A 56449-nucleotide genomic window follows, 5' to 3' on the forward strand; every position below is an offset into this window, starting at 1 on the left:
TCGGTCGGCCTGCAGGCGCTGGACGCCGGCAAGCACGTCCACGGCGAAAAGCCGCTGTGCGTGACCCTGGACGACGGCAGGCGGCTGGTCGCCCACGCCGAAGCCAGGGGCCTGCGCGTCGGCTGCGCGCCCGACACCTTCCTGGGCGGCGCCCACCAGACCGCGCGCAAGCTGGTCGACGAAGGTGCGATCGGCCGGCCGGTCGGCGGCACCGCCTTCTTCATGTGCCCCGGGCACGAACGCTGGCACCCGAACCCGGCCTTCTACTATGCAAAGGGCGGCGGGCCGATGCTGGACATGGGGCCCTACTACGTCACCGACCTGGTCAACCTGCTGGGTCCGGTCGCGCGGGTCAGCGGCCAGACCAGCATGCTGCGCGCCAGCCGGCCGATCTACAGCGAACCGCTGAAGGGTCAGAGCATCGACGTCGAGGTGCCGACCCATGTCGCCGGCCTCTTGACCTTCCGCAACGGCGCCATCGTGACCATCGTGATGAGCTTCGACGTGCCGAAGCACAGGCACCTGCCGCTGGAGATCTACGGCACCGACGCGACGCTGATCGTGCCGGACCCGAACTACTTCGGCGGTCAGATCGAGCTGGCCCGGCCGCGCGCCGAATGGGAGGCGCTGCCCACCGCGCACGGCTATGCCGACGACAACTACCGCATCATCGGCGTTGCCGACATGGCGCACGCGATCCGCGGCAACCGTCCGCACCGCGCCAGCGGCGCACTGGCGCTGCACGTGCTGGAGGTGATGACCGCGATCGAACGGTCGGCCGAGATCGGCACGCCGGTCGATATCGAGAGCGCACCCGAGCGGCCGGCCATGCTGCCGGTCGGGCTTTCCGGCGGCGCGCTGGACTAGGACAGAGGGAGGATTGGCAATGCGCGATGCACTGATCGTATGGGGCGGCTGGTCCGGCCACGAGCCCGAGCAGGGCGCCGGCATCGTCCGCGAGATGCTGGAGGACGCCGGCTTCAACGTGTTCGTCGAAAACACCACGGAGGCCTTCGCCGACCCGGCGATCCGCGAGCTGCACCTGATCGTGCCGATCATCACGATGAGCAAGATCGAGAAGGAGGAGCTGGACAACCTGGTCGCCGCGGTGCGCGGCGGGGTCGGCATCGGCGGCTATCACGGCGGCATGTGCGACGCCTTCCGCGAGGCGGTCGAATACCAGTTCATGTGCGGCGGCCAGTGGGTTGCCCACCCCGGCAACGTGATCGACTATCGCGTCAACATCGTCGACCGCGACGACCCGGTCACCGCCGGCCTCGACGACTTCGACTACCGGTCCGAGCAGTATTACATGCACGTCGACCCCAGCAACAGGGTGCTGGCCACCACCACGTTCAACGGCGCGCACGCGCCGTGGATCGACGGTGTGGTGATGCCGGTGGTCTGGAAGCGCAAGCACGGTGCAGGCCGGGTGTTCTACAGCTCGCTCGGCCACGTCTCCGCCGAGTTCAAGGTGCCGCAGATGCGCACCATCGTGCAGCGCGGACTGATGTGGGCGGCGCGCGAGGCGGCATAGCGGAATCGCGTCGCCGTATCGCCGCGATTCCTTTGGGCCCGGAGATCGGCTAGTCTCGTCCGATGCAGTGCCTGCGCGCACCGACCCTGCAAAGCGGAGACATGGCGTGACGACCCCACTCGCCCCCATGCAGCCCCATCTGCCGGCCGGCGGCCCCGCACGCCGCAGCCGGCGCCTGCCGACCCTGGCCGCGGCCGGTGGACTTCTCGCCGCGGCGGCGATCGTTTCGACCGCCCTGGCCGAGGAGCGGCCGGCATCCGTCGGGGTGACGCCTGCCACCGACGCCGGTGCCGCGATCGCGCAGCACGACGCGCCGGTGCCGAGCGGCGCCCCGGTCGGCGACCCGTCCGGCGAACAGGCACAGGCCGGAGGCGGCGCAAGCGCGCCGGCGGCCGCACCGCAGACGGCCGGCGAGGCGGCGCTGGAGCGCTACGGCGAGGTGCTCGACCGTACCGGCGAGGACGGCTTCGACCGCCGCGTCGGCCGCGAGGTCACCACCCTGGATCCGGCCGAGACCAATCTGTTGCTGGCCAACGGCTGGCAGGTACCGGCGATGCGGCTCGACGACGACTTCTTCGACCACGGCCAGCGCCTGCGCACCTTCGTCGCGATCGCGGTCGCCCTGGGCTATGCGCCCCAGGTCGGCGCCCAGCAGGCCAACTGGGGCACGCCGCAGGAGCACGGGCTCGGCGACAGCCTGGCAGCGCTGGAGAGCGATCGCGCGGCGCTGGCGGAAGGCGCCCACATGCTGGGCGAGCTGCGCTATCACCTGAGCGACGCAGAGGCGGTGCTGGCCGAGATGCGCGCGGCCCGCACGACCCTGCCGGAGACGGTCGACAGCGCAACCATCATCGCCGAACTGGAGACCGAAATCGAATCGGTGCGGAACCAGATGGCCGCCATCGAGTTCGAGCAGGAGCGGCGCATGCAACGGGTCGCCGCGCTGGAGGCGCAGCTGGCCGCAGCGATGTCGCTGCTGGCGCCGGCGGGGATGCCGTCCGGCGGGTGGGAGATCAGGAACCTCGATGTCGATGGGGACGGGCGGGTCACCGGGGCCGACCTCGCGGCGGCGCGCAGCGTGGCGCCGCCCGACGCCCAGACGCAGGATGGCCCCAGCCGCTGACCCGCGCGGGGCGTAGCCGTTGCGCAACTCCCCGGCAATGCGGCGCACCGTCGGCCGCGCGGACCGTCGCAGGGTGCCGCTGGTGCTGCTGGCCATATCCTGCCTTGGCGGCTGCCTGTCGTTCGGCCCCGACGACGACCCCAACTTCCCGGTCGACCTCTATGTCGACATGGCCGATTCCGACGTGAAGATGGCGGTGGACACCATGCAGATCGCGCTGGAGACCGGCTCCGACGGTGCGGTCGCCACCTGGACCAACCTCGACACCGGCAACAGCGGCCGGATCCAGCCGTTGCGTACCTACCAGACCGAGCGCGGCTATTTCTGCCGAGACTTCCTGGAAATCCTCAACGTCGGCGGCCGCACCGCCAGCTATGACAACCACGCCTGCCGCGACGACGACGGCGTCTGGCGCTTCTTCGACGACTGAGGCGCCCGCGCGCGTCCAGACGTCTCAGTCGTCCGGGCGCAGGTAGATGCCGCCGTCGATGGCGATCATGCCGTCGGCGACGACGGCCAGCGAGTGGACGGTCACGCGGCCGCGCGTATCGGTCAGGATCAGCGCGCCGCCGGCGACGACATAGGTGCCGACGGCGGAATCGGATTGCGGACGGACCGCGAACCCGCCCTGCGAATCGCCGGCCGCGTTCTCGAAGCTGCCGAACGCCCCGGACGAGCGGTCCGCGGTGAAGCGTCCATCGGCGCCGAAGCTGTAGTAGCTGCCCGAATAGGCGCCGCCGCTGACCCCGCTGCCGACTCCGAACTGGGCGAAGCTCTGGCGGCTGTAGCTGCCCTCCAGCACCAGGCCGTCCGGCACCGGATCAAGCGCGAGATAGTCCCGCTCGCCGATGGACAGGCCGCCGTCGCCCGACGAGAGAGCCATCGTCGCGACCGAGCCGTCGGCATAGGCGAACCGGATCGCGTCGCCGGCGACGCGGTAGGTGCCGGCGTCGTCCGGTCGCCCGGACAGTGCCGCGCCGAAGTCGAACCCGGCGGTGCCCGCGCCCGCGGGCACGTCCTCGAAGAAATAGCCGTCCGCCGACAGCATCAGGAAATGATGCTGCAGCTCGATGCCGTTGAGCCCGTAGCCCATGGTGTTGGCATAGAAGACGCCGTCGAGCGGCCCGGGCGACGCCGGCTCCAGCAGCGGCGGCGCCCCCTCGCTGACGAAGCGCATCGACAGCATCAGCGGCACCACCTCGCGCTCGACCAGCGCCGCCACCGCGTCGGCCGGGTTGTCGCCCCAGTAGTCCAGCATGACCAGCTCGATCCGGTCGCCGACCTGCATCGCCATGAACAGCTGCATGTCGCCGTCGACGGACTGGCCGCCGGCCGTGACCGGGATGGCGCCGAGGTCGAGGCTGTCCATCGGCACCCGGAAGTCGACCGTCTCGTCGTCCTCGACCACGAAATCCATGCGCCGCTCCAGCCAGGCCGCGGGGTCGCGCGGCCGCTGCTCGCTGCGGAAGATGCGGATCGCGAAGGGAGCGTCGCCATCCAGCGTCAGCCTGACCCAGCCGTCCTGTACGACGCGGCGGCCCTCGTCCGGCCAGTCGTAGACAACGTTGTCATACTGGAATGTCGCCGCCCCGGCGCCGGTCGCCAGCGGCGCAGACGCCAGCAGCAGGATCGCGAAGCGGACGGCTGGGACTGACGGCATCGCATGGCCTCCACCGGGTCGATGCAACGGCATGTATCGATCCCATCGACCGTGGCAGCGCACTGTGGCCGCGCCATGGCCGCCCGGATGAATTCTTCGCCATATGCCAGTCGACCAGGGCGCCGACGTCCTCGGCGCGCTGCCGCTATGCGGCCGGTCGCATGCGTCGGTGTTGCGCCGGCAGTCGGCGGCCGCGCGCGTGCCGGCAGAACGCCGGGAGTGACCGCGGTCACCGCCGCCCGACATCCGCCCCGGCGCCGGCGCCGTATCGGCCATTACTGTTCACGCAGAAGGATTGGAGAAACGTCATGGCCCAGATCGCATTTGACACCTCGGCGATCCGCGAGACGCAAACCCTCGGCCGGACGGACGAGTCCGCTGGCGACGACATCCTCGATCTGCCCGGAGCCGCCGGCACGACCGCCAAGGACGACCTGATCGGCGACATCCTCAGCCTCGACGCGAGCGAGGCGGAGGCGCTCATCGCTCGGCTCGGCGGCGCCGGCGCGACGACCGGCTCCGGCACGGGCACTGGCACCGTGTTCATGACAGCCGGCGAGGAGGTGTTCCAGGACGGCGACCCCAAGGACGCTCCGGACCCGGACAACAAGCCGAAAGACATCGTCGAGGCGCTGAAGGAGCAGGGGTACATCAAGGACGCGCCGGTCGCCGATGGCACACAAAAGGACTCCGGCGGCTACGGCGAGGTCGACCCCGGCACGATCGAAGCCAACGGCGAGGCGGACCGCAACAGCGCCCTGCTGCAGGACTGGATCAGCCTCCTCGCCGATCGCGAGGTGGCCAACGGCGGATTCGACTCCAACGTCGAGCTCTGGATCTGATCGCACGGCGCCTGCCGTGCAACGGCCACCTCACTTCCCCGGCGGCGCGTGCTGCGCGATGGCAGGCGTGGAAGGCGCCACCGGTGTAGAGAAGCTGCGGCACCGGCCCGCTCCGGTTGCACCGCCCAAGGGCTACTTGGGGAGGAGGAACCTGGGGCGGGCGCACCGGGCGGGGCCGGTGCCGCTTCGGACGACGTCAGCGCAGCAGCGCCTTCGCCTCCGAATCGGTCATCGCTTCGGGCCTGTCGATCGCCGGGTCGATGGCGACGAACCGGCCCTCCGCCGCCGACTGTCCGATCGCCTCGGCCACCTGCAGCATGTGCAGGCCGAGGCGCCCGCTGGCCCGGTTCGGGCGCCCGGCCTTGACCGCCGCGGCCAGCTCGGCAAGGCCCAGCCCGCGATGGTTGGCCCGGTTCGGCGCGTCCACCGGCCAGTTCATCTCGCCGAACGGCCGGCTCGACGGGTCGATCGCGGTCCATTCGTCCTTCGCCTTGGCGACCTCGATGTCGCCGCCGAAGAAATTCGGGTCCGGCGGCCGGATGCTGGCCCTGCTACCGTACAGCTCCATCGGCCGGTGGCCGTGCGCCTTCACGTCCCAGCTGGCGCCGAGAAAGATGTGGGCGCCGCAGGCGAAGCGCATCAGGCCCAGCGCCGTGGTCGGCACCTCGACCTTGATCCGCTCGCCCTTGTGCGGGCCGTCGGCGCCGACGACACGCTCGGCGAAGCCCTTGCCGTCCATCGCCGCCACCCCGGTGACCGGGCCCAGCAGGTTGATCAGTGCGGTGATGTAGTACGGGCCGACGTCGAGCACCGGCCCGCCGCCGCGCTGGAAGAAGAACGCCGGGTTCGGGTGCCAGCTCTCCATGCCGGACGACAGGATGAAGCAGGTGCCGGCTATGATCGACCCGACCTCGCCGGAATCGACCAGCTCGCGGCAGTTGCGGTGCGCTGCGCCGAGGAAGGTGTCCGGCGCCACGCCGATCTTCAGGCCCTTCGCCTCGGCCGCCGCCACCAGCTTCTCGCCCTCCGTCACGGTGATGCCGAGCGGCTTCTCCGAATAGACGTGCTTGCCGGCGTCGAGCGCGGCGTGGGCGACCTCGGCATGCACCACAGGCACGGTCAGGTTCAGCACGATATCGATGTCGGGGTCGGCCAGCAGCGCATCCACCGTCATCGCGCGGATGCCGGCCTTCGCCGCCAGCGCGTCGGCCGCCTCCGGCCGCAGGTCGGCGCAGGCGACCAGTGCGATGTCGCGGAAGCGCGGGATGTTGTGGGCATAGATGCCGGAGATCACGCCGCAGCCGATCATGCCGACCTTGAGGGGTTCGCTCATCGTCCTACCTACCACTTGGCAACGGTGTCACGGGATCGCCGGGCGGCGCGTTCGAAATCCTTCGGCGCGTCGTGCTCGACCACCAGCAGCGCGGCCCCGGCGGCCACGCAGGCCGGCGCCAGCGCAGCCCAGTCGAGCACGCCGTGGCCGACGTCGGCCCAGCCGTCCTCGTCGGCATTCTCGCCGGCAGGCGCGATGTCCTTGATGTGGCACGCGACGACGCGGCCCTGGTAGCGGTCGAGCCAGACCAACGGATCGGCGCCGCCGCGCACCGTCCAGGCCAGGTCGGGCTCCCAGGCCAGGCTCGGCGCATTGTCCAGCAGCAGCGCCATCGGCACGCCGCCGTCGGCCAGCGTCGCGAACTCGAAGTCGTGGTTGTGCCAGCCGAGTGTCAGTCCGTCCTCGGCATAGGCCGCGGCCAGGCTTTCCAGCTCGCCGGCCAGGGCGGCCCAGCCCGCACTGTCGGCCGGCCGTTCGTCCTGCGCCAGATAGGGCACGATGACGTGGCGCAGGCCGATCTGGCCCGCCACTTCGGCGACCTGTGTGCGCTCCGCGCGCACCATGTCGAGGCCGACATGGCTGCTCGGCGCGGTCAGGCCCGCCGCGCGCAGACCGGCGACCAGTGCCGGCGCGTCGGCGAACAGGCCGCCATAGGGCTCGACCTGGCGGTAGCCGATCGCCGCCAGCGTCTCCAGCTGGCGACCGAGCGGCGGGAACTGCCGCGAGGAGTAGAGTTGGAACGAGAGCTTGCCTAGGTAATCCATTACATCCGTATCCGGCGTTTCGGCGCGCCCGCCAAGCGAGCGGTCATGGGCGAGTTGTCGCATGTCTTGCGGCGCGCGCAGGGCCGGCGCGGCCGGCCCCTTGCGTCACCAGCGCTTGATCGTCTCCATCGAACGGCGCACGAAGCGGGCGAAGTCGTTCGGCTTGTCGTGCTCCAGCACCAGCAGTTCCGGGCTCGCCGACTCCATGACCGGCAGCAGCGCCGCCCAGTCGAGGACGCCGAAGCCGATGTCGGCCCAGCCGTCCTCGTCCGCATTCTCGCCCGCCGGGGCGACGTCCTTGACGTGGAAGGCGACGATACGGTCGCGATAGCGCGCCACCCAGTCCGCCGCGGGCTCGCCGGCGCGATCGAGCCAGCCGACGTCGACCTGCCACTGGATCTCCGGCGCGCCCTCCAGGATCAGGTCCATCGGATAGCGCCCGTCGGCGGTGCGCTTGAACTCGAACGCATGGTTGTGCCAGGCGAGACGGATGCCCTCCGCGCGCAACTTCTTCTGCTGCGCGTCCAGCTCGCGACCGAGCGCGAGCCAGCCGGCGGCGTCCTTCTCGCGCTGGTCGTGCGGCACCGCCGGCACGATCAGCAGCGGAATCGCCATCGCCTGCGCGGCGCGGACGGCGCCGTCGAAATCGGTCTGCAGCTTGGCCAGCCCGATGTGGCTGCTGGGTGCGGCTAGGCCGCGGCTCCTCAGCGCCGGTGCGACCGTTTCGGCCTGGTCGAGCAGGCCGCCATAGGGCTCCACCTTGCGATAGCCGAGCGCGACCAGCGTGTCGAGCTGGGCCTCGAGCGGCGGGAACTCGCGGGCCGAATAGAGCTGGACCGATAGGCGGTCGAGTACGGACACTTGGATCTCCCGGGGCTAGAGACGGTTGCCCGACGACTTGTCGAACAGGTTGAGGCGGTCGGCCGGAAAGGCGACCTGCAGGACGTCCTGCGGCTTGATCGCGGTCTCGCCTTCCAGGCGCAGGCTCATGGTCTGGCCCTCCAGCGCGCACCAGACCACGGTCTCGGCGCCCATCGGCTCGACCAGGTCGACAGTGACGGCGTGGGCGCCGGGTTCCTGCACGATGCGCACATGTTCCGGCCGGATGCCCAGCTCGATCTCGGTTCCGGCCGGCACGCCGGCGGCGAAGGCGTACCCGTCCAGCGGCTGCGACAGCGCAGGCGACGCGAACACCGGCCGGCCGTCGGCGACCTCGATGCGGCCCTCGAAGAAGTTCATCTTCGGCGAGCCGACGAATCCGGCGACGAACCGGTTGGACGGCGTGTGATAGATGGTCCGCGGCGTGTCGAGCTGCTGGATGATCCCGCCGTGCATCACCGCGATCCGGTCGGCCAGCGTCAGCGCCTCGACCTGGTCGTGGGTGACATAGATCATCGTCGAGTTGCCGAGCTCGCGATGCAGGCGCTTCAACTCCACCCGCAGCTCGGTGCGCAGCGCGGCGTCGAGATTGGACAGCGGCTCGTCGAACAGGAAGACGTGGACGTCGCGCACCAGGGCGCGGCCGATGGCGACGCGCTGGCGCTGGCCGCCCGACAGCTGGACCGGGCGGCGGTGCAGCAGCTCTTCGATGTGCAGCAGCCTGGCCGTCGCCGCGATCCGGCGGCGGATCTCGTCCTTCGGCACCTTCGCCATCTTCAGGCCGAACGACATGTTGCCTTCAACCGTCATGCGCGGGTAGAGCGCGTAGGACTGGAACACCATGCCGATGCCCCGGTTCTTCGGCTCCTCCCAGGTGACGTTCTTGCCGTCGATCCAGACCTCGCCGTCGGCGATGTCGAGCAGGCCGGCGATCGAGTTGAGCAGGGTGGACTTGCCGCAGCCGGACGGGCCGAGCAGCACGATGAACTCGCCCTCCTCGACCTCGAGGTTCAGGTTCTGCATCACGCGGACATGGCCGAACGCCACGCCCAGGTCGCGGATGGATACGCTTGCCATGGCTCAGCCCTTCACCGCGCCGGCGGCGATGCCGCGCACGAACCAGCGACCCGAGAAGAAATAGACGGCGAGCGGCACCGCCGCCGTCAGGATGGTGGCGGCCATGTTGACGTTGTACTCGCGGATGCCGGTGGTGGAGTTGACGATGTTGTTGAGCAGGACCGTCATCGGCCGGTTCTCCGGCCCGGCGAACACCGAGCCGAACAGGAAGTCGTTCCAGATGCCGGTGGTCTGCAGGATGACCGCGACGATGGTGATCGGCACCGACATCGGCATGATGATGCGGAAGAAGGCCGACCAGAAACCGGCGCCGTCGACGCGGGCGGCCTTGAACAGCTCTTCCGGCAGCGACGCGAAGAAGTTGCGGAACAGCAGCGTCTGGATCGGCATGCCGAAGATGGTGTGAATGATGATGATCGCCGGCAGCGAGCCGAACAGGCCGACGTCGCGCAGGAAGATGATCAGCGGATAGATCACCGCCTGGTAGGGCACGAAGGCGCCGAAGATCAGCAGGCCGAAGAACAGGTTGGCGCCGCGGAACCGCCAGAACGACAGCGCGTAGCCGTTCATCGCCGCGACGGCGACCGAGATGATCACGCTGGGCACGGTGATCTTGATCGAGTTCCAGAAGCCGGGGCTGATGCCGCTGCACTCCAGGCCGGTGCAGGCGGTGCCCCAGGCCTTGACCCAGGCCTCGAAGTCGATGTCGCTGGGCCACGAGAACAGGTAGCCGAGCCGGATTTCCGGCATCGACTTCATCGACGTCACCACCATCACCCAGAGCGGGGCGAGGAAGAACAGCGCCGAGACGAGCAGGAAGGCGTAGACGCCGATACGCGCCGGCGTCAGCCGCTTCGGCTTGGCGCCGCGCGGACCCGCCGCGCTCATCGCCGGCGACCGGGTCATCGCCTCGCCGGTCATCGGCTCAACAGTCCGGCACGGCGCTTGGCGCGGTAGTCGCTGGCCGCCTTGATGAACAGCAGCACCACGATCGGGATCAGCATCATGGTCGCCGCGGCCATGCCCAGCGCCACGTTCTGGCGATTCTGGATATGCTCGATCACGAACACGGCGGGCATCTGCGAGGCGATGCCGGGCCCGCCCTGGGTCATCGCCACCACCAGGTCGTAGACCCGGACGATCTGTGTGCACTGCAGGATGAACGCGGTCAGCACGGCGCCGCGGATCATCGGCAGCACGATGAACAGATAGGTGCGCCAGGTCGGGATGCCGTCGACCCGGGCCGCCTTCCAGATCTCCTCGTCGACCCCGCGCAGGCCGGCCAGCATGATTGCCATGGTCACGCCGACGCCGTTCCAGACGTTGCCCAGCACGAGGCCGTAGATCGCCTGGTCCTGGTTGACCAGCGGCGCGAACTTGAAGTCCTCCCAGCCGAGCCGCTGAACCGTGGCGGTGATGCCGAGATTGGGGTCGAGCATCCACTGCCAGACCAGCCCGGTCACCACCAGGGACATCGAGAACGGATAGAGGAAGATGGTGCGGAAGGTGTCTTCCTGCTTGATCCGCTGGTCGATGAACACCGCCAGCAGATAGCCGAGCGTCATCTGGAAGACGATGACCAGCACGCCGAACAGCCAGATGTTCTCCACCGAGACCAGCCAGCGCGACGTGTTCCACAGCCGGTCATACTGGTCGATGCCGATGAAGTTGAAGCGCGGGAACAGCTTGGAGTCGGTGAACGACAGCAGCACCGAATAGACGATGCCGATGACGTAGACGCCGAGCGCGACCGCGATCATCGGGCTTGAGCCGATGATCGGGTGCAGGTCGGAAAGGCGCCTGCGGCGCTGTGCCATGGCCCGCGCTCTCGAATCGATGGGGCGTTGTCCGCGAAGCTGCGCCGGCCGCGCCGCGGCCGGCGGTCAACCGCGGGCGGCGGGGCGCATGGCCCCGACCGCCGCGGTTGTCAGCGGCGACGCCTCAGTCGGCGTTCTCGATGATCTCGACGAAGCGCTCCTGCGCCTCGTCGATGCTGAGCTCGCGATTGAACGAGAACTCGGTCCACAGGTCGTTGAGCGCGCCGGTGGTGTCCTCGGTGAAGAAGTTGTTCATCGCCGGGACCACGTTCTCCGGGTCGGCCAGGATCTCCAGGCCCTTCTGCATGCAGGCGTCGGCCAGCGACAGGTCGACGTCGGCGCGCACCGGCAGCGAGCCCTTGGCGGTGTTGAACAGCGCCTGCACCCGCGGGCTGATCATCATCGAGGCCATGCGCAGCTGCGCCGCCTCGACCTCGGGGTCGTCCTGCTTCGGGAACAGGAAGATGTCGCCGCCGGTGTCGAGATAGGGATGCTCCGACGGTCCGCCGGCCAGGCACTCGTAATCGGTCCCCGGCACCTCGCCGGCGATGGCGAACTCGCCGCGCGCCCAGTCGCCCATGATCTGCAGGGCGGCCCGGTCGGTGATGATCAGGTTGGTGGTGTCGTTCCAGTTGCGGTTGCCCGAGCCCTCGTCGATGTACGACGTCATCTCACGCCAGATCTCGAGCGCGCGCCGCACCTCCGGCCCGCGCGCATAGTCCAGGTCGCGGTCCTGATAGACCCGCAGATAGCCGTCGCGGCCGATGGTCGACAGGATGACGACGTTCAGCGCACCGGTGTGCTGCCAGTTCTCGCCGCCGATCGCGAACGGAATGAAGCCCGCCTCCTGGATCTTCGGTGCGGCGGCCAGGAACTCGTCCAGGTTGGTCGGCATCGCGACGCCAGACTGCTCCCACACCGGGATCGACGCCCAGCCCCACTGCCAGCTGTGCACGTTCACCGGCACGCACCAGACGTGGCCGTCCTTGATGCAGGGTTCGAGGATGCGCGGCGGGTTGACCACGTCGGCCCACCCTTCGGCCTCGGCCAGCTCGGTCAGGTCCAGCAGCAGGCCCGCCTCGATCAGTTCCTCGTACTGGCGGCCGGGGTTGAACTGCGCCGCGTCCGGCGGATCGCCGCCCAGCGTGCGCTGCATGACGGCGGCACGGGCGTTCGGGCCGCCGGCGATCGCCGTGTCGACCCAGGTGTCCTGGCCGTTGTTGTTGGTCTCGTTGGCGAAGACGGACACCGCGGCCTGCTCGCCGCCGGACGTCCACCAGTGCATCACCTCGACTTCCGCCGCCGTCGCCGGCACGCTGACCAGCGCCGCCAGGGCGGTGGTCTGCAGCAAGGTCGAGATTCCGGGTCGTTTCATGCTTCGTCCTCCCATATGAGCGCCCAGGTTCGGGCACACGACGATCGTTCCCCGTTCGCCAACCGGATCTGGCCCGGCAGCCGGGTGTTTGTAATCGATTACCAATACTGTATAGGATTGCCACCGCCTGTCAACAGCACCCGCAGCACCCTGGATGCGCCCTCTGCCGCGACGGCGGGGCGCCGCAGCAGGAAAGGATCGGATCGGACCAGATGAGCGGAAGGGCCGCCGGCAAGCGCCGTCAGGTGCCGCGCAGCAGCGTGACCATACAGGACGTCGCCGACCGCGCCGGCGTGTCGACGGCCACGGTCAGCCGCGCGCTGATGACCCCGGACCGGGTGCGGGCCGAAACGCGCGAGCAGGTGCTGCAGGCCGTCGCCGCCACCGGCTACACGCCCAATCGCGCCGCGCGGTCGCTGCGCGCACGCAAGGCGATGATGGCGATGGTGATCGTGCCCAACGTCGGCAATCCGTTCTTCTCGGAGGTGCTGCGCGGCATCGACGCGGCGCTGTCGGAGAACGGCTACGGCCTGATCATCGGCAACCTCGACAACTCCCACGCCAGGGAACGCCACTTCGTCGACCTCGCCTTCGCCGGCCAGGTCGACGGCGTGCTGCTGATGAATGGCTGGATGCCGGTGAAGGACGACCGCCAGTTGCAGGACGCGGGCGTGCCCATCGTTTCGGTCGGCACCAACGTGATCGAGACCGAGGTGCCGATGATCATCGTGCAGAACCGGGAGGCGTCGGAGGAGATCGCCTGCCATCTGACCGGCCTCGGCCACCGCCGGCTCGGCTACATCTCCGGGCCGCTCGGCAACTGGGTCGACGCGCAGCGCTGGCAGGGCTACCGCGAGGGCGCGGCGGCGACCGGCCTCGACCCGGACAGCATCGTGCGCTGGGGCGGGCGTTTCGACTTCCGTGCCGGTTCGGCCGCCGGCGCGGCCTTCCTGGCGATGGCGCCGGCGCAGCGGCCGACCGGCGTCTTCGCCGCCAGCGACGAGATCGCGATCGGGTTCCTGAAGGTGGTGCGCTCGGCCGGCGTGCGGGTGCCCGAGGACGTTTCGGTGGTCGGCTTCGACGGCATCGAGTATGCCGACTATTGCGAGCCGACGCTGACCACGGTGCACCAGCCGCGGCACGAACTGGGCCGGGCCGGGGCCATGGTGCTGCTGCGTATGCTGGACCAGCCGGCCTGGCAGCCGCCGATGCGGACCGACCTGAAGGCCAAGCTGATCGTGCGCGACAGCACCGGCCCGGCGCCGGCCGCGGCCGGTTCAGCCGACCGCCGATGAAGCGCCGGCCGCCGCGCGCACGTCGGCGCGGCGCACGGCGATGATCTCGGCCAGGATGGCGAGCGCGATCTCCTCCGGATCGATCGCGCCGATGGCGATGCCGGCCGGCCCCCGCAGCGCCGCCAGCCGCTCCGCCGGCACCGCGTCGGCGATCTGCGCACGCAGCTTGCCGATCTTGGTGCGGCTTCCGACCATGCCGACATAACCGGCCGCCGAGCCGAGGGCGGCGAGCAGCGCCTCGCGGTCGCGCTTGCCCTGGGTGACAACGACCGCGGCGTCGCGCGGCCGCAGGCCGTCGAGCGCGACGCCCTCCACCCAGCGGTCGGCATCGGCCACCTTGGCGCGATCCTCGGCGAGCGTCGCGGCGATCACCTGGTTGCCCATTGCGCGGGCCAGCCGGCACAGCGCCAGCGCCACCGGCGACGCGCCGCAGACCGCGATCCGCGGCGGCTGGCTCATCGGCTCGAGAAACAGGTCGACCGTGCCGCCGCTGGGGCAGCTCGACCGGTGCAGCTCGACCCCGTCGGTGTCGACCGCCGCGGCGACCTCGTCCTTCGGCTTGACGCGGATCAGCCTGGGCTCGCCGCCGCCGATGGCTTCCAGGGCAACCCGGCGGACCGCGCCGGTCACGCAGCCGCCGCCGACGAAGCCGTGCACGGTGCCGTCCGCCGTGACCACTGCCTTCGCCCCGGCCTTGGCCGAAGTGGCGAGCGCGGTGCGGACCACGGTGACGACGCAGAAGTCGTCGCCCGCGGCGCGCAGCGCGTCGATCCGGGCCAGGACCTCGGCCAGGCTCGCGCTCACAGCCGGGCCAGCTCCCCCTCAAGCGCGGCAAGCGCGTCGAGCGAATGGGCGGCGGCGAAGTGGTCGATGAACGGCAGTGCGGCCGCCATCGCCCGGGTGACCGGCGCATAGTCGCGCCAACCCAGCAGCGGGTTGAGCCAGACCAGCCGACGCACCCGCTGTTTCAGCGTGGCCAGTTCCGCGGCGAGCCGATCGGGCGGGTCGGTGTCGTAGCCGTCGCTGAGGATCACCGCGACGGTGCGGCCGTTGACCGCGCGGCGGGCGTAGCTGCGGTTGAAGGCGGCGAGGCCGGCGGCCAGCCGGGTGCCGCCGCCGAACCCCTCGGCCATCAGCGCCAGCCGCGCCATCGCCCGCATCGGGTCGCCGTCGCGCAGCGCGTCGGTGACCCGGACCAGGCGGGTGTGGACGAGATAGGCGTCGGCCTCGGCCCAGATGCCGACCAGACCGCGGACGAACTGCAGGAACACGCGCGCATAGGCGTGCATCGAGCCGGACACGTCGACGAAGACGACCAGGCGAACCGGCCGGTCCGGCCGCTCGCGGCCGACCAGCGTCAGCGGCTCGCCGCCGTGGCCGATGTTGCGGCGGATCGTGCGGCGCAGGTCGAGCCGCGGCGCGCCGGCGCGCGCGCGATGGCGGCGCGACAGCCGATAGCGCATCGCCTGGGCCAGCCGCCGGGCCACCGCCTCGGCCGCCGCCAGCTCCGCCGGGTCGGTCATTTGGCGCAGGTCGGCACTGCCGCTGAGCTTCTGTTGGGATGCGACCAGCCGGCCGCGGCCGGCCGCCTCGCCGGCATCGTCGTCCGCCACCGCCCCCTGCGCACCGCCCGGCCGCGCGGCGGCGCCATCGGGCAGGTGGCCGTCCCAGATCGCCGGCCGGCCGCTGCCGCCGCCCGCCAGCCCGGCGGTGCGCGTCACGGTGCGCACACGGCCATGGCCGAACCAATAGGCCTCGAACAGGTCGTCGAAGCGCTGCCACTCGTCGTGCGAGCCGGTCAGCAGCGTCTTCAGGCCCTGCCGCATGGCGGCGACCGGCACCGGGCCCATCGCGTTCAGCAGCGACAGGGCCGCCGCGGATTCGCCGATCCCGACCGCGAAGTCGTTGGCGCGGAGATGGTCGACGAAGCCGACCGCCCGGCGCCCGACGGCGGCCGGCCCGGCGACCGCCGCGCCGGTCGCGGTCATGCCGCCTGCCCGACCAGCCGGCCGACCACCTCGGACGTCACCGACTTGAGGTCGCGCTCGGTCTTCAACAGGCAGATCAGGCTGGCATGGATCGCGGCCGGATTGCCTTCCAGGTTGCGGGTGTCGAGCGCCATCAGCGCCGCCGCCCAGTCCAGCGTCTCCGCGATGCCCGGCACCTTGTCCAGGTCCTCCCGGCGCAGGGCGGCGACGAAGCGGGCGACCTGCCCGGCCAGCGCGGGCTCGACGTCCGGCAGCCGGTGACGGATGATCGCCAGCTCCCGCTGCGGATCCGGGAAATCGATCCAGCAATACAGGCAGCGCCGGCGCAGCGCGTCGGACAGCGCCCGGGTGCCGTTGGATGTCAGGATCACGCACGGGATCGAGGTGGCGGCGATGGTGCCCAGCTCCGGCACCGTGACCTGGTAGTCGGCCAGTACCTCCAGCAGATAGGCCTCGAACTCCAGGTCGGCGCGGTCGATCTCGTCGATCAGCAGCACCGGCGGCTCCGGCTGGCTGATCGCCTCCAGCAGCGGCCGGCGCAGCAGGTATTTGCCGGAAAAGATGTGGTCCTCGACCTCGTCGGCGCTCAGGCCCGCGCGCTCGCTGGCCTTGATGGCCAGCAGCTGGCGCTGGTAGTTCCACTCGTAGATGGCGGCGCTCGCATCCAAGCCCTCGTAGCATTGCAGCCGGATCAGGCGGGCCGCCAGCGCCGTCGCCAGCGCCTGCGCCACCGCGGTCTTGCCGACGCCGGCCTCGCCCTCCAGCAACAGCGGCCGCTTCAGCGTCAGCGCCAGCCGCAGCGCGGTGGCGATGGTCTGGTCCGGGACATAGCCGGCCGCCTCCAGCCGGGCCTGCAGCGCGCCGGGATCCGTCGGGTCGGTCGCGTGGTCCATTCGGCGCCCCCGCGCTGCCGGGGCCGGGCGAACCCGGCCCCGCCGGCTCAGCCGTGCAGCCCCAGCCTGTCGGCGGTCATCCACACCCGCCAGTGGTCGTGCGGCATCTGGGTATGGGTCAGGCCGAGGTGGGCGAAGGCGTCGCAGACCGCATTGGAGAAGGCCGAGACGCCGCCGACATTGGGCGATTCGCCGACGCCCTTGGCGCCGATCGGATGGTGCGGCGACGGGGTGACGGTCCAGTCGGTCTCCCACGTCGGCGTCTCCACCGCGGTCGGCAGGAAGAAGTCCATCAGGCTGCCGCCCTTGATGTTGCCGATCTCGTCATAGGCGATCTCCTGGCCCATGGCGATGGCCAGCGCCTCGGTCAGGCCGCCATGGACCTGGCCCTCGATCACCATCGGGTTGATGCGGGTGCCGCAGTCGTCGAGGGCATAGAAGCGGCGGACCGCGGTGACGCCGGTGTCGACGTCGACGTCGACCACGCAGACATAGGCGCCGAACGGATAGGTCATGTTCGGCGGGTCGTAGTAGCTGACCGCCTCCAGCCCCGGCTCCAGCCCCGGGATCGCCTGGTTGTAGGCGGCGAAGGCAATCTCGGCCATCGTCTTCGCCTTCTCCGGGTTGCCCTTGATCTGGAACCGGTCGACGTCCCATTCCAGGTCGTCCTCGTGCACCTCCAGCAGGTAGGCCGCGATCATCTGCGCCTTGGCCCGGATCTTTCGGCCGGCCATCGCGGTGGCGGCGCCGGCCACCGGGGTCGAGCGCGAGCCGTAGGTGCCGAGGCCATAGGGCGCGGTGTCGGTGTCGCCCTCCTCCACCGTGATCTTGTCGGCCGGGATGCCGATCTCCGACGCCAGGATCTGGGCGAAGGTGGTGGCGTGACCCTGGCCCTGGCTGATGGTGCCGAGCCGGGCGATGGCGCTGCCGGTGGGATGGATGCGGATCTCGCAGCTGTCGAACATGCCCAGCCCGAGGATGTCGCAATTCTTCACCGGGCCGGCACCGACGATCTCGGTGAAGAAGGCGACGCCCACGCCCATCAGGCTGCGGGTCTCGCCGCGCGCGAATGCCGCCCGGTTGGCCGCCTGCTCGGCGCGCAGCGCCGCGTAGTCGACCGTGTCCAGCGCCTTCTGCAGCGCGGTGTGATAGTCGCCGCTGTCGTATTCCCAGCCCAGCGCCGAGGTGTAGGGGAATTGCTCCTTGCGGATGAAGTTCTTCATGCGCAGCTCGGCCGGATCGATCTGCAGCTTGCGGGCGAGCACGTCGATCATCCGCTCGATGAAGTAGGACGCCTCGGTCACGCGGAACGAGCAGCGATAGGCGACGCCGCCGGGCGCCTTGTTGGTGTAGACGCCGTCGACCGTCACATGGGCGGTCGGGATGTCGTAGGAGCCGGTGCAGATGTTGAAGAAGCCGGCCGGGAACTTGGTCGGATCGGCGCAGGCGTCGAACGCGCCGTGGTCGGCGATCACCTTGCATTCCAGTCCGGTGATGCGCCCGTCGCGGGTGGCCGCGATGCGGCCCCGCATGTGATAGTCGCGGGCGAAGGCGGTCGCGGCCAGGTTTTCCATCCGGTCCTCGATCCACTTCACCGGCACGCCGGTGACGATCGAGGCGACGATGGCGCAGATGTAGCCGGGATAGACGCCGACCTTGTTGCCGAAGCCGCCGCCGATGTCCGGCGAGATGATGCGGATGGCGTGCTCCGGGATGTTGGAGATCAGCGAGGCCACCGTGCGCACCGCGTGCGGCGCCTGGAAGGTGCCCCAGACGGTCAGCTTGCCGTTGACCTTGTCCATCGAGGCGACGCAGCCGCAGGTTTCCAGCGGGCAGGGGTGGACGCGCTGGTAGGTCATGTCCTCCTCGGCCACCACCTCGGCGGCGGCCAGCGCGGCGGAGGTGGCGTCGGCGTCGCCGACCTCCCAGGTGAAGATGTGGTTGTGGTGCCGGCGCGGGCCGTGGGCACCCTCCGACTTGTCCTTGATGTCCTCGCGCAGCAGCGGCGCATCCGGGGCCATCGCCCTCTTGGCGTCGACCAGGGCAGGCAGCTCCTCGTACTCGACCTCGACCAGCTCGACCGCGTCGGCGGCGGCATAGCGGTTCTCGGCGATGACGAAGGCGACCTCCTGGTACTGGAACAGCACCTTCTCGTCGGCCAGCACCGCCTGCACGTCGCCGGCCAGGGTCGGCATGTAGTGCAGGTTCAGCGGCTTCAGGTCGGCGGCGGTCAGCACCGCCTTGACGCCCGGCACGGCGAGCGCGGCCGAGGCGTCGATCGACTTGATGCGGGCGTGTCCGTAGGGCGAGCGGACGAAGTCGCCGAACAGCATGCCCGGCAGCTTGATGTCGTCGACGTAGTTGCCCTTGCCCTGGGTGAAACGGGCGTCTTCGACCCGCTTGCGCTTGCAGCCGAGGCCCTGGAGCTTCTCCAGCCGTTCGGCCGAGGGTGCGGTCGGCGCGTTCATTCCGCGGCCTCCTTCACGCTGAGCGATTCGGCCGCGGCGCGGATCGCCTTGACGATGTTCTGATAGCCGGTGCAGCGGCACAGGTTGCCGGAGATGCCGTAGCGGATCTCCTGCTCGGTCGGGTTGCTGTTCTCCTGCAGCAGCCGATAAGCGCGGGTGATCATCCCCGGCGTGCAATAGCCGCACTGCAGGCCGTGGTGCTCGCGGAACGCCTCCTGGATCGCATGCAGCGTGCCGTCCGGATTGGCGATGCCTTCGATGGTGGTGACCTTGCCGCCGTTGGCCTGGGCGACGAACACCATGCAGGACTTCACCGACCGGCCGTCGAGGTCGACCGTGCAGGCGCCGCAATGGCCGGTGTCGCAGCCGATGTGCGGCCCGGTCAGCGCCTGGTCCTCGCGCAGGAAGTGGATCAGCAGAGTGCGCGGCTCGGCCAGCGCCTCCACCGCCTTGCCGTTGACCGTCATCTTGACGTGCATCTTGCCCATCGTGCCCTCCCTAGCGGCCGGCCAGCGAACGGGCCCGCGCCACGGCGCGGCGGACCATCACGCCGGTCAGCTTCTTGCGGTATTCGGCCGGCCCGCGCCCGTCGGCGGTGGGACGCGCGATCGCTTCCGCCGCCGCGGCGGCCGCGCCGACTGCCGCCTCGCCCAGGTCGGACCCGACCAGCGCCTGCACGGCAGCGTCCGCGTACAGCGGCGTGTCGGCGACGTTGGTCAGCCCGATCGCGGCGTATGTGCAGCGTCCGCCCTCCACGGTCAGGATCACGCCTGCGGCCGCGGTGGCATAGTCGCCGACCTTGCGCTTCTGCTTCTCGTAGGCATGGCCATGGCCGGCCGGCGGCGCGGCGAAGCGGATCGCGGTCAGGATCTCGCCCTCGTCCAGGGCGGTGGCGAACGCGCCCTGGTAGAACGCGCGCGCGGCGATCTCGCGGCTGCCGCCAGCGCCCTGCACGACCAGCGTGGCGTTCAGCACCAGCATCAGCGCCGGCATGTCGTTGCCGGGGTCGCCGTTGGCGACGTTGCCGCCGATGGTGCCGACGTTGCGGATCTGCGGGTCGGCGATCTGCAGCGCCGTCTCGCGCAGGATCGGGCAGGCCGCGGCCAGGGCGTCGGAGGCGATGACCTGCGCCTGCGTGGTCATGGCGCCGATGGTGACGGTGCCGCCTTCGACCCGGATGCCGCGCAGGTCGGCGATGTCCTGCAGGTCGACCAGGTGCTCCGGCACCGCCATCCTCAGCTTCATCATCGGGATCAGGCTGTGCCCGCCGGCGACCACGCGGGCCTCCTCGCCGAAATCGGCGAGCAGCTTCACCGCGTCGGCGACGGATTGCGGACGATGATAGTCGAATGATCCGGGGATCATGTCTTCGCTTCCTCCCTGTGCCTGGGCCGCGCGCGGCCGCGCCGGTTGGCCGGCTTGGTTGCGGCAAATGTGCGGCCGGCGCGGCGGCGCGGCCACAGCGACTTGACGACCGGCGCCTGCCGTTCACCAGTTGCGGCAGGCCTGCACGAATTGCAGGGATTCAGGAAAAGCCGAGCGCGCGCTGGACCTTGGGCATCTGCGAGCGGCTGACCGGGATCTGGCTCTCGTCGTCGACCAGGCAGAAGCCCTTGTCGGACACCCGCCTGAACCCGACCACATGGTCGAGGTTGACGATGTAGCTGCGGTGGGTGCGCAGGAACGAGGGCGACTGCAGCGCCTTCTCCAGGCGCGAGATCGGCCACGGGCAGAAGAACTCGGCGCCGCCGTGCAGGATGCGCGTGTAATGGCCGTCTGCACGCACGGCCGCGATCTGCTCGGCGGCAAGGAAGCGGATGGCGTTGTCGCGCTCATAGGGGATGCGGTTGCCGGGCAGCGGCCGCGGCTCCGACGCCACCCGCGACAGCACCGTGGCGGTGTTACGCGGATCGGGCTCGGCCTCGGAGGGCGCCGGCTGCGGCGGGTCCGCGGGTGCGGGCGGCGCCGGCGCCGTGTGCACCGGCGCCGCCTTCGCCTCGCTGGTCGGCACCGCCGTCAGCAGGAACAGCCCGCAGATGACGAAGGCGGCGGTGGCCACCACCATCGCCAGCGCGCCGGACGACAGGTTGGGCTCGGCCACAAGCGCGGCGCTGGCATCCGTGGCGGCGAAGCTGGTGAACAGCATCGCCGCATAGTGCATCGCCGAAATGGCGAGGCCGAGCACCACCGCGCCGCCCAGGGTCGCCGCCAGCGTGCGGCGGCGATAGGCCAGATCGAGTGCCAGGATCGACGAGCCGATACCGATGGCTGAGGCCAGTGCGACGCCGGTGGCGTCGTAGCCGATGATGCAGTCGCCGCTGACCGCCCACATGCCCAGATAGTGCATACAGACGATGCCGACGCCGGTCAGCACGCCCGCGGCGACGATGCGCGTGCGCGTACGGGCGCCGAAATGCAGGATCATCAGGCCGAGCCCGGTGACCAGGATCGCGATCAGGGCGGACCCGAGCGTCGGCAGGGCATCGTAGGTCAGCGCCACTGGAACCTGCACCGCCAGCATGCCGACGAAATGCATCGACCAGATGCCGCCGCCCAGGGCGACCGCGGCCTGGGCGATGCGCGGCTTGCGCGCCGCCGGGCCGAGCTGGCTGAGCCCGCTGGTCAGGCGCAGGCAGGTGAAGGCCGCCATCGCCGCAACGACGACGGAAGCCGTCACCAGGATCGGATCGTAGCTGACCTGGAGCATGCGCCTTTCCGCGACCACACTGCCGCAAGGATTATGACTCATGCGCATAGCCATCGTCCATGTCGAGCCGTCCGACCGGGACGCCGGCTTGACATCCGGGCCGGCAGAGGCGCCCCCTCGACGGCGGGAAGAGGGAGCCCGACACGATGACCGCGAACCCGACGGCGGCGCCGGCGACGCGCCGCAACCTGAAGCTCGCCGCGCCTTGCGGCGCCCACCTGCTGGCCGCCGCCCTGCGCCGGCACGGGGTCGACAGCCTGTTCGGCCAGAGCCTGCCGTCGGCGCTGCTGCTGCTGGCGCCCGAATTCGGCATCCGCCAGGTGGCCTATCGCACCGAGAACGCCGGCGCCGCCATGGCCGACGGCTATGCCAGGGTCAGCGGCATGGTCGGCGTCGTCTGCGCCCAGAACGGTCCGGCCGCGACCCTGCTGGTGCCGGGGCTGGGCGAGGCCTTGAAGGCGGCGATCCCGCTGGTCGCCATCGTCCAGGAGGTCGCGCGCGCCAACACCGACCGCAACGCATTCCAGGAGATCGATCACGTCGCCCTGTTCGGCGGGGTCGCGAAGTGGGTGCGGCGGGTCGGCCATATCGGGCGCATCGACGACTATGTCGACATGGCCTTCGCCGCCGCCGCCGGCGGCCGGCCGGGCCCGGCGGTGCTGCTGGTGCCGGCAGACCTGCTGGAGGAGCCGGTGCCCGACGGGCCGGCAACCCCGGCGCGGACACCGCCGCGCCGTGCTGCGCTGGGGCGCTATCCGCTCGATCGGCCGGTCGCCGATGCGGACGCGGTCGACGCGGCCGCCGGCCTGCTGGCCGGCGCCGGGCGGCCGCTGGTGATCGCCGGCGGCGGCGTGCACAGCTCCGGCGCCGCGCCGGCCCTGGCCCGGCTGCAGGAGATGGCCGCGCTGCCGGTGGCCACCACCACCATGGGCAAGGGCGCGGTCGACGAGGCCCACCCGCTGTCGGTCGGCGTCGTCGGCTATTTCATGGGCCGCCGCGGCATGGCGCGCCACCAGCGCGCCCTGATCGAAGGCGCCGACGTGGTGCTGCTGGTCGGCAACCGCACCAACCAGAACGGCACCGACGGCTGGACGCTGTATCCGCCGGGCGCGCGCTACATCCAGATCGACATCGACCCGCAGGAAGTGGGCCGCAACTACGAGGCGCTGCGCCTGGTCGGCGACGCGCGGGCGACGCTTACGGCGTTGAGCGAAGCGCTCGAACGCCGGGACCTGGAGCGGCGCCGCGCCGCCCGCGACGAAGTGGCCGCCGCCATTGCCCGCGGCCGCGCGGCCCATGCCGAAGAGGCCGCACCGATGACGGAGTCCGACGCGGCGCCGATCCGGCCGGAGCGGCTGATGGCCGCGCTCGATCCGCGCATCGACGCCGACACCATCGTCGTCGCCGACGCCAGCTATGCCTCGATCTGGGTCGCCAACTACCTGCGGGCGCGTGCGCCGGGGATGCGCTTCCTGACCCCGCGCGGCCTGGCCGGCCTCGGCTGGGGCCTGCCGATGGCGATCGGGGCCAAGATCGCGCACCCGGACCGGCGGGTGGTCTGCCTGGCCGGCGACGGCGGCTTCGGCCATGTCTGGTCGGAACTGGAGACGGTGCGCCGGCTCGGTCTCGACCTGACGGTGATGGTGCTGAACAACCAGATCCTCGGCTATCAGCAGCATGCCGAGGACCTGCTGTTCGGCGACCATACGCTGGCCTGCGCCTTCGCCGCTGTCGACCATGCCGCGATCGCGCGCGCCTGCGGCGGCTTCGGTCAGCGCATCCAGCAACCCGCCGAAATCGGGCCCGCGCTGGACGCCGCCTTCGCCCGGCCCGGCCTGACCCTGCTCGACATCGCCACCGATCCGGCGGCCTATCCGCCGGTCACGCTGTTCGACGCGATCACCTGACACGGGGGGAGAAGATGGCGCCGCGCTGGAAGCATCGGCCCGAGGGTTCGAACTGGGGCGACTTCGGCCCCGACGACGAGGTCGGCCGGCTGAACCTGATCACGCCGGCGCGGCGGCTGGCGGCGGTCCGCGAGGTCCGAGAAGGCATCGCCTTCTGCCTCAGCCTGCCGCTCGACCTGCCCGGCGGCAACGCGCTGGTGCCCGACCGCCACCCGCCGCGCCGCGGCATCGAGACCCGCGCCCAGGGCGCCCCGTTCGTGCATTTCCCGATGGCGCTGGAAGACCCGCACTGGACCGACGTCTCCTGCGACGACAGCGTCACCCTGTACACGCAGTATTCGACGCAGTGGGACGGCCTGGCCCATGTCGGCACCCGCTTCGATGCCGACGGCGACGGCGAGGCCGAAGTGGTCTACTACAACGGCTTCCGCGCCGGGGTCGATGTCGTCGGCCCGCAGGACGCCGCGGCGGCCGATGGCGGACCCGGCGCCCGCCGGCTCGGCATCGAGAAGATGGCAGAGACCTGCGTCCAGGGCCGCGGCGTGCTGATCGACCTGCATGCCCATTTCGGCAGCGACCGCCGGCTGGTCGACCACGACGCGCTGATGGGCGTGATGGTTGCCGACGGCGTCACGGTGGAGCCCGGCGACATGCTTTGCCTGCACACCGGCTACGGCCAGGCGATCCTCGACATGGCCGGCGACCCGGACCCCCGGGTCCTGCACAACTCGCACGCCGCGCTCGACGGCCAGGACGAACGCCTGCTGCGCTGGATCGACGAAAGCGGCATTGCGCTGCTGATCGCCGATAACTTCGCGGTCGAGGGCTTTCCCTATCCCGAGCGGCCGGCGCAGGGCTGCCAGCCCGGCCTGCCGGTACACCAGGCCTGCCTGTTCCGGCTCGGCATCCACCTTGGCGAGATCTGGTATCTGAGCGAGCTGGCCGCCTGGCTGCGCGCGCACGGTCGCTCGCGCTTTCTGCTGACCGCGCCGCCGCTCAGGCTGCCCGGCTCGTTCGGCTCGCCGGTGACGCCGGTCGCGACCGTCTGAGCCGGCACCGAAGAATACGGGCACCCCGCACGGGGGCGCCCTCGCGCGTCAGGGCGACCGGGCGCGGAACCTATTGCGGGTCCGCCACCGTGCCGGCGTTGCCCACGGTCAGCAGCAGCGTCTCGCCGGTGGCGTCGTCGACGCCATCGTTGTCTGTGACGACGAACGACCCGGCCGTCTGCGGCGACCGCCAGCCCCTCCGGCTTGTCGGAGATCCAGCCGTTGGCGGCGTTCATGCACGGCTGGTTGTCGCGCTCGATCAGTGCGAAGCGGCGCTCGCCGAGATGCACGATTTCCGACGACCCGACCCAGCCGCCATTGGCCGGCCGCGGCCGGCGCTCGGATCGCGTGACCGTCATCGGAATGTTCCCCTCGCTTGTTCGACCCGGCCGGCGACCGTTCGCCTCCGGCGGCGGTGCGACAGACCGCCAGGGCTGGGTAGCAGCGGGGCATTGCGGTTCGATGACATTCGGATGGACCAAAGGCGATGCCGGCGCGGATCGCCGGTCCCGGCCAATCCACGGTCAATTGAACGCTCGGGCGATGTGCTTGGTGCGGCAATTCGGCCTCGATCAAGCGGGTAACCCGCTTGATCCAATGTCATTTTTCTCACACAATATTAAGCCTGTGCCCATGAATGTTGGCCAATGCAGCGCGTCCCCCGGCGTATGATGGTCCAATTCCGATGAGCCTGGACAGTTCCGCCGTTCCCGGCCGGTTCGCCGTGGCCGACGGCGTTGTGCGCCCGGACGGCGCGGCGGAACCGGCGGATCGGCCCTGGCTCGCCACCCAGCTGCGCCACCTGTACGGCACCCTGCCGCTCGCCGTCGCCATCAGCCTGGTGATCGCGGTCGTGCTGGCGGCCATGCAGTGGAACGCCGTTCCGCGTACCAATGCGGTGATCTGGCTGGCCATCCTGGTGGTGGTCGGCGGCGTGCGCACCGGTCTGTCGATCCTGTTCACCGCGCGCGGCGGGGAGACGGGCGACCACCGCGTCTGGCTGCTGCGCTTCCGCGTCGGCGCGGCGGTCGCCGGCATGGCCTGGGGCCTGGGCTCCTATCTCCTGTTCCCGCCCGGCGACATCCCGCATCAGGTCTTCCTGGCCTTTGCCATCGCCGGGATCAGCGCCGGCGCGGCCTCGTCGATGAGCGCCGATCGCATGTCGCTGCTGCTGTTCGCGACGCCGGCGCTGGTCACGCCGGTGGTGATGTTCCTTGCCGACGGCGGCGGCCTGCAGATCGCGATGGGCGCGATGATCGCGCTCTATTTCGCCTTCGTCGCGCAGAGCACCTGGCGCTCGCACCGCTGGCTGAAGGAACTGGTCGACCTGCGCAGCAAGGCGATGGACCGGGCAGAGCAGCTGCGGGCCAGCGAATCCCGCTATCAGGACCTGTTCGAGAACAGCACGGACCTGATCCAGGCGGTCGCGCCCGACGGCCGTATCATGTTCGTCAACCGTGCCTGGCGCGAAACCCTGGGCTATGCCGACGACGAGATCGTCGGCCGGTCGATCTTCGACTTCATCTCCGAGGCGTCGCGGCCGCATTGCATGGACCTGTTCCGTCAGATCATGTCCGGCGACGACGCGGGCCTGGCGACCGTGGAGCTGCAGGCCAGGGACGGGCGGCCGGTGGCGCTGGAAGGGCGGATCAACGTCCGCTTCGAGGACGGCAGGCCGGTCTCGACCCGGGCCATTTTCCGCGACGTCAGCGCCCGCCGCGCGGCCGAGCAGAAGCTGCTGGCCAACCAGCGCATGCTCGATTCGATCTTCGAGAACCTGCCGGCGATGGTGTTCCTGAAGACGGCCGACGAGCTGCGCTACGAGCGGCTGAACCGCGCCGGCGAGGCGCTGCTCGGCTATTCCCGCGAGGAATTCATCGGCAGGACCGACTTCGAGGTCGTGCCGGAGGCGATGGCGGAATCGTTCGTCGCGGTCGATCGCCAGGTGCTGGCGAGCGCCAGCGAGCGCCATGTCAGCGACGAGGCGGTCACCACGCGCGGCGGCGAGCGGCGGCACCTGCGCACGGCGAAGATCGCGCTGCGCGATGCCGACGGCCGCCCGACCCACCTGCTCGGCGTTTCCATCGACATCACCGAGCAGATGCGCGCGGAAGCGGCGCTGCGCGAGATGAACGCGACGCTGGAGCGCCGGGTCGACGAGCGCACCGCCGCGCTGGCCGAGAGCGAGCGCTTCAACCGGGCGACGCTGGACGCCATCGGCGCCCACCTGGCCGTGCTCAGCGAGGACGGCCGCATCCTGGCGACGAACGCCGCCTGGCGCCGGCAGGCCGAGGACAGCGACAGGGACTGGCAGCGTGCGGTCGACGGCGACAACTACCTGGACGCCTGCGAACGCACGACCGATGGCGACAACCGCGAGTCCGCACTGGAGATCGCTGCCGGCATCCGCGATGTCGGCAACGGTCGGCACGAATCCTTCCTGCGCGAATATCCCTGCCACAGCCGGGCCGGTCTGCGCTGGCACCTGTGCCGCGTGTCGCGCTTCGAGGTCGCCGGCAACGCGCGGCTGGTGGTCACCCATGACGACGTCACCGACATTCACGAGACCCGCGAGCGGCTGGCGGCGCGGGAGCGGCTGATCGAGACGCTGGAGCGCGTGTCGCCGGTCGGCCTTTTCCAGGTCAACGCCGCCGGCGACTGCGACTTCGTCAACCGGCGCTACTGCGAGATCACCGGCCTTACCGAGGCGGAGGCGATGAATCTGGGCTGGCAGAACGCCGTCCATCCCGACGACCGCGAACGCGTGTTCGGCACCTGGGAGACGGCGGTCAGCGAGCGCAGCTATGCCCAGGTCGAGTACCGCTTCCTGCACAAGGACGGCGCCGTGCGCTGGGTGATCGGTCAGGTGGTCGAAATCGTCGCCGACGACGGCGGCATCGCCGGCTATGTCGGGACGCTGACCGACATCACCGACCGCCGCACGCTGGAGGCCCAGCTCGCCCAATCGACCAAGATGGAGGCGATCGGCAAGCTGACCGGCGGCATGGCGCACGATTTCAACAACTACCTTGGCGTGATCATCGGCAACCTGGACCTGGTGCAGGAGAGCGAGACCGCCGACAGGGCGACCGCGCCGATGGTGGAGGCGGCGCTGAACGGCGCCCTGCGCGCCGCCGACCTGACCAAGAGCCTGCTCGCCTTCTCGCACCGCCAGCCGCTGGACCCGCGCACCGCCGACATCAACGGTCTGATGCGCGGGACCATCGCCATGTTGCGCCGCACACTGGGCGAGGACATCGTCATCCACGAACGGCTGGCCGACGCGGTCTGGCCGGTGCGGATCGACCACGCCCAGTTCGACAGCACCGTCGTCAACCTGGCCAGCAATGCACGCGACGCGATGCCGAAGGGCGGCGCGCTGACCTTCGCCACCCGCAACACCCACCTCGACGCCCACTATGCCGAGACCCACCCCTATGTCGCACCCGGCGACTATGTGCTGGTCGAGGTCAGCGACACCGGCCAGGGCATGGATGCCGAGACGCTGGGCCGCGTGTTCGAGCCGTTCTTCTCGACCAAGCCGCAGGGCCACGGCACCGGCCTCGGCCTCAGCATGGTCTATGGCTTCGTCAAGCAGTCGGGCGGGCACATCAACCTGTACAGCGAGCCGGATCATGGCACGTCGGTGCGGATCTACCTGCCGGTGCAGCGCGACGCTGCCGGGGTCGAGCGCAGCAGCGCCGCGGCGACAAGCCGGCCGCTGCCGACCGGCCACGAGACGATCCTGGTGGTCGAGGACAACGAGCAGATGCGCCGCACCGCGGTGGTCCAGCTGACCGCACTCGGCTATAAGGTGGTCGAGGCCGATCATGGGGAGGCCGCGCTGGCACTGCTGGAAGGGGAGTCCGTGCGTCCCGACCTCATGTTCACCGACATCGTCATGCCGGGACGGCTGGACGGCTATCAACTGGCCAAGGCCGCCGCAGCGTTGCGCGCCGACATGCGCGTGCTGCTGACCTCCGGATTCCCCGGCGACACGCTGAACCAGCACGGCAAGCACGAGCCCGGCATGAACCTGCTCGGCAAGCCCTATCGCAAGGAAGACCTTGCGCGCGCGATCCGCCAGGCCCTGGAAGGGCCGACACCCATGTTCGAGGGCCCGTAGCCCGCGTCCGTCACCAAGATTGGGGAGCGATCCACCCGATGCGACTGCTGATGATCGACGACGACGCGGCGATGGGCGACCTGGTTCGCCGGGTGGCGCAGCCGCTGGGCTACGAGGTGGAGACCTATACCGAGGCCACTGCCTTCAAGCTGGCGCAGGAACGCAGCGACGCCGACGTCATCGTGCTGGATCTGACCATGCCGGGCACCGACGGCATCGAGCTGCTGCGCCACCTGTCGCAACGCGGCACCGCGGCGCGGATCTTCATCATGAGCGGCATCCATCCCACGGTGCGGCGGATGGCGATGGAGCTCGGCCAGTCCGGCGACCTGCAGATGGCCGGCATCATCCCGAAGCCGGTGCGCGCGACCGAGCTGCGCACCATCCTGGCGCCGGTGTCGGCGCCGACGCCCGAAGCAGCTGACCGGTCCGTCCGGCTTCGCTGCCGAAACGCCGCCACGCCCGCGGGCGTCGCCACGCGCCAATTGCCGACCGGCCGCAAATCCTGCTTGAATGCGGGCCAGCGACAAGCCTGGCGGAGAGGACATGGCCGGCACTGCATCGGACGCGCCCGAGCCGGCGCAACCGGCCGGATTCGGCCGGCGGGTGCGGCTTGGTGTCGTCGGCGGCGGGCCGGGTTCGTTCATCGGCCCGATCCACCGGCTGGCGGCGCGGATGGACGACCGCTTCGCGATCGTGGCCTCGGTGCTTTCGGCCGACCCCGGACGCTCGCGCGACGCCGGCCTCGCGCTGGGCATCGCCCCCGACCGGGCCTATGCCGATGCCGACGCCCTGTTCGCCGGCGAGGCGGCGCGCACGGATGCCATCGACGCCCTTGCCGTCATGACCCCCAACGACTCCCACTTCGCACTGGCGGCGCGTGCCGTCGGCCTGGGCTGGGACGTCGTCTGCGACAAGCCGCTGACCACCGGGCTCGACGACGCACGCGCCCTGGTACGCGCGGTCGACGCGGCCGGCGTGGTGTTCTGCACGACATACAACTACAGCGCATTCCCGATGGTCCGCCAGGCGCGGGCGATGGTGCGCGACGGCCGTCTCGGCCCGATCCGCCAGGCCCAGGTCTGCTATGTGCAACCGTTCAACGCCCGCCTGGGCGAGGCCGAGGCGGGCGCCGGCGCCGGCCGGCCCTGGCGCCTGGTCGCCGAGAAGGTCGGCGAATCGATGGTGCTGGGCGATATCGGCACCCACGCCTTCCAGCTGCTGGAGTTCGTTGCCGGCGAGCCGGTGGCCGAGGTGCTGGCCGAAGTCGGGGCCATCGTGCCGGGGCGACAGGTCGACGACTATGCCATGGCGCTGCTTCGCCTGGCCGGCGGCGGCCGCGCCACCTTCTGGGTCACCAATGCGGCGGCGGGCGCGGAGCACGGGCTCTACCTGCGCATCTTCGGCGACGGCGGCGGGCTGGAATGGTGGGAGGAGAACCCCAACTACCTGCGCTGGATGCCGCACGCGGCGCCGGTGCAGCTGCTGGCCCGCGACGGCCCGGGCCTGGCCGACGACGCGGCGCGTGTGACCCGCACCGTGTTCGGCCACCCGGAGGGCTATCAGGAGGCCTTCGCCAACCTCTACCGCGAGGTGGCGGACGCGATCGTCGACCGTCGGCTCGGCCGCAAGCCGGCCGCCCCGCCCGACTTCCCGACCGTGCGCGACGGTGCCCGCGGTATCGCCTTCATTGCTGCCGCGAAACGGTCCGCCGCCGCCGGCGGCACCTGGACCGCCATTCCGTCCGTCGATTGAGGCCGCCGGAAGCCGTACGACAACCAACCGACCAGGGACGCAAGACACCATGATCAAGGATCCGCCCGTACTGACCGTCCGCCGCAACTTTCCGCGGCCGACCGCCGACCAGGTGGCCGCGCTCGGCGGCGTGCCCACCGGCTATCTGGTCGATGCGATGGGCGGGCGCGGCGCCCTGCTGCCGCCGATCGGCCCGGCCGATCTGTCGAGCCCGTTGCCGACCCGGTTCTGCGGGCCGGCGCTGACCAGCAACTGCGGCCCGGCCGACGTGCTGGCGCTGATGGCATCGCTGTCGTTCATCCGGCCCGGCGACGTACTGGTCGCGGCCGCCGACGGCTTCACTGCGACCGCGGTGACCGGCGACCTGGTGCTGGGCGCGGCGAAGAACGCCGGCGCGGTCGGCTTCGTCACCGACGGCTGCATCCGCGACCTGGAAGGCTGCATCGCGGTCGGCCTGCCGGTCCACTGCGCCGGGGTGACGCCAAACTCGCCGGCCAAGGTCGGGCCGGGCAGCGTCGGCCTGCCGATCACGCTGGGCGGCCAGACCGTGCAGCCGGGCGACGTGATCGCCGCCGACCGCGACGGCGTCGTGGTCGTGCCGCTGGCGAAGATCGAGGCGGTGATCGCCGCGCTGGCCGACGTGCGGGCGGCCGAGGCCGAACTCGACGCCAAGGTCAAGGGCGGCCTCAGGCAGTTCGCGGCGATGGAGGGGCTGTTGAAGAGCGATCGCGTCGAGTATCTCGACTGATCGTCAAGTATTTCGGCGCCGGCTCATCGATGCCCCCGGGTTTTTAGTCGAAACTTAATCGCTCTGGGCAATGCTCTGCGCAAGTGACGGGAATGGTTTGCCGTCGCAGTGCTGTGGAATTTGCCAGGGGTTGACATGCTTAGAAGTGCGAATCGCGACGCCGAAGCCATTCTCGAGGCCGTCGGCCGCTCGCAGGCGATCATCCAGTTCCAGCCGGATGGCACCATCATCACGGCGAACGAGAACTTCTGCAACGCCATGGGCTATGCGCTGAACGAAATCCAGGGCAAGCACCACTCGATGTTCGCCGAACCGGCCTATGCCAATTCGGCCGAATATCGCGCGTTCTGGGAGGCGCTGCGGGCCGGCACGTTCCAGGCCGCCGAGTACAAGCGTCTGGGCAAGGGCGGCCGCGAGGTCTGGATCCAGGCGTCGTACAACCCGGTCAAGGGCCGCGACGGCAAGGTCTACAAGGTGGTCAAGTTCGCCACCGACATCACCGCCGCCAAGATGCGCAGCGCCGACTTCGAGGGCCAGATCGCCGCGATCGGCAAGTCCAACGCGGTGATCGAGTTCAACCTCGACGGCTCGATCATCACGGCCAACGAGAATTTCTGCAACACGATGGGCTATGCGCTGAACGAGATCCAGGGCAAGCACCACTCGATGTTCGCCGACCCGGACTATGCACGCTCGGCCGAGTACAAGGCATTCTGGGAGGCGCTGCGCCGCGGCGAATTCCAGGCCAGCGAATACCGGCGCCTCGGCAAGGGCAACCGCGAGATCTGGATCCAGGCGTCCTACAACCCGATCTTCGATCCGAGCGGCCGGCCGTTCAAGGTGGTCAAGTTCGCCACCGACATCACCGATGCGGTGAAGCGGCGCCAGGAAGCCGAGCGGATCGGCAAGATGGTCGATGCCAGCCTGGAAAAGATCGTGCACGCGGTCGAGGCCGCGAACCAGCGCAGCGCCAATGCGGCCAGCGCGGCGGCCGAGACCTCCAGCACCGTGCAGGCCGTCGCCACCGCGGCGAACCAGTTCGACGCGTCGACCCAGGAGATCGCCCGTTCGATGGGCCAGTCGCGCACGGCGGTCGAGAAGGCGATGGCGGAGACCGAGGCGGTCGGCCAGTCCACCGCCGCGCTCGCCAAGGCCGCAGACGCGATGAACGGCATCGTCGAGATCATCCAGAACATCGCCGGCCAGATCAACCTCCTGGCGCTGAACGCCACCATCGAGTCGGCGCGCGCCGGCGAGGCGGGCAAGGGCTTCGCGGTGGTCGCCACCGAGGTGAAGAACCTGGCCAACCAGGTGGCCTCCGCCATCAGCCAGATCTCCGGCGAGATCTCCAACGTGCAGACCGTGTCCGGCGAGGTGGTCCAGCGCATCCAGCAGATCCACCAGGGCGTCTCCTCGGTGCAGGAGAGCGTCGCGGTGGTCGCCAGCGCGATCGAGGAGCAGAGCGTCACCAGCCAGGAGATCACCAGCAACATGCAGGCTGCCGCGTCCGCCGTCGGCGACATCAGCGCCAGCCTGGAGGAGATCTCCTCCGCGGTCGACTCGACCAGCGGCTATGCCAACGAAGGCATCGAGCTGTATCGCAGCCTGAACCGCGACGCCGCCTGACCGCGGCATCCGCGCGGCAACGAATGCAAACGGGGGCCGTTCGGCCCCCGTTTTCCTTTCTACCGCGCCTGCAGCGCCGTTGGCGTCGTGCCGTCTATGGCGCGCGCTGCGCCGCCGCCAGGTCGCGCAGCATCTCGAACTCGGCCCAGGTCGCCTCGTCCTCGCGCAGCACGGTTTCGGCGATGCCGGCGAAGCTGGCCTCCATCTCCGCCTGGTCGCTGTCGGGCAGGCGCAGGATCTGGCCGCCGTTGTCCAGCCACATCTGGTTGGCGTTGCCGACGTTGTCGATGCCCCATTGCAGCACCGCCTGCTCGGCCGCGCGCCCGGCTTCCAGGATCGCTGCCTGCACCTCCGGCGTCTGCGACTGGAACCAGGCCTCGTTGACCACGTTCACCGAGATCACCGTGGCGAAGTTCAGGTCGGTCACATACTGCGCCACGTCCCAGTATTTGAACGCGGTCAGGATCGGCATGCCGGCCAGCATGCCGTCGATGCCGCCCGACTGCAGCGCCGGGATCACCTCGGTCAGCGCCATCGGCGTCGGGCTGGCGCCGACCGCTTCCATCGGCTGCATCTGCAGCGGCGTGGCGAAGGTGCGGATCTTCTTGCCGTCGAAGTCGGCCAGCGTCTCGATCGGCGTGGTCGACAGCACCAGGATCGGGCTGTTGTAGATCGCGCCGATGATCCTGAGCCCGCTGTCCAATGCGAAGCTTTCCAGGTGGTCGCGATAGGCCGGGTCGTGCAGCACCCGGCCGACATGGGCGCCGTCCTGGAACAGCCCGGGCGCGTCGAACGCGGCGAAGCGCGGGTCGGTCCCGACCAGGAACGAGGTCGGCGTGACGAAGGACTCGATGGTGCCGAGCAGCACGCCCTCGACCATGCTGGGGATCGCGCCGAGCTGGCTGGCCGGGTAGATCTCGACCGTCACCGCGTCGCCGACCCGCGCAGACAATTCCTCCGCAAAGGTCAGCTGCCACTGGTGCTGGACGTCGTTGATGGTGGCGCTGGCCAGCTTCATCACCGGTTGCGCCTGCACCGAGGCGGCGGTCAGCACCGCCCCGGCCAGCGCGGCCGCGAACATGCCTGTCTTCATCGGTCTCTCTCCTCCTTCAAACCGTGATACGCACTATAGGAGCATCGGCAGCAGCAGCGACAGGTCCGGAATGTAGGTGATCACGGCCAGCGCGGCGATCTGGATGGCGGCGAACGGCAGGATGCCGCGATAGATCGCCGCCAGGTCCGGGTCGAGTACCGACTGGGCCACGAAGATGTTCAGCCCGAACGGCGGGGTGAACATGCCGATCGACAGGTTCACGGTCATGACGATGCCGAAATGGATCGGGTCGATGCCGAGGTGGGCCAGGATCGGCACCAGGATCGGCGTCAGCACCAGGATCGCCGAGGTCGGGTCGAGCAGACAGCCGATGCCGAGCAGCGCCAGGTTGATCGCGACCAGGAATCCGGCCGGCGACAGGTCCAGGCCGACGATCCATGCCAGCAGGCCCTGCGGCACGCCCTGCACCGTCAGCACCCAGGAAAAGGTGCCGGCCGCCGCGACGATGACCAGGATCTGCGCGGTCAGATAGGCACTTTCCGCCGCCGCCGCACACAGGCCGCGCCAGCTCAGCGCGCGGTGCACGAACAGGCCGACCAGCGCGGCATAGAGGCAGGCGACGCCGCCGGCCTCGGTCGGCGAGAACCAGCCGCTGTAGATGCCGGCCAGCACCAGCACCGGCATCGCCAGCGCCGCCAACGCCCGCCAGGTCGCGCGCACCAGACGGCCGGCGGAGAAGGGCTCGCCCTCGGCCGCCGTCGCTCGCCGCGTGCGCCACAGGATGTAGGCCCCCATGCAGGCGGCGATCAGCAGACCCGGCAGCAGGCCGGCCTGGAACAGCCGGGGGATCGACTGCTCGGCGCTGGCGCCATAGAGGATCATGGCGATCGACGGCGGGATGACGATGGCGATCGAACCGCTGGACACGATCAGGCCAAGCGAGAACGGCCGGCCATAGGCGCCGTCCTTCAGCCGCGGATAGAGCACGCGTCCGACCGCGGCAACCGTCGCCGGGCTGGAACCGGAGACCGCGCCCATCACGGTGGAGGCGCCGACCGCCGCCATCGCCAGGCTGCCGCGCGTGCGCCCGGTCAGCGCCAGCACCCAGTCGATCAGCCGGTCGGCGATGCCGGCGCGGCTCATCAGCTCTCCGGCGAAGATGAAGAACGGCACCGCCAGCAGCGCGACCTGGTTGATGCCGCCGAACATGACCTGGTGCAGGGTCAGCGGCTGCAGGCTGCCGCCGGAAACCAGCACCGCGACGACGGCGCCGCCCAGCAGCACGGCGAACACCGGCAGGCCGAGGGCGAACAGCGCCACCGGCAGGATCAGCAGCGCCCAGGTCAACGCGCGGCCGCCGGCGGTTGCGTCAGGCGCTGCAGGCGCGAGACAGCGCGCACGCCGGCGAGCAGCGCCGTCGCCGCCAGCCCCGCCAGCACGGCGGCATGGGGCACGACCATCGGGATGCCCGCCGCCATGCTGCGCTGGCCGATGCCCGCCAGCCGGTCGAGATAGGCGAAGGACTGCACCGCGACATAGGCCGCCACCGCGGCCAGCGCCAGGTCGAGCAGCGCGGCCAGCGCCAGACGCCCGCGCGCCGGCAGCAGCTTGGCCGCGATGTCGAAGCTGAGATGGCGGTCGTCGCCGGTGACCAGGATGACGCCCAGGAAAACCAGCCAGATCATGCCGAAGGTCATCAGCTCGTCGGCCGACGGGATCGCCTGGCCGAGCAGCCGGCGTCCGACGACATTGGCGACGTTGAGCAGCACCAGCGCCAGCATCAGGGCCGCGATCAGCCCGGCGAGTGCGCGTTGTGCCACGCGAATAAAGCGCATCCGTTCCCCCCGCCCCCTGGTCGCGGCAGACTTCTGGAGAAGCCCCGGCGGGTCAACCGATTTCCGGCAGCCAGGCCAGGTGGCGGCGCAGGCACGCGGCCTGCCAGGCGGTCTCCGCCTCCCATTCGGGTCCCATCGGCAGGCCGGGGTCGCGGCCGAACAGGTAGGTGGCGGCCCGGATCGGCGCGTCGTAGGCGGCCTCCCACGGCGCCGGCCGGCAGGTGTCCGCGGCAACCTCGGCCGCGGTCGCCGCCCGGCGCAGGCGGCGGGCACGGTCGTCGTCAGCGGACCTGGCCGCCGCGCGCAGCGCCCCGCCCGCCTGGGTTGCGGCGGCGAAGGCAGCGGCCAGAGCGGCCTCCGTTTCCGCGTTCGCGGCGGCTGAACGCGCGGCAGCGATGGCCCGGCGCGGCCGCGCGTCGTCAGGCCGCTCGTCCTCGAACAGCGGCAGCACCCGGTCCGCACAGTCCGCCGCGAACGCGCGGCACAGCCGATCGCGCTGCGGCGCCTGCCGCGCCACGACCGCGCGCAGGCACCACAGCACCAGCGCGAGCGCCAGCCCGCCGTCGATCAGGTCGGCCAGCCGGATCGGCCGCTCGTGCCCGTAATGCTCGATCCCGCCGACGAAGGCGTCGAGCGCAGTCAGCTCGGCATTGCGGAAGCGGCCGTGCGGCAGCAGCAGGCGGAAACTGGTGGTCAGTTCCGCCGTCACCCCTCGACGACGCGGTGACCGGCGACCCGCGTCTCCTGCGCCGCCCCCTGGAACAGCACCGCGTTCATGCGCCGCATCGCCTCGGCATGGTTGGCCCAGGCGACCGGGCTCAGCGGCGCGTCGGGACGCGGGGCCGGGTCGAAATGGCCGAACCGGTCGACGCCGCGGGCGAGGATCGCGGTGGTGCGGCCGCCGAGCTGCCGGCAGCGGGTCGGGATGTAGCGGACGGCGAAGCCGACGCGCGGGCCGTCGGAGCGGTTCGGCTCCGACCCGTGGACCAGGCGAACATGGTGCAGGCTCATTTCGCCGGGCGCCAGCACGATGTCGACCGCCTCGGCCTCGTCGACGGCGACCTGCACCTCCTGGCCGCGGCTCAGCATGTTGTCGTCGGCGAAGCTGTCGGCATGGGCCAGCTGGCCGAGCCGGTGGCTGCCCGGCACCACGCGCATGCAGCCGTTGGCACGCGTGCTGGGCGTCAGCGCGATCCAGGCGGTGACGATGTCCGGCGGCTCCAGGCCCCAGTAGGTCGAGTCCTGGTGCCAGGAGACGTATTTGCCCGTATGCGGCGCCTTGGCGAACAGCGCGGCCGACCAGGCCAGGATGTCCGGCCCGAGGATCGGCTCGACCGCGTCGAGGACGCGGTCGTCGAGCGCGAGGTCGTAGAGGTCGGGGTGCAGCAGGTGGCAGTTGGTGCCGAACGCCGAAGCGGCGCGCTGCGGATCGGCCGGCCGCACCCGCTCCAGCCCGGCGTGGATCGCCGCCGCCTCGGCGGCGGAGATCGCCGGGATCGGGGCGACGAAGCCCTGTGCGTCAAATGCCGGCGCGGCATCGCTCATCGCGCGAAAACCAACGCAATCTCGGGAAACAGCAGCACCAGCCCCAGCACCACCAGTTGCAGGCAAATGAACGGCCCGAAGCTGCGATAGATCGCGATCAGGTCGATATGCGGCGGCGCCACGCTCTTCAGATAGAAGGCGGCGGGCCCGAACGGCGGCGACAGGAACGACACCTGCATGTTGATGCAGAACAGGATCCCGAACCAGATGGGGTCATAGCCCAACCCGGTGACGATCGGCATGAACACCGGCATCGTCAAGAGCACGATGCCGATCCAGTCCATGAACATGCCCAGCACGATGAAGATCAGCATCATCATCAGGATGATGCCCATCGGCGGCAGGTCCATGCCCAGGATCGAGCCGGCGACGTAGGTCGGGCCGCCGGCCAGCGTATAGGCCCCGGCCAGGATGGTGGCGCCGAAGGTGACCCACAGGATGGTGCCGACCGACCGGAACGTCTGGGTCAGCGCCTGGTTGAACCGCGTGAAGTTCAGCTCGCTGCGGATCAGGATCAGCAACAGCGCGGCGACGCAGCCGATCCCGGCCGCCTCGGTGATGCCGGTGACGCCGCCGTAGATCGAGCCCAGCACCACATCCACCACCAGCAGCGGCGGCAGCAGTCCGCGTGCGATCATGAACCGGCGGCCGCGATTGGGCATGAACCGCTCGAGGTAGGTGACGCTCGCCAGGATCAGCACCGCGCTGGCGAAGATGGCGACGGCCAGCGAGTGGACATGGATCGCCTGGACGATGTTCTCGAGCTCGCGCGGTCTGAGCTCGCGCACCTCGCGCCCGGCCGCCATGGCGTCGGCGGCGATCTGGTCCAGTGCCTGCTGCAGGGCCTCGCCCTGGCCCGGGAAATAGAGCGCAACGCCGAGCAGGATCGGGGCGAGGCAGAGCGCCGCATCGATGAGCCGGTCGCGCGTCGGACGCTGCGGCAACGTCTCGTGCGCCGGATCGAACGGCGCGAGATGCGGCTGCAGCTGGGTCCGCACCAGGATGTAGACGATGTACAGTCCGCCCATCATCAGCCCGGGGATGAAGGCGGCGGTAAACAGCGAGTCGATCGAGGTCTCGGTGACCAGACCGAAGATGATCAGCACGATCGAGGGCGGAATCATCGTGCCCAGCGAGCCGCCGGCGCAGATCGTGCCGATGGCCAGGTTCTGGTTGTACTTGAGCCGCAGCATCTGCGGCAGGGCCACCAGCCCCAGCAACACGATCTCGCCGCCGATGATCCCGGACATCGCCGCCATGATCACCGCCATCACCGTGGTGACCACCGCAACGCCGCCGCGGATGCGTCTGAGCATCAGGCTGAGCGCGTCGTACATGTCGCGCGCGATGCCGCTGCGCTCGAGCAGCGAGGCCATCAGGATGAACAGCGGGACCGCGATGATCGGATAGCTGAGGGTCAGGTCGTAGATCCGCTGCATGACCAGATCGAGGCCACGCCCGCCGAACTTCTCGAACAGCACCAGGATGCCGAGGAAGGCGCTGGCGAAGCCGAGCGGCACGCCGATCGCCAGCAGCACCAGGATACCGACCAGCAGGGCGATGGAAATCTCGCCGATATCCAGCCCGATCGGGAAGAACAGGACGCCGTCGCCCATGGCCTAGCGCCCGCGACCCGGAATCGACGACGACTCCGCTTCGCGCCGTCTGCGCCCTGCGGTCGTCGCGGTCGGGCATTTCCGAGCGTGGCGGCGCGGGCGACGGCAGAGAGGGGACCGGGACACTAGATGTCCTCCGGCGACGGCACGTGAACCTGCTTCGGCTTGCGCCAGTCGATGACGAGGTTGTTGATGGCCTGGACCGCGATCAGCGAGAACACGATGATCAGCAGCGGCTTGATGGTGGCCGGAATCGGCGGGTTCCACGCGGTGCCGAACTTCTCCCAGCGCCACAGCGGATCGTTGGCGCGGGTCCATGCGCCGTAGACCAGCGTGCCGGAGAAGACCAGCAGCACCAGCACCGCGATCACGTCGAACGCCCGCTGCACCGGGCGGGAGACCAGGTCGTAGAGCGCCGTGATCCGGATGTGGGCCCGCAGCTGCATGGTGTAGAGCCCGGCGACCAGATACACCGCGCTCGCCACCCACAGCGACATCTCGTTGACCCACAGCGTCGGCGCAAGAAACGCGTAGCGCGAGATGACCTCGAAAAAGATGATCACCACCACGAACGCGACCAGGAACTTGATCGCGTGGGCGATGCCCAGGATCACGTGGTCGAGGAAGGTGCGCTCGCCCCGCAGGCCCTGCAGCAGGATGGCGCCCAGGCACGCGGCCGCGAAAGCGATCGCCAGTGCGTACCAGACGCCGGCACCGACCGCGTACTCGGCATTGCCGGCAATGCGCCGCTCGTAGTTCTCATGCACGTACAGGCCGACCGCGACCAGGAACAGGACCGCGGTCAGCACGACGAGCGCTATGGCCGCTGGCGTCCACACCCGTTGCACGGAAGCCGGCGCCGCTTGCTCTGGCATCGACATGGGTAGACCCAAACCCGGAGACAGCGAAACAGCCGGGCGACCGAAGGTCGCCCGGCGTCTATCGGTTCGGCCTTGCGGGCTGCCTTATTCGGCGCCCTCGGTGATCAGGCCGAGCTGCGTCATGAACGCGATGTGGCTGTCGACCACGCGCTGCGCCATCTCGCTCTGTTCGGCATAGACCGACCACATCTCGCGCGCGAACTTGCGGAACGTGGCGCGGTCCTCGGCCGACCAGTCGATGATCTCGACGCCCTGCGCGGTCAGTTCGACGGCGGCCTGTGCGTTGCGCACCTCGGCCTCCATGGCGATGTCCAGCGCAGCCTTGCGCATGGCGACGTACATGATCGCCTGCAGATCGGCCGGCAGCGAGTTCCAGACCTCGAGGTTGCAGGCCAGGTGGTCGGCCGGCATCGAATGGAAGCCCGGGAAGGTGGCATAGCTGGTATGGTCGTACATGCCGTTGGCGTAGTTGGTCGCCAGGGCGGTGTAGTCGGCGCCGTCGACGATGCCGGTCTCCAGCGCGGTGTAGACTTCGCCGAAGTCCATCACCACGGGCGAGGCGCCGAGCGCGGCGAAGATGTCGGTCTCCAGCCCCGGCGGCGAGCGGAACTTCCAGCCCTGCAGGTCGGCCATGGTGCGAATCGGCGTGGTCGACGACAGCGACTCCGGCCCCTGCATCCAGAAGCCGACCAGATGCATGCCGAACTTGTGGTAGAGCTCGTCGGCCAGTTCGCGGCCGCCGCCATAGTCCAGCCAGGCATACATCTGATAGGCGGTGTCGTAGCCGCCCATCACGTCGCCGAGGAACTGGAAGGCGGTGTCCTTGCCGGTCTGGTAGGCGGCGCCGGTCATGTCGCAGTCGAGGATGCCGGAGGCGGCAGCGTCGAACGTCTCGACCGAGCCGACGACGGAGCTCGACCAGAAGCCCTCGATCTTCAGCCGGCCGCCGGACATCGCTTCGACGTCCTCGATCAGCTGCGCGAAGATCTCGCCGGGCAGCGATTCGCGGCTCTGGTGGGTCTGGATGCGAAGGGTGAAATCCTGGGCGGCGGCGGTCACCGCCATTGCGCCGGTTCCGACCGCCAGCGCCGCCAGCGCGACACCGGCCGTTCCGATTTTCCGCATGATGAAGATCCTCCCATGATCGTTGTTCTTGGTTCGGCGTGTGGACGAACCCATCGCCGTTCGGGCGACCGATGTTACCGTTCACATACCGTGGGCGGACCATAAGGTGATAGGCCGCGGCCGGCAACGACATTGTACACGAAGAAACTATCCGGGGATGCGGCCGAGCCGTCGGTGCCGACGTGAACCGCAGCGTTCGACGCTGCGACTATCGCCACAATTGCCAGCCACCAAAAAAGCGCACGCCTTGCGGAAAGGAACCCTCGCCATGCGCCAGCTCCGGTCTGCCGCCCATCGCCTGGTCCCTGCCCTGCGCCGCGCCTGCCTGTTGTTGGCGGCGGCCGCCGCCGGCTGCGCCGCCGCCGCCGCCGAGTCGGTGCGCCCGCCGATCGTCTGCGAGTGGGCCAGCACGAATTTCGCCTGGGGCGCGCAGGTCACGCTGCGCGGCATCGCGGCCGACGGCCGCGTGCTGATGTACGATTCGCGCGAGCCGATCGGCGGCGGCAGCGTGCCGGTCGACGACCTGATGCTGTCGAATTTGCCGACCGCGGCCGATCTCACGCGGCGCTATGCCGGCGCCTGGCCCACCAACATCACCGTCGCGGAAACCGACCTGGAGCGGCTGGCCGAGCTGGCGAGCGCCGTCGCCGGTGGCGATGTCTCGCGCGAGCCGAATGCCAACGACATGGGCCAGTCCTCGTTGCACTGCTTCGTGCCGGCGGACGTGGACGGCAGCTATGCGGTCGTGACCGTCGTCTCCCACGGCGACTGGGAGGAGCGCAACGAGCACCCCGATGCGCCGGCCCTGGCCGCGCTGATCGTCCAGCTGCTGGGCATGCCCAACATCCCCTGAACCGCGGCGGCCGTCCGCGCTCAGCGGGCGGGCGATGCCGTGTCGCGCGGCTCCGGCTCGACCCCGTTGGGGCAGACCAGCGTCTTCAGCGCATGGTCGCGATATTCGGCCTGCATCGCGAAGGCGGCGGGCGCCTCGGCCAGCGGCACGCGGTGGCTGACCACCGCGTTCAGGTCGACGCGCCCCTCGGCAGCGAGCCGGATCGTGCGCGGATAGACGTCGCCCATGCGGCGCGAGAACTTGATGCCGAGCCCCTTGCGCCGGCACACGTCGGCGGTCAGCGTGTAGACGTTGCCCTCCGGGATGCCGACGAGAACGACGCGCCCGCCGATTCGCGCCGCCTCGGCCGCCAGCTGGAATCCCTGCGGCGCGTTGGTCGCCTCGATCACCAGGTCGGCCCCGCGGCCGCCGGTCCAGTCGGCGATGGCGGCGTGGCTTCCGGCGCTGTGGGTGGCGCCCATTGCCGCCGCGGCGTCCGCACGATAGCCGACAGGATCGACCGCCATGATCGCGCCGACGCCGGCGTTGCGCAGTAACTGCACGGCACACAGCCCGACCGGGCCGCAGCCGATGACCGCGACGCTCTCCAGCAGTTGCGGCCTGGCGAGGTCGATGGCGTGCAGCGAGACGCCGAGCGTCTCCAGCATCACCGCCTCGGACGCGGTCATGCCGGCCGGCAGCTTGTGGATCTGGTGCGGCTCCACCGCGATCCGTTCGGTCATCGCGCCGCCATGGGGCGGTGCGCCGGCGAACTCGACATGCGGGCAGAGGTTGACATGGCCGCGCCGGCACCATTCGCAGACGCCGCAGGGCCGGGCGGGATCGATGGCGACCAGCTCGCCGCGGCGCAGCCCGAACGGCTCGTAGTCATCGGCCATCCGGCCGGCGAATTCGTGGCCCGGGACGAACGGGGCGCGGATTTGCTGCGCGCCGATGCCGCCTTCCAGATAGTAGTGCAGGTCGCTGCCGCAGATGCCGACCGCGCTGACATCGACAGGAATGCCGTTGCCGTCCGGCGGCGGCACCTCGGCCACGCGCACGTCGCGCACCCCGTGGATCATCACCGCCTTCATGTCGCCTGCACCCCGCCATGACGCGCCGTCGGCAGGGAGGTCCGGCCGCGCCGTCGCGAAAAATGTAATTGCCGGGCTACATTAGTGCAGCCAGCGATGGTGTAAAGCGGCAGTGCGACCCGTTGGGGCGCGCACCTGCCCAACCGCTGGCGCCGTAGCGGCGAAGGAGTCCGACAATCCGCGGTCGGCCGGCGACGGGCGACCGCTCAGCCGGTGGCGATGTAGTCCTGCAGCGCGTCGCGCTCGGCCTGCAGCTCGCCCAGCCGGTACTTGACCACGTCGCCGATGCTGACGATGCCGGCCAGCCGTCGCCCGTCGATCACCGGAAGATGGCGGATGCGCCGGTCGGTCATCTCGCGCATCAACTCTTCAAGGCTCTGGTTGGGGGTGCAGCAGATCACGTCTCGGGTCATGTAGTCGGCGATCGGACGCGTGCGCAGGTCGCCATCCGCTTCGGCCATCGCATGCACGATGTCGCGCTCGGACAGGATGCCCGAAACCGCGCCATGCCGGCCGGTTACGACCAGCACGCCGATACGCTCGCGCCTGAGGATGTCCAGCGCCTGACCGATGGTGGTTTCGGGCGGCGCCGTGAACACGTTGTCGCCCTTCGCCTTCAGGATGGATGCAACCAGCATCGTCACCTCCCGCTCTGGTGGGCAGTGAGGCAGGGTACACCATTCCCGCGCGCAGCGACACCGCAAGGCCGCCGATGACCGAATTTACATAATCCCGGTCCGGTCGGGCCGACACGCCGCGGCCGTGATCACCGCGCCATCACCGAATCCTGAAGCCGGCTGATCGAGCCGTGTCTTCCGGAAGCACGTGCGATGGCCACATGACGAAGACCGGCCGCCGCCCCGACGCCGCCCCGCGCGGCACATCGAACGGGCAAGCGTGCGGCCGGACCATTCCCGAGGCCGCGTTCGCAGCCTCGCCCGGCGCCAAGCCACGCACAAGGGCCGTGCGAACCGCACGGTCGCCAAGCAAGAAGGAAACGCGATGGCGATCTATCTCGACGAGGATCAATACGGCAACGACAACGCCTGCGTCGGCTTTCGCCACCTGGTGAGTTGCATGGGTCTGGTCGTGATGACGACCAACGACTTGTACGGAGCCCATCTCGCCGGCACCGGCAAGCCGGCCGACAACCTGGTGGGCGAGGTCGCCAGCCTGATGAAAAACAATGGTGCAACCGCGATCAAGGCGATCTACGGCTGCTGCGACCGGAAGACCCGCTACGGCAAGAGCGGTCCGGACGGCGAATGGAAAAAAGAAATGAAGACCATCGCGGCCGCCCTGGGCTACAAGGGCAAGATATTCGGCTTCGATACAAGCGTTATCGATCCAGGCAACGGAACGTATGTGGAGTATATTCCCAACTATACGAAAGGGCAATGCTCGGTATACTACAAGCGCGATGAAAAAATGAACTTCACCACCGGCACCGCAAACGGCTCTTCATTCAGATACGATCAGTTCCACCAACAGTCCAAACCCTTCGGCCAGTATCCGGCGACTACTGGCGCCTCGATCAAGGCGACGGACTCCAACAAGGGAAAGCTGCACGAGGTCGACTATTTCTTGCGTATGACTGAGTTCACGGTCTGACGGATCCAGCCCACCGGCGCGTCGCGCGTAGCGAGAATGCCGCGCCAAAGTGCGCGGCCTCGTCGCGATTCCCACGCCGGAAAATTCGTCTAAGCTGCCGCGGCCGCAACACCGACCGGGAGCCCGCCGATGCCGCGTTTCGACCGCCAGACCCTGCTGGCCAGACTCCAGGCCAAGAAGGCCGCCGGTGCGCCGATCATCGGCGGCGGCGCCGGCACGGGGTTGTCCGCCAAGTGCGAGGAGGCCGGCGGCATCGACCTGATCGTCATCTACAACTCCGGCCGCTACCGCATGGCCGGGCGCGGCTCGCTGGCCGGAATGATGGCCTATGGCAATGCCAATGACATCGTTGTCGAGATGGCGCGCGAGGTGCTGCCGGTGGTCCGGCACACGCCGGTGTTGGCCGGCGTCAACGGTACCGACCCGTTCTGCCTGTTCGACCCGTTCCTCGACGAGCTGAAGCGGCTGGGCTTCGCCGGCGTGCAGAACTTCCCCACGGTCGGCCTGATCGACGGCAACTTCCGCGCCAACCTGGAAGAGACCGGCATGGGCTATGGGCTGGAGGTCGACATGATCCGGCTGGCCCGTTCGAAGGACATGCTGACCACGCCATACGTGTTCAATGCCGACGAGGCCCGCGCGATGGCGGAAGCCGGCGCCGACGTCATTGTCTGCCATTTCGGGCTGACCACCGGCGGCAGCATCGGCGCGGAAACCGCGGTCAAGCTGGCGGACTGCCCGGCGGCGATCGATGCCTGGGCGCAGGCGGCGATGGCCGTCCGTGACGATGTCATCGTGCTGTGCCACGGCGGCCCGATCTCCTCGCCCGAGGACGCCGCCTTCGTGCTGGCGCGCACCCGCCACTGCCACGGCTTCTACGGCGCCTCGTCGATGGAGCGTCTGCCGGTGGAGGTCGCGCTGACCGAACAGACCCGGAAGTTCAAGGCGATCGCCGGCGGCGGCACAGCCTGACCGCGCGGTTGCCCGGTGCCGACCGCAGCGGACGAACTTTTCGCGCGCGGACGCGTTGAAGCGAATGCCGGGCAGCCTTGTCCCGGATGTTCCGCCCGGCACGGCCGCCCCTGCTGACGCAATGTTGTCAGCAGGGGCGGTTCGACGGGTTGACGTACGGCGGGTCCGGCCCCTAGTTTTGCTTTTGTTCCGGATATCGCCGCCTTTGCGGTGACACGTGGCCGGCCCGCGCGCATCGCGGTGTCGGCGGACAAGAGGGGCCGGCGGCGACGCTGCAGCCCCCGCTATTTCCAGATCGATCGAAGGCCGGGCCCAAGAACGCCCGGCCGGACACGGCGCGGAAGGCCATTCGCGCCGGAGGAGAGCTGTTTGCGCCGCCGAGGCTGGGGCGCGGCGGACGACGAACGGGGGAGGACGATGCAGACGACGCCATTCCGCAGAAGCGCCGCGGCGCGCGGGCTTGCCGCACGCTTCGCCGCGGTGCGCGAGGACACGCTCGATCTCGCGCGCGATCTCAGCGACGCCGATGCGACGGTCCAGTCGATGGAGGACGCCAGCCCGGCAAAGTGGCACCTGGCGCACACCACATGGTTCTTCGAGACCTTCGTGCTGGTGCCGGCGGCGCGCGGCTACCGCGTGTTCGACGAGCGCTTCGGCTATCTGTTCAACTCGTACTACGAGGCCGTCGGCGCGCGGCATCCGCGGCCGCGGCGCGGGATGCTGACCCGGCCGGGCCTGGATGTCGTGCGCGCCTACCGCGCCCATGTCGATGCGGCGATGGCGGAGCTGCTGGACCGCCCGCTGCCGCCGACGCAGCGCGACGTCATCGAACTGGGGCTCAACCACGAGCAGCAGCACCAGGAGCTGCTGCTGACCGATATCCTGCACCTGTTCGCGCAGAATCCGCTGCGCCCGGCCTTTCGCAAGCCGGAGCCGCTGGCGGTGCGGCCGGGCGCGGCGCCTGAGACGACCTGGGTGGCGTTCGAGGGCGGTGTCGCGACGGTCGGCCACGACGGCGCGGGCTTCGCCTTCGACAGCGAAGGGCCGCGGCACGACGTGCTGCTGCGGCCGTTCCGGCTGGCCTCGCGGCCGGTGACCAACGCCGAGTGGCAGGCGTTCATCGACGACGGCGGCTATGGCGCCCCGACGCTGTGGCTGTCCGACGGCTGGGCGGTGTGCCAGCGCGAAGGCTGGCAGGCGCCGCTGTACTGGCAGCGGGACGAGGGCGCCTGGCGCACGATGACGTTGCGCGGCATGCAGAGCGTCGACCCGGCCGCCCCGGTCTGCCACGTCAGCTACTACGAGGCCGACGCCTATGCCCGCTGGGCCGGCAAGCGGCTGCCGACCGAGTTGGAATGGGAGCATGCCGCCGCCGGCCTGCCGGTCGAGGGCAACTTCGCCGGCAGCGGCCGGCTGCGCCCCGCCCCGGCCGGCGATGCGCCCGGCCTGCTGCAGATGTTCGGCGACGTCTGGGAGCTGACCGCGAGCCCGTTCGTCGCCTATCCCGGCTTCCGGCCGGCGGCGGGCGCGGTCGGCGAGTACAACGGCAAGTTCATGAGCGGGCAGTACGTCCTGCGCGGCGGCTCCTGCGTCACGCCGGACGGCCATGTCCGCGCCTGCTACCGCAACTTTTTCCATCCCGACAAGCGCTGGCAGTTCTCCGGGCTGCGGCTGGCGGAGGACCTGTGATGCTGGACGACTACGATCTCGACGACGTGCCGCAGGGCGGCGACGAGCCCGGCGGCGGCCGATCCGACGAAGCCGCCGACCGGGCGGCCTTCGCCCGCTCGGTGGTCGACGGCCTCGGCCGCGCGCAGAAGACGCTGGACTGCAAGTATCTCTACGACGCCCGCGGCTCGGCCCTGTTCGACGCGATCTGCGAACTCGCGGCGTACTACCCGACCCGGACCGAGACCGCGATCCTGCGCGCATGCGCCGACGCGATCGCGGATGCCGCCGGCCCCGGCGCGGAGGTGGTCGAGCTGGGCAGCGGCGCCAGCATCAAGAGCCGGATCCTGCTGTCGGCCTTGGACAGCCCGGCGCGCTATCTGCCGGTCGACATCTCGGCGGGGCACATGCACGCGGCCGCGGCCGCGCTGCGGCAGCTCTATCCCGGCCTGACGATCGCGCCGGTCGCCGCCGACTTCAGCCGGCCGTTCCGGCTGCCGGGCAAGGCCGGCGACGGCAAGCGGCTGCTGTTCTTCCCCGGCTCGACCATCGGCAATTTCGAGCCCAGGGCGGCCGAGGAGCTGCTGGCGCGGCTGCGCCGCGACATGGCGGCCGACCTGTTCGTCATCGGCGTCGACCTGCGCAAGGATCCGGCCGTACTGCAGGCGGCCTATGACGACGACGAAGGCGTGACCGCCGCGTTCAACCTCAACCTCCTGGCCCGGATCAACCGCGAGCTCGGCGGCGACTTCGACCTGGGCGGATTCCGCCACGAGGCGCGCTACGACCCGGACCGCGGCCGCGTCGAGATGCACCTGGTCAGCACGCGGGACCAGGCCGCGGCGGTGGCCGGCCGCCGCTTCGCCTTCGCCGCCGGCGATCCATCCACACCGAGAACTCGCACAAATACACTCTCGACGGATTCGGCCGGCTTGCGGCACGGGCGGGCTGGACCGGCCGTGCGGTGTGGACCGACCCGGCCGCGCTGTTCTCGGTGCACCTGCTCGCCCCGTGACGGCCGCCGCCCGGCTTTCGCCACATTCGGCCGTCAGCCTCCATGCCGTCGGTTCCAGGCAACGCGTTTTGGGGGGCAAGCCATGGATGCGAGGGGAGGCGTCGCCGCACTGGCGGTTGCGCTGATGGCGATACCGGCCACGGCCGGCGCCGAGGGCCCGATCACGCTGTCGATCGTCGCCGATGGCGCCGGCACGGCGGTCGACCTGACCTGCACGGTGACGGAGAACGGGACGTCGCGCCAGGAGGTGCGCCAGGGCCCGGCGCCGATGGCGCTGAGCTTCGCAGCCAGCGCGATCCAGTGCACCATCGACAGCGACGGCGCGATCACGGTCGAGGCGCGGCTGCCCAACGGCAGCACCAGCCGCTCGCAGACCTCCGGCGGTCAGATCGTGATGGGGCTTGCCGGCGGCTGATCAGTCGCGCGGCTGATCAGTCGCGAGGCTGGCCGTTGCCGTTCGGCTTCGCCCGGAACGAGTTGACGAAGTCGTAGATCGCCAGCGCGCCGCCGATGGCGAAAACGGCGATCAGGTCGACCTCGAGTACGAAGCCGCCGATCACGCCGACGAAGGCCAGCAGGCCGGCGATGGCGAGGAAGGCGAGAACCCGGTCCAGCATCGTCATCGCTCAGTCCTCCGTGGCCGCCTGTTCCACCAGTTGCGCCAGCCGTCGTGCGTTGCGCAGCAGGCGGCCGTCCTCGCCCCGGCGACCGATCAGCTGCACGCCCATCGGCATCCCGCTCGGTCCGGTCAGCAGGGGCAGGGTTATCGCCGGCACGCCGAGGAAGGTCCACAGCGCGCCGAAGATCGGGTTGCCGGTGGCGTCGAGGCCCTGCGGCGCCTCGCCCGCGGCCGCCGGCGTGACGATCGCGTCATAGCGCTCGAACACCTTGTCCAGGCCGGCGTTCAGCACCTGCCGCCAGTCCTGGGCGGCGAGGAAGTCGACGGCCGGGATGTCCGCGCCGACCGCCAGGAATTCGCGCATCCGCCCGCTCAGCGCGCTCTCGTCCCGGGCGCGATAGCGGCGCAGGTTGCGGGCCATGCCGACGGCCATGGTGGTGCGGTGGGCGGCATAGCCTTCCGCGAACGCCGGGCCGGGGTCGACCGCGTCGCAGCGCTCGCCGAGGACCTCGGCAAGCTCGGCGAAGGCGGCCACCGTCGACGGCTCGGCCTGGTCCCACACCGGGGTGCGGACCATGGCGAACAGCGGCTCGACCGGCGGCGCGGCCCGTGCGTTCTCAAGCAGTCGGCTCGCCGCGCGCGGCGCGGTATCCGGGTCGTCGGGGTCGTGGCCTTCCAGCGCGTCGACCAACAGCGCCACCCCGTCGATGTCGGCGGCAAACGCCCCGATGGTGTCCAGCTCGCGCGACAGCAGCAGCGTGCCGCTGCGGCCGATCGAGCCGTGGCTGGGCTTGAAGCCGACCACGCCGCAGAAAGCGGCCGGGCGGATCACCGAGGCCATGGTCTGGGTGCCGATGGCCAGCGGCACCATGCCGGCGGCGACCGCCGCGGCCGAACCGGACGACGAGCCGCCGGGCGTGCGGGTGGTGTCGTGCGGGTTGCGGGTCTTGCCGGGCGAGAAATAGGCCAGCTCGGTCGAGACCGTCTTGCCCATGATCACCGCGCCGGCCGCGCGCAACCGCGCGGCGACGGTAGAATCCCGCCGCGGACGGCGGCCGGCGTCGAGCACGGTGCCGTTCTCGGTCGGCATGTCGGCGGTGTCGATCACGTCCTTGACGCCGACCGGCAGGCCGTGCAGCGGCCCGATCGGCTGGCCCGCCTTGCGCTGCGCGTCGCGCGCGGCGGCTTGTTGCAGCACCAGCGCGCGGTCGAGGAACGCCCAGGCCTGCACCTGCGGCTCCTTCGCCTCGATCACCGCGAGGAAGGCCTCGGCCACCGCCACCGCCGACAGCGCGCCGTCGGCGAGGAAACCGCGCAGCTGGTCGAGCGGCAGCGTCGCCGGGTCCGGCCCCGGCCTGCGCCCGGCGCTAGCCATAGACCAGGTCCGGCAGCCAGTAGACGATCTCGGGCACGACATAGACCACGATCATCGACAGGAACACCATCATCAGGAACGGCATGCAGCCGCTGAAGATCTGCACCAGCATGACGTGCGGCGGCGCGATGCCCTTGAGGTAGTAGGCCGACATCGCCATCGGCGGGGTCAGGAACGAGGTCTGCAGGTTGAGCGCGACCAGGATGCCGAAGAACAGCGGGTCGATGCCGAAATGGTCCAGCAGCGGCAGGAAGATCGGCACGAAGATGATGATGATCTCCGACCATTCCAGCGGCCAGCCGAGCAGGAAGATGATGAACTGGGCCAGGATCAGGAACATCAGCGGCGACAGGTCGAGCCCGGTGACGAACTCGCCGATCAACTGCTCGCCGCCGAGATAGGAAAACACCGACGAGAACGTCCACGAGCCCACGAAAAGCCAGCAGACCATCGCCGAGGTGCGCACGGTGAGGTAGACCGACTCGCGCAGCCGTTCCCAGGTCAGCGCACGATAGGCCACGGCCAGCACCACGCCGCCCAGCGCGCCGATCGCCGCCGCCTCCGACGGCGTCGCCAGGCCGAAAAGGATCGCGCCGAGCACCGACAGGATCAGCACCGCCAATGGCACGAACGAGGTGAACAGCATGATCGCCAGCTGGCCGCCGGTGACGCCCTCGTAGTCCTCGCGCCGCGGCTTCGGCGCGACGCTGGGCTGCACGACCGCCCGCCCGATGACGTAGACCACATAGAGTCCGGCCAGCAGGAAGCCCGGCAGCAGCGCGCCGGCATAGAGCTTGACGATGGAAACGCCGGAGGTCGCCGCATAGACGATCAGCATGATCGACGGCGGGATCAGGATTCCGAGCGTACCGCCGGCGCAGATCACGCCCGAGGCGAAGTTGGTGTTGTAGCGGGCCTTCAGCATTGCCGGATAGGCCAGCAGACCCATCAGCGTGATCACCGCGCCGACGATGCCGGTCGCGGTGGCGAACAGGGCGCAGGTGATCAGCGCGGCGACCGCCATCGAGCCGGGAATGCCGCGGGTGGCGATGGCCAGGGTCGAGAACAGGCGGCTGACGATGTTCGCCCGCTCGACGATATAGCCCATGAACAGGAACAGCGGGACAGCGGTCAGCACGTCGTTCGACATGACAGAGTAGGTCTGGTTGACGAACAGATTGAAGACGTTGTTGTCGAGCAGCGTCTGCATCCGCTCCGGCTCGTAATAGGCGTAGTAGCCAAAGCCGACACCCAGCGCCATCAGCGTGAAGGCGATGGGAAAGCCGAGCATGATCAGGACGATGAACACGCCCAGCATCATCACGGCGACTGCGGGATCGCTCATGCGTCAGGTCCGATCGTTGGCTTTGCCGGGCGCGACCACGTCGATGGATTCGCTGCCGTGGGCCAGCACCTCGCGGGCATGCTGGTCGGCCAGCAGCTTTTCCATCTCCTCGACGTCGGCCGCCTTGCGCGGCCAGCGGCCGGTGCGCAGGCACAGGATGCAGCGGAACACCTGGGCGATGCCCTGGATGATCAGCAGCGCGCCGGCCGCGACCATCACCAGCTTGAACTGGAAGATCGGGATGTTGGCCGGGCTCATCACGCTGACCTCCATGTACCGCATGGAGCGCGAGGCATAGTTCCAGCCGGCGAAGACCATCGCCAGGATGCCGGGAAAGAAGAAGATGAAATACAGTACCAGCTCGACCGTCGCCTGCACCCGCGGCGGCCACAGCCGGTAGAACACGTCGGCGCGGACGTGGCCGTCGCGCGACAGGGTGTAGGCGCCGGCCATCATGAACAGCGAGCCGTACATCATGTAGGACAGGTCGAACGCCCACGAGGTCGGGTCGCGCAGCACGTAGCGCACGAACACCTCGTAGCTGACGCCCAGCGTCATGATCACGATGCACCAGGCGAAAGCCTTGCCGAACCAGGACGACACCTTGTCGGCAAAGGCGATGTAGGCCTTCATCATCTGCCCCCGGGTCTGCGTCTCACCGGCGCGCAAGACGAACACAAAACGGGCCGGGATTCATCCATCCCGGCCCGCGCATGCGCAGCCGCCCCGACTAGAATTCGATCTTGCCGGGGAAGTAGTGCTTGAACGCCAGCTTGTAGTCGGCGGTGTTCATGATGTCGTAGAACGCGACGCGCTCCGACCACTGGCGCTGGCTCTCGACCACCCGGCCGAAGAACTCGTCCTGGGTCAGGTCGGCCAGCACGGTATCCCACGATGCGAGCTGGGCCTGCATGACCGATTCCGGCGTGCGGTAGACGTTGACGCCGTCCTCGTTGATCAGCTTCTGCAGGTCGGCCGAATACTGGTTCATGGCCAGGCCGTAGTTGGCGGTGTTCGCCGCCTCGGCGCCGTATTCGAGGATCGCCTGCATCTCCGGGTCGAGCGAGTCGAAGCGGTCCTTGTTGAAGATGATCTCGAAGAACTCGGCCGCCTGGTGGTACGAGCCCATCATGTAGACCTTGGAGACGTCCTGCGCGCCGAAGCGGCTGTCCGAGGTCGGGTTGTTGAACTCGAACGCCTCGATCACGCCGCGCTCCAGCGCCGGCACGATCTCGCCGCCCGGCAGCTGGGTCACGCTCAGGCCCATGCCCTGCATGATGTCGGTGGCCAGGCCCACGGTGCGGTACTTCAGGCCCTGCATCTGCTCGGCCGAGGTGATCTGCTCCTTGAACCAGCCGAGCGGCTGCGTCGGCATCGGCATCGCGAAGAAGCCGACCAGGTTGAGCCCGAGGATGTCCTGCACCAGCTCGCGGTACATGTCCTTGCCGCCGCCATACTGGATCCAGGCCAGGATCTGCGAGGCGTTGGCGCCGAACACCGGGCCGGTGCCGAACAGCGAGGCCGCCTTGTTCTTGCCGTACCAGTAGGCCGTCACCGTGTGGGCGCAATCGAGCACGCCGTCATGGCAGGCGTCCTGCACCTGGAAGGCCTGCACCACCGCACCCGCCGGCAGCAGGTCGATGGTCAGCTTGCCGCCGGACATGGCCGCGACGCGGTCGGCATATTGCTGGGCCATTTCCTGGAAGATGTCGCTGGCGCTCCAGGACGACTGCATCTTCAGCACCACTGGCGACTGCGCCCGGACGATCGCCGGCGCCGCCAGCGCGCTTGCCGCCGCCGCGGCCGCGGTCGCACCGCCTGCCTTGAGGAACTTGCGTCGGCCCACCCTGTTTTCGGTCCGATCAGACATTCCGTTTCTCCCTCGTCGATCTTGTTCTGGTTCGCACCCGCTGCTGTCCCCGCCGCGACGACGGCAGCCGACCGCGGGTGAGCGCTAACACTGGGTCCGATTCGCCGTTCCGGCAAACCCCCATGAACCCGCTCACCCAGGCTGTCCGCCTTGTACGACGGTGAACGGCGAATCACAATTCTTTCATTGTGAGATTTCCTTGACCGCCCCCAGGGGGTCGCGCGCCCGGCCCGCCGCACGCGTCGAGCCGCACGATTTCACCGTTGAAATTCAATATGATAGCAGGTTCCCGCCGCCCGCACGTCAAACCTCCTGTGAACCCGATTCCGACCAGGAGGACCGTCCCATGCCCACGCTGCAGATGCAGGCTCGAAAGCTGCTCGCCGCCGCCCTTTGCCTTGCCGCCGTGCAGGCGGCGCAAGCCGAAGCCGGCCCCGGCTTCGTCGTCCACCGCTATGCCAACCCGATGGCGGGCCACCTCAACGCCTATCTGATCGAGACAGGCGCCCATGTGGTCGTCGTCGATACCGGCTTCGGCGAGATCGACGGCTCCGCGATCCGCGCGATGGCCGACGCGATCGGCAAGCCGGTCGCCGCCGTGCTGCTGACCCACGCCCATATCGACCACTACGGCGGCATCGGCTACGTGGCCGGCCCTGACGTGCCGTTCGTGTCCGGCGCCGGCGTCGGCCGGCACTACGACACCTGGGACCCGGTCTACGCGGCGCGGCTGCCGCTGCCGGAGAACCGGCGCAGGCCCGACACGCTGCTGGCTGACGGGGCCGCCCTCAGCGTGGATGGGGTCACCATCACGCTGCACGACGCCGGGGCGGGCGAGTCCTACGACGACGTCTGGTTCCTCGCCGAGGCCGACGGCCAGCGCGCCGCCTTCGTCGGCGACATCGCGATGTACGGCATTCCGCCCTTCGTGCAGTCCGGCCACTCCGCCGACTGGCTGGCGTCGCTCGCGCGCCTGCATGCGGCGCTGGCGCCGGACACGCCGGTCTATCTCGGACACGACAGCCGGCCCGACGATGCAACCTGGCACCCGTTCGACCGAGGCATTCTCGACGAACAGGCCGACCAGCTGCGCGCATTCCGCACGGCGGTGGCCGAGGCGGCGGCAGACGGCGCGCTCGATCCCGCGGAGATCGACGCGGTCGCGGCGGCGATGGCCGCGAGGGCCGACGATCCGGCCTATGGCTTCCTGGCCGCACTCTCCGCCCCGGTCGTGGCGGCGGAACTCTCGCTCGAGGACGCAAAGGCGGCGATGGAGCTGCAGTTGCGCGCCGTGCTGGCCCAGCTGCCCGACTGACCGCCGCGCGCCGGGCCACGCAGCAACCGCTTTACCTTTGCCGAAAGGACCAACACCATGCCCGTTCACATTGGAGACCCGACCATGACCACCGCCATCGACGCGCCGGCGGGCGAAGAGGCCGCACTGGTCGCGGCGGCGCGCCGGCACGACCGGGCCGCGTTCGACCGGCTGGCCGCACAGCACCAGCGCCGGCTGCGCGCCGTGGTGCGCCGGCTGGTCGGCCACCCCGACGACACCGACGAACTGGTGCAGGAAGCCCTGCTGCGCGCCTGGCGCAGCATCGCCGACTTCCGCGGCGACAGCGCCTTCGGCACCTGGTTGTGCGCTATCGGCGCCCGTGCCGCGGTCGATCATCTGCGCGGCCAGCGCCGATGGCGGGCACGCTCCCAGGTCGCCTATGCCAACGAATGCGCCAAGTCCGAGGATCTGGCCGGGGCGGTCGGCATGGCGCTGTTCTCCGCCGACCACATGTACGAGGCGCGCGAGCACATCGCCTATTGCTTCACATGCGTCGGCCGCTCGCTGGCGCCGGAGGACCAGGCCGCGCTGGTGCTGCGCGACGTGATGGACTTCGGCAACCGCGAGGCGGCCGAAGCGCTGGGCATTTCCCAGGGTGCGCTGCGCGGCCGGCTGACGCGGGCCCGCGCCGAGATGACGGCGGCCTATGACGGGCTGTGCGCCCTGGTCAACAAGACCGGCGCCTGCTGGCAGTGCAAGGGCCTGCGCGACGCCTCGCCGGAGGGCCGCAAGGGCGAGGAACCGCCGGCGATCGCAGACTACCAGGACCGGGTCGGGATCGTTCGCGCCGCCGACGTCGACCGTGGCCGCACCCAGGCCCTGCACGACGCCTGTTGGCGCGGCACCAAGCGGGTCGAGGACGAAGGCCGCGGCAGCACCGAGCCGGAGAGCGACTGCGGTCATTGATCCCAGGCGGCGGCCGGCGCCGCCGCCGCGTCGGACCGGCTGTCGCAGGTGCCGGTCGTCACTTCGCAGCCGGGCGAAGCTCGTCTATCGTGCCGGGCCTGTGCGCGGGAGCGCCGCGCGGAAAGGGCCCGGCATGGCAATCGCGACCACCATCGAGACAGACAGCGGACGCGCCAAGCGCAACGTCGCGGTGCTGTTCCTCGCCCACGCCATCCTCGGCTCGCAGATGCCGATGCACATCATCCTCGGCGGCCTCGCCGGGGCCTATCTTTCGCCGGACCCGGCGCTGGCCACGCTGCCGATTTCCGCGGTCGTGGTGGCGTCGATGTGCACCGCGGCGCCCGCCTCGCTCTACATGGGCCGGGTCGGCCGCCGGATCGGCTTCCTGACCGGTGCGGCGGCCGCCACCGTCGGCGCCTTCCTGTGCATGCAGGCGCTGTTGATCGGCAGCTTCGCCCTGCTGGTCGTCGGCGCGGCCGTCGTCGGCGTCTATCAGTCGTTCCAGCAGTATTTCCGCTTCGCCGCCGCCGACACCGCCTCGCACGCGTTCAAGCCGAAGGCGATCTCGTGGGTGCTGGCCGGCGGGCTGGTCGCCGCGCTGCTGGGGCCGGAGATCCTCACCCACACGCGCGACCACTTCGCGCCGATCCCCTTCGCCGGCGCCTATGGCGCGATGCTGGCGATCAACCTCGTCGGTGCCGTGGTGCTGCTGTTCCTCGACATCCCGACGCCGCCCAAGCGGGCCAAGGGCAGCGCCGCCGGCCGTTCGCTGCGCGAGATC

51 protein-coding genes and 1 pseudogene (2 of these 52 only partly in view) are annotated in these 56449 nt (G+C 69.9%); 21 read left to right on the top strand and 31 right to left on the bottom strand.

Features of this window, described 5'->3' with window-relative positions; genetic code table 11:
- The 4 genes from R3F55_12730 to R3F55_12745 all read left to right on the top strand — a co-directional run.
- A protein-coding gene (locus R3F55_12730; GenBank protein MEZ5668277.1) for a Gfo/Idh/MocA family oxidoreductase crosses the window boundary here: on the top strand, nt 1-867 show its 3' portion. 237 nt of this gene lie to the left of the window's left edge; the window shows 867 of its 1104 coding nt (coding positions 238-1104); its start codon lies beyond the left edge, outside the window; its stop codon occupies nt 865-867.
- 19 nt (nt 868-886) lie between these two features.
- A complete protein-coding gene (locus R3F55_12735; GenBank protein MEZ5668278.1) occupies nt 887-1537 on the top strand; it encodes a ThuA domain-containing protein in 651 nt (216 codons plus the stop codon).
- Nucleotides 1538-1643: 106 nt separating this feature from the next.
- The gene (locus R3F55_12740) at nt 1644-2660 is read left to right on the top strand and encodes a hypothetical protein (protein MEZ5668279.1); all 1017 of its coding nucleotides are present in this window, start codon (nt 1644-1646) and stop codon (nt 2658-2660) included.
- A gap of 73 nt (nt 2661-2733) precedes the next feature.
- Complete coding sequence (locus tag R3F55_12745; protein ID MEZ5668280.1) at nt 2734-3090, top strand: RT0821/Lpp0805 family surface protein; 357 nt, start codon at nt 2734-2736, stop codon at nt 3088-3090.
- 24 nt (nt 3091-3114) lie between these two features.
- Here the strand turns inward: R3F55_12745 and R3F55_12750 are convergent, their stop codons facing one another.
- Nucleotides 3115-4320, bottom strand: coding sequence for a hypothetical protein (locus R3F55_12750; GenBank protein ID MEZ5668281.1), 1206 nt, complete (start codon nt 4318-4320; stop codon nt 3115-3117).
- 308 nt (nt 4321-4628) lie between these two features.
- Here R3F55_12750 and R3F55_12755 point away from each other — a divergent pair, with 308 nt between their 5' ends.
- Nucleotides 4629-5162, top strand: a complete 534-nt coding sequence (locus R3F55_12755) for a hypothetical protein (GenBank protein MEZ5668282.1) — start codon at nt 4629-4631, stop codon at nt 5160-5162.
- A gap of 196 nt (nt 5163-5358) precedes the next feature.
- Here the strand turns inward: R3F55_12755 and R3F55_12760 are convergent, their stop codons facing one another.
- The 7 genes from R3F55_12760 to R3F55_12790 all read right to left on the bottom strand — a co-directional run bounded on the left by R3F55_12760 (nt 5359) and on the right by R3F55_12790 (nt 12407).
- A complete protein-coding gene (locus R3F55_12760; GenBank protein MEZ5668283.1) occupies nt 5359-6495 on the bottom strand; it encodes a Gfo/Idh/MocA family oxidoreductase in 1137 nt (378 codons plus the stop codon).
- A gap of 8 nt (nt 6496-6503) precedes the next feature.
- Nucleotides 6504-7259 (bottom strand): sugar phosphate isomerase/epimerase, encoded by a 756-nt coding sequence (locus tag R3F55_12765; GenBank protein ID MEZ5668284.1) that lies wholly within the window; start codon nt 7257-7259, stop codon nt 6504-6506.
- Between the two features lie 105 nt (nt 7260-7364).
- Nucleotides 7365-8120 carry a sugar phosphate isomerase/epimerase gene (locus R3F55_12770; protein ID MEZ5668285.1) on the bottom strand — a complete coding sequence of 252 codons (756 nt, stop codon included), beginning with the start codon at nt 8118-8120 and terminating at the stop codon, nt 7365-7367.
- A gap of 15 nt (nt 8121-8135) precedes the next feature.
- Entirely contained in the window at nt 8136-9215 is a 1080-nt protein-coding gene (ugpC, locus tag R3F55_12775; GenBank protein ID MEZ5668286.1) for a sn-glycerol-3-phosphate ABC transporter ATP-binding protein UgpC, read from the bottom strand.
- A gap of 3 nt (nt 9216-9218) precedes the next feature.
- Nucleotides 9219-10136: a carbohydrate ABC transporter permease gene (locus R3F55_12780; protein MEZ5668287.1), complete on the bottom strand. Its 918-nt coding sequence runs from the start codon at nt 10134-10136 to the stop codon at nt 9219-9221.
- On the bottom strand, nt 10133-11032 hold the full coding sequence (locus tag R3F55_12785) for a sugar ABC transporter permease (GenBank protein ID MEZ5668288.1): 900 nt from the start codon (nt 11030-11032) through the stop codon (nt 10133-10135). The genes R3F55_12780 and R3F55_12785 overlap by 4 nt, the downstream gene beginning before the upstream one ends.
- 124 nt (nt 11033-11156) lie before the next feature.
- Nucleotides 11157-12407: an ABC transporter substrate-binding protein gene (locus R3F55_12790; protein MEZ5668289.1), complete on the bottom strand. Its 1251-nt coding sequence runs from the start codon at nt 12405-12407 to the stop codon at nt 11157-11159.
- A 212-nt stretch (nt 12408-12619) separates the two neighbouring features.
- Between R3F55_12790 and R3F55_12795 the strand changes: the two genes are divergently transcribed.
- Nucleotides 12620-13702, top strand: coding sequence for a LacI family DNA-binding transcriptional regulator (locus tag R3F55_12795; GenBank protein MEZ5668290.1), 1083 nt, complete (start codon nt 12620-12622; stop codon nt 13700-13702).
- Here R3F55_12795 and R3F55_12800 read toward each other — a convergent pair.
- The 7 genes from R3F55_12800 to R3F55_12830 form a co-directional block, all read right to left on the bottom strand.
- A complete protein-coding gene (locus R3F55_12800) occupies nt 13685-14506 on the bottom strand; it encodes an XdhC family protein (GenBank protein MEZ5668291.1) in 822 nt (273 codons plus the stop codon). The two genes, R3F55_12795 and R3F55_12800, sit on opposite strands and share 18 nt — an antisense overlap.
- Complete coding sequence (locus tag R3F55_12805; GenBank protein MEZ5668292.1) at nt 14503-15690, bottom strand: VWA domain-containing protein; 1188 nt, start codon at nt 15688-15690, stop codon at nt 14503-14505. Before R3F55_12805 ends, R3F55_12800 begins: the two co-directional genes overlap by 4 nt.
- Complete coding sequence (locus R3F55_12810) at nt 15687-16583, bottom strand: MoxR family ATPase (protein MEZ5668293.1); 897 nt, start codon at nt 16581-16583, stop codon at nt 15687-15689. The genes R3F55_12805 and R3F55_12810 overlap by 4 nt, the downstream gene beginning before the upstream one ends.
- A gap of 47 nt (nt 16584-16630) precedes the next feature.
- Nucleotides 16631-19051 (bottom strand): aerobic carbon-monoxide dehydrogenase large subunit, encoded by a 2421-nt coding sequence (locus R3F55_12815; protein MEZ5668294.1) that lies wholly within the window; start codon nt 19049-19051, stop codon nt 16631-16633.
- Entirely contained in the window at nt 19048-19539 is a 492-nt protein-coding gene (locus R3F55_12820) for a (2Fe-2S)-binding protein (protein MEZ5668295.1), read from the bottom strand. The genes R3F55_12815 and R3F55_12820 overlap by 4 nt, the downstream gene beginning before the upstream one ends.
- A 10-nt stretch (nt 19540-19549) precedes the next feature.
- The gene (locus R3F55_12825) at nt 19550-20416 is read right to left on the bottom strand and encodes a xanthine dehydrogenase family protein subunit M (GenBank protein ID MEZ5668296.1); all 867 of its coding nucleotides are present in this window, start codon (nt 20414-20416) and stop codon (nt 19550-19552) included.
- Between the two features lie 160 nt (nt 20417-20576).
- Complete coding sequence (locus R3F55_12830; GenBank protein ID MEZ5668297.1) at nt 20577-21758, bottom strand: MHYT domain-containing protein; 1182 nt, start codon at nt 21756-21758, stop codon at nt 20577-20579.
- 146 nt (nt 21759-21904) lie between these two features.
- Between R3F55_12830 and R3F55_12835 the strand changes: the two genes are divergently transcribed.
- From R3F55_12835 to R3F55_12845, 3 genes are all read left to right on the top strand, one after another.
- The gene (locus R3F55_12835; GenBank protein MEZ5668298.1) at nt 21905-23665 is read left to right on the top strand and encodes an acetolactate synthase catalytic subunit; all 1761 of its coding nucleotides are present in this window, start codon (nt 21905-21907) and stop codon (nt 23663-23665) included.
- A gap of 14 nt (nt 23666-23679) precedes the next feature.
- The gene (locus R3F55_12840; GenBank protein MEZ5668299.1) at nt 23680-24714 is read left to right on the top strand and encodes a cyclase family protein; all 1035 of its coding nucleotides are present in this window, start codon (nt 23680-23682) and stop codon (nt 24712-24714) included.
- A 685-nt stretch (nt 24715-25399) separates the two neighbouring features.
- Nucleotides 25400-28840 carry a PAS domain S-box protein gene (locus tag R3F55_12845; GenBank protein ID MEZ5668300.1) on the top strand — a complete coding sequence of 1147 codons (3441 nt, stop codon included), beginning with the start codon at nt 25400-25402 and terminating at the stop codon, nt 28838-28840.
- A gap of 124 nt (nt 28841-28964) precedes the next feature.
- Here the strand turns inward: R3F55_12845 and R3F55_12850 are convergent, their stop codons facing one another.
- Entirely contained in the window at nt 28965-29318 is a 354-nt protein-coding gene (locus R3F55_12850; GenBank protein MEZ5668301.1) for a hypothetical protein, read from the bottom strand.
- A gap of 68 nt (nt 29319-29386) precedes the next feature.
- Here R3F55_12850 and R3F55_12855 point away from each other — a divergent pair, with 68 nt between their 5' ends.
- The 3 genes from R3F55_12855 to R3F55_12865 all read left to right on the top strand — a co-directional run bounded on the left by R3F55_12855 (nt 29387) and on the right by R3F55_12865 (nt 32969).
- Complete coding sequence (locus R3F55_12855) at nt 29387-30595, top strand: Gfo/Idh/MocA family oxidoreductase (GenBank protein MEZ5668302.1); 1209 nt, start codon at nt 29387-29389, stop codon at nt 30593-30595.
- Between the two features lie 49 nt (nt 30596-30644).
- Entirely contained in the window at nt 30645-31343 is a 699-nt protein-coding gene (locus R3F55_12860; protein ID MEZ5668303.1) for an RraA family protein, read from the top strand.
- A 135-nt stretch (nt 31344-31478) separates the two neighbouring features.
- A complete protein-coding gene (locus tag R3F55_12865) occupies nt 31479-32969 on the top strand; it encodes a PAS domain-containing methyl-accepting chemotaxis protein (GenBank protein MEZ5668304.1) in 1491 nt (496 codons plus the stop codon).
- Between the two features lie 94 nt (nt 32970-33063).
- Here the strand turns inward: R3F55_12865 and R3F55_12870 are convergent, their stop codons facing one another.
- The 8 genes from R3F55_12870 to R3F55_12905 all read right to left on the bottom strand — a co-directional run bounded on the left by R3F55_12870 (nt 33064) and on the right by R3F55_12905 (nt 41025).
- Complete coding sequence (locus R3F55_12870) at nt 33064-34062, bottom strand: TRAP transporter substrate-binding protein (GenBank protein ID MEZ5668305.1); 999 nt, start codon at nt 34060-34062, stop codon at nt 33064-33066.
- A gap of 33 nt (nt 34063-34095) precedes the next feature.
- On the bottom strand, nt 34096-35370 hold the full coding sequence (locus R3F55_12875; protein ID MEZ5668306.1) for a TRAP transporter large permease: 1275 nt from the start codon (nt 35368-35370) through the stop codon (nt 34096-34098).
- Nucleotides 35367-35843: a TRAP transporter small permease gene (locus tag R3F55_12880; protein MEZ5668307.1), complete on the bottom strand. Its 477-nt coding sequence runs from the start codon at nt 35841-35843 to the stop codon at nt 35367-35369. Before R3F55_12880 ends, R3F55_12875 begins: the two co-directional genes overlap by 4 nt.
- A 67-nt stretch (nt 35844-35910) precedes the next feature.
- Nucleotides 35911-36375 carry a hypothetical protein gene (locus R3F55_12885; GenBank protein MEZ5668308.1) on the bottom strand — a complete coding sequence of 155 codons (465 nt, stop codon included), beginning with the start codon at nt 36373-36375 and terminating at the stop codon, nt 35911-35913.
- Nucleotides 36376-36563: 188 nt separating this feature from the next.
- The gene (locus tag R3F55_12890) at nt 36564-37403 is read right to left on the bottom strand and encodes a phytanoyl-CoA dioxygenase family protein (GenBank protein ID MEZ5668309.1); all 840 of its coding nucleotides are present in this window, start codon (nt 37401-37403) and stop codon (nt 36564-36566) included.
- A complete protein-coding gene (locus R3F55_12895) occupies nt 37400-39019 on the bottom strand; it encodes a TRAP transporter large permease subunit (GenBank protein MEZ5668310.1) in 1620 nt (539 codons plus the stop codon). Before R3F55_12895 ends, R3F55_12890 begins: the two co-directional genes overlap by 4 nt.
- Before the next feature lie 125 nt (nt 39020-39144).
- The gene (locus R3F55_12900; GenBank protein ID MEZ5668311.1) at nt 39145-39828 is read right to left on the bottom strand and encodes a TRAP transporter small permease; all 684 of its coding nucleotides are present in this window, start codon (nt 39826-39828) and stop codon (nt 39145-39147) included.
- Nucleotides 39829-39984: 156 nt separating this feature from the next.
- Nucleotides 39985-41025 (bottom strand): TRAP transporter substrate-binding protein, encoded by a 1041-nt coding sequence (locus tag R3F55_12905; GenBank protein MEZ5668312.1) that lies wholly within the window; start codon nt 41023-41025, stop codon nt 39985-39987.
- Nucleotides 41026-41293: 268 nt separating this feature from the next.
- Between R3F55_12905 and R3F55_12910 the strand changes: the two genes are divergently transcribed.
- A complete protein-coding gene (locus tag R3F55_12910; GenBank protein MEZ5668313.1) occupies nt 41294-41878 on the top strand; it encodes a hypothetical protein in 585 nt (194 codons plus the stop codon).
- Between the two features lie 20 nt (nt 41879-41898).
- Here R3F55_12910 and R3F55_12915 read toward each other — a convergent pair whose 3' ends face one another.
- Both R3F55_12915 and R3F55_12920 read right to left on the bottom strand, forming a co-directional pair.
- Nucleotides 41899-42951, bottom strand: a complete 1053-nt coding sequence (locus R3F55_12915; protein MEZ5668314.1) for an alcohol dehydrogenase catalytic domain-containing protein — start codon at nt 42949-42951, stop codon at nt 41899-41901.
- A 206-nt stretch (nt 42952-43157) separates the two neighbouring features.
- Nucleotides 43158-43589 carry a CBS domain-containing protein gene (locus R3F55_12920; GenBank protein ID MEZ5668315.1) on the bottom strand — a complete coding sequence of 144 codons (432 nt, stop codon included), beginning with the start codon at nt 43587-43589 and terminating at the stop codon, nt 43158-43160.
- A 364-nt stretch (nt 43590-43953) separates the two neighbouring features.
- Between R3F55_12920 and R3F55_12925 the strand changes: the two genes are divergently transcribed.
- From R3F55_12925 to R3F55_12945, 5 genes and pseudogenes are all read left to right on the top strand, one after another.
- The gene (locus R3F55_12925) at nt 43954-44562 is read left to right on the top strand and encodes a hypothetical protein (GenBank protein MEZ5668316.1); all 609 of its coding nucleotides are present in this window, start codon (nt 43954-43956) and stop codon (nt 44560-44562) included.
- 129 nt (nt 44563-44691) lie between these two features.
- A complete protein-coding gene (locus tag R3F55_12930; GenBank protein MEZ5668317.1) occupies nt 44692-45534 on the top strand; it encodes a phosphoenolpyruvate hydrolase family protein in 843 nt (280 codons plus the stop codon).
- A gap of 417 nt (nt 45535-45951) precedes the next feature.
- The gene (gene egtB / locus R3F55_12935; GenBank protein ID MEZ5668318.1) at nt 45952-47223 is read left to right on the top strand and encodes an ergothioneine biosynthesis protein EgtB; all 1272 of its coding nucleotides are present in this window, start codon (nt 45952-45954) and stop codon (nt 47221-47223) included.
- A pseudogene (gene egtD / locus R3F55_12940) lies at nt 47223-48217 on the top strand (L-histidine N(alpha)-methyltransferase). Before egtB ends, egtD begins: the two are co-directional and overlap by 1 nt.
- A gap of 82 nt (nt 48218-48299) precedes the next feature.
- The gene (locus R3F55_12945; GenBank protein MEZ5668319.1) at nt 48300-48632 is read left to right on the top strand and encodes a hypothetical protein; all 333 of its coding nucleotides are present in this window, start codon (nt 48300-48302) and stop codon (nt 48630-48632) included.
- 16 nt (nt 48633-48648) lie between these two features.
- Here the strand turns inward: R3F55_12945 and R3F55_12950 are convergent, their stop codons facing one another.
- From R3F55_12950 to R3F55_12970, 5 genes are all read right to left on the bottom strand, one after another.
- The gene (locus tag R3F55_12950) at nt 48649-48840 is read right to left on the bottom strand and encodes a hypothetical protein (protein ID MEZ5668320.1); all 192 of its coding nucleotides are present in this window, start codon (nt 48838-48840) and stop codon (nt 48649-48651) included.
- A 3-nt stretch (nt 48841-48843) separates the two neighbouring features.
- Nucleotides 48844-50211: an amidase gene (locus R3F55_12955; protein MEZ5668321.1), complete on the bottom strand. Its 1368-nt coding sequence runs from the start codon at nt 50209-50211 to the stop codon at nt 48844-48846.
- Nucleotides 50204-51556: a TRAP transporter large permease subunit gene (locus R3F55_12960; protein MEZ5668322.1), complete on the bottom strand. Its 1353-nt coding sequence runs from the start codon at nt 51554-51556 to the stop codon at nt 50204-50206. The genes R3F55_12955 and R3F55_12960 overlap by 8 nt, the downstream gene beginning before the upstream one ends.
- A 3-nt stretch (nt 51557-51559) precedes the next feature.
- Entirely contained in the window at nt 51560-52189 is a 630-nt protein-coding gene (locus tag R3F55_12965; GenBank protein ID MEZ5668323.1) for a TRAP transporter small permease subunit, read from the bottom strand.
- A 97-nt stretch (nt 52190-52286) separates the two neighbouring features.
- Nucleotides 52287-53426 carry a TRAP transporter substrate-binding protein gene (locus tag R3F55_12970; GenBank protein ID MEZ5668324.1) on the bottom strand — a complete coding sequence of 380 codons (1140 nt, stop codon included), beginning with the start codon at nt 53424-53426 and terminating at the stop codon, nt 52287-52289.
- Between the two features lie 346 nt (nt 53427-53772).
- On the opposite strand from R3F55_12970, the gene R3F55_12975 reads away from it, so the two are divergent.
- The 3 genes from R3F55_12975 to R3F55_12985 all read left to right on the top strand — a co-directional run.
- A complete protein-coding gene (locus R3F55_12975) occupies nt 53773-54741 on the top strand; it encodes an MBL fold metallo-hydrolase (GenBank protein MEZ5668325.1) in 969 nt (322 codons plus the stop codon).
- 84 nt (nt 54742-54825) lie between these two features.
- A complete protein-coding gene (locus R3F55_12980; GenBank protein MEZ5668326.1) occupies nt 54826-55668 on the top strand; it encodes an RNA polymerase sigma factor in 843 nt (280 codons plus the stop codon).
- Nucleotides 55669-55801: 133 nt separating this feature from the next.
- Nucleotides 55802-56449 carry the 5' portion of an MFS transporter gene (locus R3F55_12985; GenBank protein MEZ5668327.1) on the top strand. The gene runs 564 nt beyond the window's last position, so the window shows 648 of its 1212 coding nt (coding positions 1-648); its start codon is at nt 55802-55804; its stop codon lies beyond the right edge, outside the window.

Source organism: Alphaproteobacteria bacterium, assembly GCA_041396705.1.
In the GTDB taxonomy this organism is placed as follows: domain Bacteria; phylum Pseudomonadota; class Alphaproteobacteria; order CALKHQ01; family CALKHQ01; genus CALKHQ01.

Excerpts from the sequence above, each read along its gene's own strand:
- R3F55_12735 (MEZ5668278.1), top strand. The coding sequence starts at position 887 with ATGCGCGATGCACTGATCGTATGGGGCGGCTGGTCCGGCCACGAGCCC.
- R3F55_12750 (MEZ5668281.1), bottom strand. The coding sequence starts at position 4,320 with ATGCCGTCAGTCCCAGCCGTCCGCTTCGCGATCCTGCTGCTGGCGTCT.
- R3F55_12755 (MEZ5668282.1), top strand. The coding sequence starts at position 4,629 with ATGGCCCAGATCGCATTTGACACCTCGGCGATCCGCGAGACGCAAACC.
- R3F55_12760 (MEZ5668283.1), bottom strand. The coding sequence starts at position 6,495 with ATGAGCGAACCCCTCAAGGTCGGCATGATCGGCTGCGGCGTGATCTCC.
- R3F55_12765 (MEZ5668284.1), bottom strand. The coding sequence starts at position 7,259 with ATGGATTACCTAGGCAAGCTCTCGTTCCAACTCTACTCCTCGCGGCAG.
- ugpC (MEZ5668286.1), bottom strand. The coding sequence starts at position 9,215 with ATGGCAAGCGTATCCATCCGCGACCTGGGCGTGGCGTTCGGCCATGTC.
- R3F55_12780 (MEZ5668287.1), bottom strand. The coding sequence starts at position 10,136 with ATGACCGGCGAGGCGATGACCCGGTCGCCGGCGATGAGCGCGGCGGGT.
- R3F55_12785 (MEZ5668288.1), bottom strand. The coding sequence starts at position 11,032 with ATGGCACAGCGCCGCAGGCGCCTTTCCGACCTGCACCCGATCATCGGC.
- R3F55_12790 (MEZ5668289.1), bottom strand. The coding sequence starts at position 12,407 with ATGAAACGACCCGGAATCTCGACCTTGCTGCAGACCACCGCCCTGGCG.
- R3F55_12795 (MEZ5668290.1), top strand. The coding sequence starts at position 12,620 with ATGAGCGGAAGGGCCGCCGGCAAGCGCCGTCAGGTGCCGCGCAGCAGC.
- R3F55_12805 (MEZ5668292.1), bottom strand. The coding sequence starts at position 15,690 with ATGACCGCGACCGGCGCGGCGGTCGCCGGGCCGGCCGCCGTCGGGCGC.
- R3F55_12810 (MEZ5668293.1), bottom strand. The coding sequence starts at position 16,583 with ATGGACCACGCGACCGACCCGACGGATCCCGGCGCGCTGCAGGCCCGG.
- R3F55_12815 (MEZ5668294.1), bottom strand. The coding sequence starts at position 19,051 with ATGAACGCGCCGACCGCACCCTCGGCCGAACGGCTGGAGAAGCTCCAG.
- R3F55_12820 (MEZ5668295.1), bottom strand. The coding sequence starts at position 19,539 with ATGGGCAAGATGCACGTCAAGATGACGGTCAACGGCAAGGCGGTGGAG.
- R3F55_12825 (MEZ5668296.1), bottom strand. The coding sequence starts at position 20,416 with ATGATCCCCGGATCATTCGACTATCATCGTCCGCAATCCGTCGCCGAC.
- R3F55_12830 (MEZ5668297.1), bottom strand. The coding sequence starts at position 21,758 with ATGCTCCAGGTCAGCTACGATCCGATCCTGGTGACGGCTTCCGTCGTC.
- R3F55_12835 (MEZ5668298.1), top strand. The coding sequence starts at position 21,905 with ATGACCGCGAACCCGACGGCGGCGCCGGCGACGCGCCGCAACCTGAAG.
- R3F55_12840 (MEZ5668299.1), top strand. The coding sequence starts at position 23,680 with ATGGCGCCGCGCTGGAAGCATCGGCCCGAGGGTTCGAACTGGGGCGAC.
- R3F55_12845 (MEZ5668300.1), top strand. The coding sequence starts at position 25,400 with ATGAGCCTGGACAGTTCCGCCGTTCCCGGCCGGTTCGCCGTGGCCGAC.
- R3F55_12855 (MEZ5668302.1), top strand. The coding sequence starts at position 29,387 with ATGGCCGGCACTGCATCGGACGCGCCCGAGCCGGCGCAACCGGCCGGA.
- R3F55_12860 (MEZ5668303.1), top strand. The coding sequence starts at position 30,645 with ATGATCAAGGATCCGCCCGTACTGACCGTCCGCCGCAACTTTCCGCGG.
- R3F55_12865 (MEZ5668304.1), top strand. The coding sequence starts at position 31,479 with ATGCTTAGAAGTGCGAATCGCGACGCCGAAGCCATTCTCGAGGCCGTC.
- R3F55_12870 (MEZ5668305.1), bottom strand. The coding sequence starts at position 34,062 with ATGAAGACAGGCATGTTCGCGGCCGCGCTGGCCGGGGCGGTGCTGACC.
- R3F55_12890 (MEZ5668309.1), bottom strand. The coding sequence starts at position 37,403 with ATGAGCGATGCCGCGCCGGCATTTGACGCACAGGGCTTCGTCGCCCCG.
- R3F55_12895 (MEZ5668310.1), bottom strand. The coding sequence starts at position 39,019 with ATGGGCGACGGCGTCCTGTTCTTCCCGATCGGGCTGGATATCGGCGAG.
- R3F55_12905 (MEZ5668312.1), bottom strand. The coding sequence starts at position 41,025 with ATGCGGAAAATCGGAACGGCCGGTGTCGCGCTGGCGGCGCTGGCGGTC.
- R3F55_12910 (MEZ5668313.1), top strand. The coding sequence starts at position 41,294 with ATGCGCCAGCTCCGGTCTGCCGCCCATCGCCTGGTCCCTGCCCTGCGC.
- R3F55_12915 (MEZ5668314.1), bottom strand. The coding sequence starts at position 42,951 with ATGAAGGCGGTGATGATCCACGGGGTGCGCGACGTGCGCGTGGCCGAG.
- R3F55_12920 (MEZ5668315.1), bottom strand. The coding sequence starts at position 43,589 with ATGCTGGTTGCATCCATCCTGAAGGCGAAGGGCGACAACGTGTTCACG.
- R3F55_12925 (MEZ5668316.1), top strand. The coding sequence starts at position 43,954 with ATGGCGATCTATCTCGACGAGGATCAATACGGCAACGACAACGCCTGC.
- R3F55_12930 (MEZ5668317.1), top strand. The coding sequence starts at position 44,692 with ATGCCGCGTTTCGACCGCCAGACCCTGCTGGCCAGACTCCAGGCCAAG.
- egtB (MEZ5668318.1), top strand. The coding sequence starts at position 45,952 with ATGCAGACGACGCCATTCCGCAGAAGCGCCGCGGCGCGCGGGCTTGCC.
- R3F55_12945 (MEZ5668319.1), top strand. The coding sequence starts at position 48,300 with ATGGATGCGAGGGGAGGCGTCGCCGCACTGGCGGTTGCGCTGATGGCG.
- R3F55_12950 (MEZ5668320.1), bottom strand. The coding sequence starts at position 48,840 with ATGACGATGCTGGACCGGGTTCTCGCCTTCCTCGCCATCGCCGGCCTG.
- R3F55_12955 (MEZ5668321.1), bottom strand. The coding sequence starts at position 50,211 with ATGGCTAGCGCCGGGCGCAGGCCGGGGCCGGACCCGGCGACGCTGCCG.
- R3F55_12960 (MEZ5668322.1), bottom strand. The coding sequence starts at position 51,556 with ATGAGCGATCCCGCAGTCGCCGTGATGATGCTGGGCGTGTTCATCGTC.
- R3F55_12965 (MEZ5668323.1), bottom strand. The coding sequence starts at position 52,189 with ATGAAGGCCTACATCGCCTTTGCCGACAAGGTGTCGTCCTGGTTCGGC.
- R3F55_12970 (MEZ5668324.1), bottom strand. The coding sequence starts at position 53,426 with ATGTCTGATCGGACCGAAAACAGGGTGGGCCGACGCAAGTTCCTCAAG.
- R3F55_12975 (MEZ5668325.1), top strand. The coding sequence starts at position 53,773 with ATGCCCACGCTGCAGATGCAGGCTCGAAAGCTGCTCGCCGCCGCCCTT.
- R3F55_12980 (MEZ5668326.1), top strand. The coding sequence starts at position 54,826 with ATGACCACCGCCATCGACGCGCCGGCGGGCGAAGAGGCCGCACTGGTC.